This is a genomic window from Mycoplasmatota bacterium (assembly GCA_018394295.1).
Taxonomy (GTDB): domain Bacteria; phylum Bacillota_I; class Bacilli_A; order Haloplasmatales; family Haloplasmataceae; genus JAENYC01.
In genome coordinates, this window is the sequence record CP074573.1 from 1903155 (window position 1) to 1960825 (window position 57671).

Consider the following 57671-nt stretch of genomic DNA (forward strand, 5'->3'; position numbering starts at 1 on the left):
ATTAAGACCTTCAAAACCACGACCTGTCACATATACACAATCATTATCTTCAACAATCTCAACACCTAAAGCTTTTAATACACCAATTGTTGCTTTAACATCTTCACTTTTTAATAAATGTTTAATTTTTGCTTTTCCATAACTAATCGCACTTAACAGTAACGCTCTATGAGATATTGATTTATCACCAGGTAATATTACTTCTCCACTTAATTTCATAATAGCACCATCTTAAACTGAGTTAATTTTTCTTTAAATTCTTCTATAGTTAAATTAATTTCATAGGGTTGTCCAAAACGATAAAGTCCAATAAATTTGAGAAATTCATTTTCATTTTTTTTATCATTTTTAATTATTTTTAACATATCCTCAATATGAAAAACTGGTTTTGTTTTAAAATAACCCCAATCAATTAGTTTTTGATAAAATAATTCATAAAATGGATTATCAGACAAAAATAAATCAAAACATATTCCTAAACTCACTGCTTCCCCATGCGAATATTGATCTATTATTTCAATTCCATGAGCTAGTGTATGACCAAAGTTTAAAAATTGTCTTTTACCAAGCTTATCATAAATATCCATTTCAATATAAATCTTCTTTACTAGTATTGAACGATATAATATCTCTTCCATGAAAAAATCATCATCAACAAGCTGGTATAATGAACGATTTTCATCCATTAATTGATTTAAAATATAACCTTCAGATAATAAATCATGTTTAAAGACTTCACCAAAACCACTTAGGATTTCTTTTTCAGGCAAAGTTTTTAAAAAATCTAAATGATAGATTACAACATCAGGCTGGTAAAAAGAGCCAATCACATTTTTAATTTCATGAAAGTTCAACGCTGTTTTCCCACCAACTGAACTATCATGCGACAATAATGTTGTTGGTAGATGAATTAATCGAACACCTCTTTTGTATGTTGAAGCAAAAAAACCTGCAAAGTCAGTGACAACACCTCCACCAAACGCTAAAACAAGAACATTTCTATCTAAATAATGATTTACACAATAATCAATGCATTTTTCATATGATGAAAGATTTTTACTATTTTCCGGATTTTCAGGTAATGAAAAAAGATAATCTGTTTGAACCACTTTTTTTAACGTTTCTAAATGAATGTCTTTTACTGTATCATCTGTAATAATTAACACCTTTTCATCAGTTGTTATAAACTGCTTCAGTGTTTTTAAAACATCTCCAATATAAATATCATAATTTTTATCTAATGCATTAATTGTAATTTTCTTCATATAAACCTCCGAAAATGCTATACCACTAATAATTTAAAACTGTTTTACATATTCACGGTATGATGTGAGGGCTTCTTTTAATTGTTCCATTGTATCAGAAGTAAATTGTTCAAAAATAGCTTTTGCGATTTCATAAACTACTGTATACATACAAATGATACTTGCTGAGGGTACAACACAAACATCACTGCGTTCTATATGGGATAAAACTGCTTCTTTTGATTTTATATGAACGGATTGTAGAGGCTTCATTAAGGTTGGAATCGGTTTAAACACTGCTTTTAATACAATTGGCATCCCTGTTGTCATTCCACCTTCAAAGCCACCATAATGGTTGCTTGTACGAGTAAAGCCGTTGTGATAAACAATTTCATCATGAACTTCACTACCAAAATGGTCGCCTAAAGAAAAACCATCTCCAAACTCTATTCCTTTACACGACTGTATACTTAAAACTGAAGCAGCAATTTTTGCGTCTAATTTAGTCTCATGAGATACATAACTTCCTAGTCCAGCAGGTACATTTGTTACCTCTACCTGACATATTCCGCCTAATGTGTCTTTTTTTATTTTCGCCTCATCGATTAATCGTTTTACCATAACACTACTTTTTTGACTTGGCATTCTTACTTCTGATTGCTCTAAATAACTTAAATCAAAATCATCATCAAGTGTTATTCCACCAATATTTGTCACATAAGAGATAACGGATATACCCAATTGTCTCAATATCTGTAAGCAAATAGCACCAACGACTACACGTGAGACGGTTTCTCTCGCACTAGCTCTTTCAAAAACACACCGCATATCATCTTGATTATATTTAATCGCACCAACTAAATCTGCATGTCCTGGGCGTGGAATTTCTACCTTTTGATAATCTTGTACATCATATGTAAATGGGTCCATATACGACTGATGATTTATATAATCTTTATTTTTCACAACAATCGTCATAGGGGCTCCTGTTGTTTTACCAAATAAAACGCCTGATAAAATCTCTGCTTTATCACTTTCAATTTTCATTCGACCCCCACGACCATATCCTAATTGTCTTTCCCTTAAAGCTTCATTAATTTCATCTAAATCTAAAAAAACATTACTTGGGATTCCTTCTAAAATAATTGTAATTTGTTTACCATGAGAGTAACCACTACTGATATAGCGCATATCATTCACATCCGTTTTTATTTTTCTCATTATATTTTAACATAATTCATTTTTTATTTCATCATAAATAAAAAACCTCAAAAAAGTTATGAAGTTTTTTATGGTTTCCAAATCAAATTCATTTCTTTATCAAAATATGAACTAAATGACTTATTATATAACTCTCCATTAAAATAAAGATAAGGCGTATCATTAATTATATGTATTTTCATATAATCATATATTTTCAACCCAGGAATTATTTCATTCCCTCCTAAATCATAAAGTTGATAAACCATTGCACCATCTTCATAAAACTCATTACAAATCGCTAAAACCTCAAAATGAGGATACACTAGGATATCTAAGGCATTAAATTCTATTGATTCTTTGGTTTGTAAATTATATAAATAAAATAATTCATCATCACTTTTCAACAATACATACCTTTTATTTATCATTTTTATTCCTAAATACTCTTCTGTAAATAATTCTAAACCATCCTGATTTAATAGATTGAAATGTTGTGAATCTTTTGTAACAACAGCATGTTGATTTTGAAAATAATTATATTGATCAATAAAATTATGATTACTTGCTTTTTTATAAATAAAATCGGTAATTAATTGATTAGTATCAATATTTAAGAAGGCATAATTGATTTGATTTAAACTAACTGAAATAATATTTTCTGAATCATTTCCCATTGATAAAAATGCAGGGTTAATCATTATCTCATATCGATTATTCATAAGTCCCCATTTAGCTTCTTGACTAAACTTTAAATAAATTTCTTTTTGTGTGCTTGGTTGTATATAATCATATGCAAAAGGAACAACTACTTCATTTTCTCGATTAATAACACCATATAATCCATCTTTAATAACCACTACTTTTCCATTAAAAAATTGATGAGTAAGTAGTGGATTTCTGTCATAAATAAATGGGATTACAAGTTCACCATTTTTATCAACATAACCAATTTTATTGTTTCCCTTTAAGATAACTGCTGCTAATCCTTCTGCATAATCGTACATATACTCATATTCAACTTCTTTAATCATTATTTGACCGTCTACATAACGTCCAAAAAAATAAGTGTGTTTTTCATTAACTATTTTTTTCAAAAAATAGCGATCCTCACCTAAATAAGATATATCAGAATACTCATAATCTAAAATATAATTACCCTTTTTATTTATGATTGCATCTAGATGATCCTTATTGGTTACAATCGCAAAGTAATTATCATGAAATAGTGAGGCGTTCACCCAATTTTCATCTAGTAATACTATCTCTCCCTTAAAATTACTATAACCGATGGAATTTGAATCAAATATTTGCCCATTTGGACATGAGATAGGAAGTAAAATATCAAATGTAGAATTCAATTTACCATTAATTTTACAAGAACTAGGCTTAATTTGGGGATTATATGAGGAAGAGAAGAAAAAGATTAATCCTATACATATTATAATTAACGTTATTAAAAACATTTTAATTTTCATCTAAACCTCCACACGCGTTATTTCGATTAAAATAAAAATCTAACCTGTCACTTACCGTAGACTGATCTTCATAACTCGTTCCATATAATAACCAAAAGATTACATCAAAATGATGTAAACTCCTTTGCCACCATCTACCTTCTTGATTGAAAAAATTATAAGTTCCTTTATTTATCGAATTTGTAACAATTTTAATAAATAAATTATTCCCATTCTCATCTTTTTCAACTTTCACAATATATTCATAGTGCCCATTCCGACTTAAGTATTTTAAATTATGACAATCATTAATATTATGGAAAGTAGCATTTCTTGCTGGGATTATTTTATTTGAGTTAATTAATCCAACAAATCTTTCAATACTGACATGTGTTCTTAACGCATGATCATCTTGTTTTTTATAATACATATTTTTAAGTGATCTATTTAAAAGTTTTAATTCTAGACAAGTTGTACTTTGTGAATGGGTGATAATTTCTAATATTTTTTCTTCAATCTTATATAATTGATTATCTTTTTTTATAATTAAACAAATTAATCCCATACCAATGATAAAAAGGAGGCTAATATGAACATATTTCTTAATCATGTGTTCCTCCTTTATAAATATTCATTCTTTTTATACTATTATATTATTACAATATTTATTTGATTAATAAAACTTGAAAAATTGTTTATAAAAATAAAAACCTACTACTTTGTTAAAGTAGTAGGTCCAAATTACCCTTTTTATAATTACTTCATATTATTTTATTTCTTCTTTGAATGTTTTTCCAGCTTTGAAAATTGGAAGAATTGCTTCTGTCACGATGATTTTTTCTCCTGTTTTAGGGTTAACTCCATTACGTTCTTTTCGGTGTTTGGTTTCAAATGTACCAAAACCAGAGACAGTCACTTTATCACGTGATTTTAAAGTGTCGTAAATGGTGTTAATCATTGTGTCAACTACTAACTCAACGTCTTTCTTTTTCATTTCTGTTTTTTCTGCTACAACGTTAATTAATTGTGATTTGTTCATAACTACGCCTCCTTTATATGTGACTCAAATAATATAACATAATTTTTGACAATATACAATATCTATGTTTATATTTTTCATCTTTTTTCTTATATTATACTTGAATTTTTTCAATTCAACTATAAAATAATCGCAATTAAGCCTCCAGAACCCTTATTTATCACCTTTTCAAGAGTGTCACGGAACTTCTGTCTAGCCTTGTCTGGTAGCACATAAAGTTTAGCATTAATTCCATCTACGACTAAAGAATCAAGTGTTCTACCAAAAATATCTTGTTTCCATACGGATAATGGATCTCTATCATAGTCTTGCATAATATAATTAATTAAGTCTTGACTTTGTTGTTCTGTCCCAATAATCGGTTCGAAAGTTGATTCAACATCAACTTTTATCATATGAATAGAAGGCGCAATTGCACGTAATTTAACACCATATCGACTACCTTGTTTAACAACTTCAGGCTTATCTAATTTCATATCTTCAATTCTTGGGGTTGCAATTCCATAACCTAATTGACGAACCATATGTAAAGCAGAAGAAATACTATCATATTCATGTTTCGCTTCACGATATTCTTGAAGTAATGAAATAAATTCACCTCTATCATCTAATTTTTGTCCAATTATACTTTCAATAATTTCATTATATAATTCATCTTTACAAACAACTGTAATTTCAGCTGAACCAGAGGCAGGGTCAACTGCAGTTAATTGAACGTCACTAATAAATTCATTTTCTCTTAATGCCTCAACGATTTTATTAGTTTCACGTAATTTTTGATATTCATTACTAACATTTTTGATAACATCATCAAATTGTCTTTTTACACTGTGGTTTTCATTTAAAACACTAATCCAACTTGGAACTTTAATATTAAGTTCTTTAATCTTAAATTCATAAAGAGCTTCTTTTAATACTCGATTTACATCACGTAAAGAAATATTTTCAACAGAGATAGGAAGAACAGGTACATCATACTTTTCTACTAATGTATCACGTAATGCCTGGGTTTCTTGTTTTTGAGGATGTCTACTGTTTAAAACAACAATAAATGGCTTATCTAACTGTTTTAAATCATTTATCGTTCTTTCTTCAGCTTCTAAATAATCTTCTCTTGAAAAATCACAAATTGAACCATCTGTTGTCATGACAATACCAATTGTCGAATGATCTTCAATAACTTTTCTAGTTCCAATTTCAGCAGCATCCTTAAATGGAATCGGCTCTTCAAACCATGGGGTGTGAACCATTCTTGGTCCCTCATCATCAGTATATCCTTTTGAATTAGGGATGACAAAACCAACACAATCAACTAAACGAACCTTTACATCTAAGTCATCTAAATTAATGCTCATAATTTGATTCGGAATAAATTTAGGTTCTGTGGTCATGATGGTTCTTCCATCCGCTGCTTGAGGTAATTCATCGACTACTTTTTTATATAAGTCTTCGTCGTGAACATTCGGTAGGATCAATGATTCAACAAATTTTCTAATAAATGTGGATTTCCCCGAACGTACAGGTCCCACAACTCCTAAATAGAGCTCTTTAGAGGTACGTTCGACTATATCACGAATATATTCTTCGCTCATATTATTCCTCGCTTTCTTATTTCTTCTCACAACATTATATTTTTTTAATGACTCATATATTCAAAAATAAGTAAAAAACTTATATATAAATTCTAATTTTTAACTTTTTTGACATTTTTTAAGAGAATTAACTCCCATTTAAGCTTTTTTCCTTCAATTTTGTTTATATCTTCTTCATATAAAATAAAAAAATGGATAAAATTATATCTTATACAACTTGATGATAAATAAAAAAACTTAGGATTTCCCTAAGTTTAAAATAAATCGTTTATATTTGATGGAACGCCATCATTTTTTATTTTTTTTACAATTTTATCCTCTAAATCTTTCGTAACATTTTTATTAGCTACTTTTGAAATATCTCGAATTAATTTTCTTAACACTTTCTCATCACTTAAATCTGCATTTTTTATACTATCAGCAATATCAAAAATAGTGTTTTTATCAATACTAGCCTTTTTGTTTATTTCATCAAAAACATTTTTAAACATAACAAAAAACCTCCTAGACTTGATTCATAATAAGTATATGACAAAGTAGGAGGTAATGTGCTTTTATTCTGATTTTAAATTTCTTTGCATTAATTCTTTCAAAATTTCAACAGGTTCTATTTCATTAAATAAAACATCATAAACCGCAAAAATTATCGGCATTTCTACATCTAATTCTTTAGCATACTTATAAGCAGCTTCACAACTTCTAACACCTTCAACAACCATAGTCATCGATGCTAAAGTTTCTTTTAAATTTTTTCCACTTCCGATTTTTAAACCTGCTTGATAATTACGACTATGCATACTAGTAGCTGTTACAATTAAATCACCAAGACCTGTTAACCCAAATAAGGTTTCTTCTTTAGCTCCAGCTTTTACAGCGAGTCTTCTCATTTCAGCTAGTCCTCGAGTAATTAAAGCCGCTTTTGCATTATCACCATAACCTAAACCTGATAAAATACCAGCAGCTAAAGCAATAATGTTTTTTAATGAACCGCCTAATTCAGCACCAATTAAATCATTTAACGTGTAAACGCGAAAATACTCATCATTATTAAATAATTGTTGTATATCTTTAGCAAGTTCTATGTTATCACTTGATGCTGCGACTGTTGTCAATTGACGTTTAATAACCTCTTCAGCGTGACTTGGTCCAGTTAGTGCAACAAATCCTTTAATTTTTTCTGGTGCTATTTCTTCATAAACAATTTCTGAGACACGTTTAAATGTCTTTGGCTCAATCCCTTTACTAGCATTAACAAATACAACTGGGTGGTCCAAAGAATCATTAACACTTTTTAAGGCTTGACGCATCACCTTAGTTGGTACAACGGTCAATACTACATCACTACCAAGTAAAGCTTCTTTTAAATCTGTATACCCAATAATACTATTTGGAAGTTTAGAACCTGGTAAATAACGCTCATTTGTATGATGGTTATTAATTTCTGCAATCAATGATTGGTCTAAATCATATACCTTTACTAAATGTTTATTATCAGCAAGTAAAAGCGATAAACCACTACCCCAACTTCCTGCACCTATAATTGTAATTGTTCTCATGTTTATTCCACCTTTTAATCTCTAATTCTAGGTATTAATTTAATCGGTGTTCCAGTAAATTCGAAATTCTCTCTTAATTTATTATCTAAAAACCGCTCATAAGAAAAGTGTAAATACTTTGGATGATTTACAAACATCACGAAAGTTGGTGGTTTGACATCTACTTGTGTGACGTAATAAATTCTTAATTTACCACCATTATGTGTTGGCGCAGGATTTAGACTGGCAGCATCTAGAATAACTTCGTTTAATACATTCGTTGGAACACGACGAGAATAATTTTCAAATGCTTTAAGTAATGCATCAAATAACGTATGAATCCGTTTATTTTCTTTAGCACTAATAAAAATAATCGGAGCATAATCTAAAAAGACAAATTCACGTCTAATATTTTCTATCCAACGTTTCATCGTTTTATCATCTTTATCAATCGCATCCCATTTATTAACACATAAAATAACTGCTTTATTATTATTATGTGCATAGCCTGCAATACGCTTATCAAACTCTCTAATTCCTTCAAAAGCATTTAAAACAACCACACAAACATCACTACGTTCAATGGCAGACATCGCTCTTAACACACTATATTTTTCGGTATTTTCATAAACTTTACCTTTTTTACGCATTCCAGCTGTATCAATAACCACATAATCATGACCATCTTTAGTAAACTGGGTATCAATTGCATCACGTGTGGTTCCAGCAATATCACTAACAATTACTCTTTCTTCACCTAACAAAACATTTGTTAGAGATGATTTTCCAACATTTGGTCTTCCAATCAAAGAAAATTTAATTGTCTTTTCATCGTAATTTATAACTTTTTCTTTTGGTAACTTATGAATCAAAGCATCTAACAAATCACCAAATCCAATTCCATGTGTTGAAGAAATCGGAATAACATCAGCGAATCCTAAAGAATAAAATTCATAGACACTTTCTTTAAAACTGATATCATCCACTTTATTAACGGCACATATAACTTCTTTATTACTTTTAAACAATAAATTCGCAACAAATTCATCGGCAGCAGTAATTCCATCACGGACGTTACAGACAAATATAATTACATCTGCTTCATCTATTGCAATTTCTGCTTGTTGTTTTATTTGTGAAAGGAATGGTTCATCAGATATTTCTATTCCACCGGTATCAATTAAATTAAATTTACTACCTAACCATTCACCTTTTGAGTAAATTCTATCACGTGTTACTCCAGGAGTATCTTCGACAATAGACAACCTTTGACCTACGATTCTATTAAAAATAGTGGACTTCCCACAATTAGGACGTCCCACTATCGCAACTACTGGAAACATAAATTTTCACCTGCATTTTTTATTCTTCGTCGCCGCTTAATAATTCCTTTAATTTATCTCCAAACATGTCACCAAGTGTATCATTTTTAACTTGATCTTGTTCTTTCATATATTTAAGAAATTCTTTTCTTTCAGTATCTTCTTTAATACGACGAATACTAACTGATAATATTTGTTCTTCAGGATTAAAATCCATTACTTTTACATTAATTGTTTGACCCACTGTTAATTCATCTTCAGCTTTAGTAATTCTTTTTTCACCTGTAATTTGTTTTTTAGATAATAATCCCACGACATCTTCTACATAAGAAACAATGGCATCACCATCAACAAAATCAACAACTTTCATTTCTACAATATCATATTTTTTTAATCCACATGTAAACCAAGGATTTTCTTTAATTCCACGAACTGATAAAGATAATTTTTCATGATTTACGTCAATTCGGTTTACTTTTACTTTGATTTTTTGACCTACTTCAATATGGTCAAACATGTTAATATTTGGATTATATGAATATTCATTTTTATGTAGTAATCCATCAACATAAGGATAAACATTAATAAATGCACCAAAGTCGGTAATACGAACAATAGTTCCTTCTATAACGTCTCCTTCTTTGACATTTTGCCCAACAACTTCCCATGGTTTAGGAAGTAACGCCTTAATTGAATATAATACTTGTAATTTTTCATCATTTTTATCGATTACTTTAATATTTACTTTATCTCCAATTTTAGCTACTTCTGATATATCTTGGAATGGTAAATGAGAGATTTGTCTTAATGGAACAAGTCCTTGATAATTATGTGCAACGACTAATAAACCGTAACGTTCAATTCTAACGACTTCTCCTTCATAAACTGCATCTTTTTCGATTGCGTTATATTTTTTTAATTTATCTTTGAAGTATTCAGCTGCGATTACTGCTCTTCTTGATACGACAATTTTCATTCCTCTTCTATCTTTTTTCATTTCAATTATTTTAACTTTAATTGTTTCATTTAGTAATGATTCACCATTAAAATTAGCGTCAACATCAACTTCATTTTTAGGCATAATGCAGTCAATCCCGTAAATATTAACGATAAATACATTTCTTTTTTCTTCAGTAACTTTTCCTGCAACTACATTTTTATGATGAAACTTATTTTCAATCTTATGTAAATTTTGTTCTTTTTCAATATCAATGCGTGATAATAAAGCAACTTCATCATTTATTTTTTTGATTTTCGCTTTAATTGTATCCCCTTCTTGGTACAACTCCTTCGCACTAGATACCTTATTTAGTGTTAATTGGTTTAAATAAATTCTCCCTTCTGTAGCATAATGAAAATCAACTAGGACCTCATTATCAGTTACTTCAATAACTTCTCCTTCAATTGTTTGTCCAATTCTAAATTTTTGAATGTCATAAATTTCTTTTTCGCTCATGTCAGTCACCTTCCCTAAAATTATACCAATCATTATGTTTACCACTTCAACAATTGTAAGTTTAGATGTATCAATTTCTAAAGCATCTTCTGCTTTCTTTAAAGGATTCAATTCTCGATTAGAATCATAGTGATCCCGTTTAATAATTTCCTCTTTTATTTCATCTAAATTTACTTCGATGTTATTTGATTTTAGTTCTAAATATCTTCTTTTTGCTCGTTCTTCAACAGAAGCAGTTAAGAAAAACTTAAACGTTGCATCTTTTAAGACATTTGTTCCAATATCTCTCCCATCCATAATAACATTTGAATTTAAAGAAATTGCTCTTTGCATAGGAACAATTTTATCGCGAACGATCTTTTTTGATGAAACAACAGAAACAGCATTTGATACATAACGACTACGAATTTCATTTGTAATGTCTAATCCATCAATAAAAATTTTATTATCTGGAGTCAATTGTAAATTAATTGTTTCAAGAAATTCATATTGAGCTTCATCATTGATGTCAATATTTAAATTCAATGCTTTATATGTAATAGCGCGGTACATAGCACCAGTATCGACATAGACATATTTTAATCTCTCTGCCAATTTTTTCGCAATGGTGCTTTTACCTGCTCCTGCTGGTCCATCAATTGCTACACTATTATACCTCATGATTCCTCCTAAATATTCAAGTAGCCTTGAATGTTAAGTTGTAATAAAATTTTTTGAATAAATTCTAAAATCGTTTCTCTATATAGAAATATCAAAATCGCAAGAAGAATAAAAAACATAATAAGAAGTATACTTGGTAATATCTTCTTTTTAACAGTCGGTTTTGTCTGTTGATTATCAGAAGTTGTTTTTTTTATCTCATCTGCAACAAAATCTTCTTCTACTGTTTCATCAATTATTTCATTCATATTATCTTCAAGCAAAGAATCATCATTGTTAGTGTTACTTGAAGAATTTAAATTTATGTCATCAATTAAACTTTTCAATAACGATTTCTGATCTGTTGTATTTATAATTTCTTGTTCTGATTTATGTAATATATCATTTATATTCACATCATCATTATTATGATCTTGTTCTGTAGATACTTCAATTTCAAAGTTTGTTTCATCATTATCTGGTTCTAAATCTATTTGTTCATCAACATCTAGTACTTTTTCACTAACATAATTTCCTTTTAGTTGTTCTAAATAATCATAAAGAGAGTTAATTTCTTCAGTAGTTTGTGTTTCTAATAAGTTTTTAACAGTACTAACTAAAGTATTATTCTCACCTTTTAAATCGATTTTTTGAGAACTTTGATAACTTTTAACAATTTTTGACAAATTATGTTGATGTTGAGGTAATAAATCAATATCGTCATTAACCAAATTAGTGTCTTGATTGCTTTTTTGAAACATATGGGGCATCTTACTTTTTTGATTTTTGTAATTTGTATGTATTTGTTTATCATTAATACTCATAATGAATCACCCTTTAAAAATATATCATTAGAATTATAGCACATTTTTATCTATTTTATAATAGATTTTTGCATTAATTGAAAAATTCTTTATCATACTATGAATAAATAAATAAAAAAATAACGAGAAATATTTGCTTAAAAATATAAATTTTGCTATAATTCTTATGTTATGTAATGAAACTATTTAGGAGGAGAAATTTAACATGGCAAACTTAATTTATGCTGCTATTGCTATCGGTGTAATTGGCTTATTATATGCGTTAGTATTATATAACAGAGTCAATAAAGCACCTAAAGGAACAGATAGAATGATTGAAATTCAATCATATATTAAAGAAGGAGCAATGGCATTTTTATCTAGAGAGTATAAAATACTCATTATCTTTGCTGGTGTGTTATTCTTATTAATAGGATTTTTAACACAGTTATCAAAAGATGTAACCTCTTTAAACGCTTGGTTAACAGCCATTAATTTCTTGTTTGGAGCTTTCTTATCAGCACTTGCTGGTTATATTGGAATGAAGGCTGCAACAAGTGCAAATGCACGTACTGCTGCTGCTGCAAAAGAAAGCGGAATGAATAAAGCTTTATCAATTGCATTTAGTGGTGGATCTGTAATGGGAATGAGCGTTGTAGGTTTAGGACTATTCGGAATCAGTTTAGTTTATGCAATTGAAACTATTATCTTATCAAATGCAAATGCAACTATTAGCATTCAAGATGTTATCAGTGGATTCGGATTAGGTGCTTCATCAATCGCATTATTCGGACGTGTTGGTGGAGGTATTTATACAAAAGCTGCTGACGTTGGTGCTGATTTAGTTGGAAAAGTTGAAGCTGGAATTCCTGAAGATGACCCAAGAAACCCTGCAGTAATTGCAGATAATGTTGGGGACAATGTTGGAGATGTTGCAGGAATGGGTGCTGACCTATTTGAATCATATGTTGGTTCTATTATTGCTGCAATTACATTAGGTATTACAACTGTTAATCAATTTATTAATAAACCAGAACTATTTGATGACCATGCTTTATTAGACATATTAAAAGAGGTCACAACTGATAGTGCATTGGCAAAAGTTGAATTTGCATTATTCCCTGTTATAATTGCTGCAATTGGAATCATTGCTTCAATTTTAGGATCATTCTTTGTTAAGGGAAATGAAAATTCTGACCCACATAAATCATTAAAATTAGGAACTTATGTTAGTGCTTTTATTACCGTTATTGCATCATTAGCACTTAGTTTCTTTGTATTTGATTCATATAAACCATTTGCTGCGATTATTTCTGGTTTAGTAGTTGGATTAATAATCGGTGTCTTAACAGAAATATACACTTCTAGTGATTATCGTTTTATTAAAAAAATTGTTGATCAATCTAAAACAGGCCCTGCAACAACCATCATTTCAGGTTTATCTGTTGGTATGTCATCTACCGCTTTACCTGTATTAGTTATTGGTGCTGGTACAATCCTTGCATATCAATTTGCTGGTCTTTATGGAATAGCACTTGCTGCAGTTGGGATGTTGTCAATTGTTGGTAATACTGTTGCTATCGATGCTTATGGTCCAATTGCTGATAACGCTGGTGGTATTGCTGAAATGGCTGAACTTCCTAGTGATGTACGTAAAATTACTGATAAATTAGACTCTGTTGGTAATACAACAGCTGCTATAGGTAAAGGATTTGCGATTGGTTCTGCTGCTTTAACAGCACTTGCTTTATTTGCAGCTTACGCTCAAGTCGCTAATTTAGAAAGTGTTAACGTATTGGATCCTCTTGTTGTCGTTGGATTATTAATCGGTGCGATGTTACCATTCTTATTCTCAGCATTAACTATGTCTTCTGTTGGTAAAGCAGCATTTGATATGATTGAAGAAGTTCGTCGTCAGTTCCGTGAAATACCTGGCATTATGGAAGGTAAAGGAAAACCTGACTATGCTAAATGTGTTGAAATTTCTACAGGTGCAGCAATTAGAGAAATGATACTACCTGGTATATTAGCTGTTTTAGCACCTTTATTAACTGGATTCATTTTAGGTTCAGCTGCCTTGGGTGGATTATTAGCTGGTGCTTTAGCAAGTGGTATCATGATGGCTATTTTCATGGCTAATGCTGGTGGTGCTTGGGACAATGCTAAAAAATCAATTGAAGCAGATGGACGTAAAGGCTCTGAAGAACATAAAGCTGCTGTTGTTGGTGACACAGTAGGTGATCCATTCAAAGATACGTCTGGTCCATCAATTAACATCTTAATTAAATTGATGACAATTGTATCGTTAGTATTTGCTTCACTATTTAGTGCTACTGGGTTATTTTAATTAACATAAAGTAAAGACTGAATTTTAAAAATTCAGTCTTTTTTTTATCAATTTTCATGTTTTTAATAATGTTCTTTTACCAAATATATAAAAAATAATTATTCCATTTAAAGAATAATTATTTTTTTAATTTAATAATTTCTTATTTGATACTTCTTTGTATCCTCTTTATATTGTGCTAATACATAAAGATGCTTAACTTCATGTATTTTTAACCGACGAAACTCTCCTGATTTTAATCCAGCAACATCTAAAAACGCATATCTTTCACGTCTTAATTTTTTGACAGGGTGTCCTATAGCCTCAAACATTAATTTTACTTGATGATATTTACCTTCATGGATTGTAATTCTTACTGAAGAAGATTGATTTTTCTTATCAATGCTTATTAATTCGACTTTAGCTTTTGCGGTAGTATATCCTTCTAACTTAATACCCGTTCTTAGTTTCATCAGAGCAGGATTATTAACAATTCCCACACATCTTACTAAATAAACTTTATCAATTTCATTTTTGGGATGCATTAATAAATTAGCTAATTCACCATCATTAGTTAAAATTAACGCTCCTGTTGTGTCATAATCTAATCTTCCAACAGGAAATATACGTTCCTTGACACCTTTTTCATGAAAATAATCAACAACCACAGTTCTGTCTTTATCATCTGAAACTGCAGAAATACAACCTGCTGGTTTATTAATAATGTAATAAACTTTTTCTTCTTTTTCAATTTTCATACCATTGACTTCGACTAAATCCTTATCCGATACTTTAAAGCCAAGTTCAGTAATCGTTTTATGATTGACTTTAACCTTACCATCTAATATTAATTGTTCTGCTTTTCTGCGACTTGCTACACCACTTCTTGCAATCACTTTTTGTAATCTTTCCATTATTTCACCTTCACTATCATTGTCATACTTTATTGTACAACATAAAATCTATTTTACACAATCTTTTATGTAATTAAAACTAAAAGTTATTATTATTTATTATCTTTTATACATTATTTAGTTTCAAAATAGAGTTATTCATTTAATTCAATCAAAATAAAATAAATTTTATTATTAAAAAGGCAAAAATGAAGGATAAAATATCAACAATGATACCTGCTTTTAAAGAATATTTTATATCTTTAATCCCAACAGCACCAAAATAGACCGTTATAATATAAAGAGTTGTATCGGTACTACCTTGTATAACAGAAGCTAAATAGCCCGTAAAACTATCAGGTCCATACGTTTTAAAAATATCATTTATAATAGCTAAACTAGCCATACCAGATATTGGCCTAAAAAACATTAATGTTAAAATATCTATATTAATTTTTTGCTGTGTATCGACTAATGTAACTACTGTTCTTAAAAAATCTGAACTCTTAAAAACCGCTGTTGCGATAATCATACTCGCTACATAGGGTAATATTTCAAATGCAACTTTTACACCTTCTTTTGCACCAGTGATAAAACTATCATAAGCATTTACTTTTTTATACCATGCATAAATCATTAAACTTATAATTAATACAGGCAGAATATAAATTGTAAAACTCATTTAATCATCTTCTCTAACTTTAAAATTTGTCTTTATTTAAATAATAAAAGATTCGATCCAAAATGATAGCACATAACGTTGATAGTGTTGTACCTATAATCACTAGGGGTAAAACTTTTGTTGGTTCTGTACTCCCATATATTTTTCTTAAAGAAATAATGGTTGTTGGTAGTAATGTTAAACAAGAGCAGTTTATGAGAATTAACGTAATCATTGATCGACTAGCTGTCTTTTTATTTTTATTTATTTTTTTCATCTCTTCCATTGATTTTATACCAAGTGGGGTAGCAACACTTCCTAAACCTAAAATATTCGCAGCAATATTACTCGCTAAATAACCATGAACATCATGTTCCTTAGGTAACTCAGGAAAGATATATTTTGTGATAAAATAAATTTTTTTTGCAAAAGCATCAATTAAACCACAATCTTTTGCGATTTGTAGAAAACCATTCCATAATATATATAAACCAGTTAAGTTTAGTATCATTGTGACAGAATCATGAGGTGCATTTAATAAAGCATTGTTTAGTTCAACAACTTTATTATTATAAATCGCAAAACCAATACCAATAATAAACAAAAAAATCCAAATTTTATTTACCATAACATTTCACGAATAAATTCCTTCATTCCATTCCATATATCAATAATTGTTATACTGTCTTTTAATACACTATGGGTTGAGTCATACCTGATGATTTCTTTTCTTAACATTACCTGATTATCTTTTACTAATAGAAGATAAGGTTGATTAGACAAAGAATCAACATCAATCACTATTTTAAAATCATTCATTTCCTCATTTCTCATTGGATAGACTACTTGATCATCTATATAAAAAATATCATTTAACTTTTTCACTTCAAAAATACCTTTTTCTAAAACGATCTTTAAATCATACTCTTTAAATCCATAATCAAATAATTTCATATGATCATTCCAATCATCAGGACCATTTAATGTCACAGAAATTAATTCAAAATTATTTTTATTAGCAACAGAAACTAAGGTTCTTTTAGCTAATTTAGTGTATCCTGTTTTCCCACCAATAATAAAATCATAACCTTTAATTAGCTTATGTTTATTAGACCAAACAAAAAACTTCCCATCTTTTGTTTCTGCTCTATGAATCGATGTATTGTTGATTTCTCTAAATAACACATTCTCCATTGCATTTTTCGAAATAATTGCCATATCATATGCTGTTGAGATATTACGATTATTTTCATCTAAACCAGATGGATTCTCGAATGTTGAATCCCTTAATCCTAAAGATTTTGCTTTTTCATTCATCATTAAAACAAAGGTATTCACATTACCTGCCACATGTTCAGCAATTGCATAAGCAGCATCATTTCCACTTCTAAGCATTAATCCATAGAGTAAATCTCGTAATTTTATTTGAGTTCCTTCTTCTAAATACAATGAAGACCCTATTTGTAATGTTGCTTTTTTACTGATTGTCACATATTCATCTAAATTAGAATTTTCAATGGCAACGAGTGCTGTCATAATTTTAGAAATAGAAGCAATCGGTCTTTGTTCACCACTATTTTTTTCATAGAGTACTCTACCACTTTGACTATCTAAAAGAACCGCACATTGTGCACTTACTGATAATCTTGCATCACTTTTCACTTTCATATTCATCATCAATAACACGATTATCACACAGAACATGGTTAAAAAAACTTTTTTCATGACTATCACCTAGAAAATTATATGAAATAGTTTGTATTAAAATGATGAATAGAAAGATTTACATAAAAAAAACTGTATTCATAAGTATACAGTTTAATTCTTTATTAATTAATTTTCAATTTAGTTAAATTATTAAACAAGTCTTTTTCCATCTCATTATCAATTTCAATATGGTCTAATAATTCTGGTAATTCTTCTAATGAAGATAATTTAAAATAATCAAGATATTCTTTAGTTGTTCCATATAGAATTGGTCTTCCTGGTGTATCTAACCTTCCTACTTCTTTAACAAGCGACATCGCCATTAATTTTCTAATGATATTATCTGAATTAATGCCCCGGACGTCTTCGATTTCTGCACGAGTAATCGGTTGTTTATATCCTACAATCGCTAATACTTCTAAAGAAGCATTCGATAATCTAGTTTTATTAATATTGGCATATATTTTACGATATATCTCAACATATTCTTTTTTTGTCACTATTTTATAATTATTCGCAGTATTTAATATTGTAATTCCTCTTAAATTATTATCATACATATCTGTTAATGACTCTAATAAATCTACTGCTTCACTCGGAGTTATCTCAAAGACATAAGCAATTTCATCAGGTGTTAATCCATCATCTCCAGTAATGTATAATAACCCCTCTAAAGCAGCAAGCATTTTTGTTCTATTCATATACCTCAACTCTTTCTTCTTCGTTTTCAATATAATCTAAATAGATGTCAGTAAATAATTCATCTTGTTTAATATTAATTATTTTATCTTTAGCGAGTTCTAAAATCGCCATAAACGTTGTCACAATAAATTCTTTTGAATCATGACTTGTAAATAATTCAGTAAACAGCAATTTTTTCTTTTCTTTAATCGCTTTTTTTAGTTGAATAATCCTTTCATCTATCGTAATTGTTTGTGGTTTAATTTTTGTTTTTAATGGTTGATGAAGATGATATCGCTTCATTACCTTATTAAAAGCACTTAATAAGTCATAGACATTCGCATTTTGTGCTAATACTTCTTTCACATCTAACTTAAATTCATTTGAAAAATCCGTTGGAATTTTAGTTATATAGTAATTTCTTTCTTCTTCTTGTTCTTTAAAATAAGGTACAACATCTTTAAATAACTTATATACTTTTAAACGCATCTTCAATTTTTCTTCTGGATTTTCTTCATAATCAATTTCTTCATTCTCCAAATTAGCTTTTGGTAACATCATTTTACTTTTTATAAAAGTTAAATAAGCTGCCATAACTAAATATTCACTTGCAATTTCTAAATTTAATTCTTCCATTGCATGAATAAAATCAATATACTGTTGTGTTATTTCCGAAACATTTATTTTATCAATTGATATTTTTGTTTCTTTAATTAAATATAATAATAAATCCAGTGGCCCTTCAAATTCATCAATTTTGACTTGATACTCCATTTTATCACCCGTAACATATTTTACCTTTATTTCAACAACTAGTCAATAGAAGGTTTTTTAAGCATTAACTGTGTAGTAATTCTACAAATATTCTCTTTTCTTTATATACTACCAGTCTTAAACATTTTACCTTTATTTGTAGTTTCTTGTCAAATGTAATCTATAATATATTCACTATAAATAAAGAACATTAAGACAATTTTTTGTCTCAATGTTCTTATTTTAAGATTGATTTCTTTTTCGTTGTTTTTTCTTTCGACTACTAACTCTTATAAAGATTGTGATAAAGTCTTTAAAATTAAATGGAATAAGTGGGTATAAATAAGGTTTTCCAAAACTCCTTGTAAAAGCTAAATAAAGAAAATAAAATATCGTACTTCCAATGAGTCCCCATAATCCAAAGAAGAATGTGAAGATTATAATAAATATTTTCGATATTTTATTCGCTAGTCCTAATTCATAACTTGGTGTAGCATATGAACCAATCGCAGCAACTGCCACATATAACACGACTTCAGGTGAAAATAAACCAACTTCAATCGCAATTTGTCCAATTAACACACCCGCTACAATTCCTAAGGCATTACTCATAGCTGTTGGGGTATGGATTGCTGCCATTCGTAAAAACTCAATCCCAATTTCACCTGATAGTATTTGGAAAACTATTGGAATTGATCCTTCTTCTTTTGGTCCAATAAATTTTAATTCTTTTGGTAATAATTCAGGATGATAGACAACTAACATCCATGTTGGTACTAAAAATAACGACACTAATATACCACCTGTCCGTGCTAACCTTAAAAAAGTTCCCACAACAGGTGTTTGTCTAAATTCTTCAACATGTTGAAGTTGTTCTAAGAATGTCGTTGGTGCAATCATCACACTCGGGGATGTATCAACCATTACACCCACTAAACCATCATATAAATGAACTGATAAAATATCAGGTCTTTCAGTATAACGCACTTTAGGGTATGGATTCCATGTTTGATTAGTAATTAATTCTTCTAGTTGTTTATCAGCCATCACGAGTTCATCAACCTCAATGTTTTGAATTCGCTTACGAATCGTGTTGACTATTTTATCATCAGTTAAACCATCTATATATAATAAACAAACATCAGTTTTTGATAAAGAACCTACTTTAAATAATTCGGTTCTAAATAATGGATCCCTGATTCTTCGTCGAATTAATCCAACATCAGTAATGATATTCTCAGTAAATCCATCTCTACTACCACGAACCACTTTTTCTGTTTCTGGTTCTTGGGGTTGTCTTCCTGGATAATTCCTAACATCTAAAATAAACCCTTTAGTATTATCTTCTACTAAAATAACGATTAATCCAGATAATATATTAGTAATCATTTCATCTAAATCATCACTTATCATTACTTGATGTAATGCAAGATGGTTATCTATGATATCAAAAGCTTGTTTATGCAGATTTACATCATCTTCACCAAGACGTAATAGTTCTCTGATAAGTTCTACTATTGTTAAAGTTTCCGTTAAACTATTACAGTAATAAAGCAAAATTTTTATATTTTTTATATAAAATGTACGAACTCCAACATCAAAACTTACCCCTACTCCAATCATTTTATTTAGATAATCAGAATTTTCATCAAGTTTTCGTGATAATGGATGGGGATTTTTATTACTCAATGCTTAACACTCCTTTCTTTAACCTCTTGGTTTAAAGATAATTGCGACTAAAAAAGCAAAAATAATGGTAGCTGTAATTCCACTTGCGGTTAAGCTAAACATACCCATACCAATCCCGATTACTCCCATTTCTTCTGATGTTTTTAACGCACCATGAAGTAAAGAATGACCAAAACTAGTGATTGGAACTAATGCACCTGCTCCAGCAAATTTAACTAATTTATCATAAAGGTTAAAGGAATCAAGTATAGCACCCCCAACAACAAACCAGCTGGTCACATGTCCTGGGGTTAACTTAAATATATCTACTAATAACTGACCGATAACACAGATAATTCCTGCAACGATAAATGCATTTAAATAAATCATTTTTCCACCTCATCACATTTTTCAAATGCTACTGCATGAGCAATACTAGGAATGGTTTCTTTTTGTAACATCATGACAGGATTTAATAAAGCACCTGTAGCAACTACTAATACTCTTTTTATTTTATTTATTTCTAATAAATTTTTAATATAACCATAAGTAACAACAGCACAACAAGCACAACCACTTCCTCCAGAAAAAACTGGTTGCTTATCAGTAAAAATTAATTTACCACAATCCTCATGAAGTTTATCAATGTTATAACCCTCTTCTCTCATGATATCAAGCAATACTCTTGAACCTACTTTTGATAAATCACCTGTGACAATCATGTCATAATAATCAGGAGAGATATTTAATTCTTTTAAATGTCGGATAATCGTATCACTAGCCGCTGGGGCCATCGCACAACCCATATCATTTGGATCATTTTGGTTGGCATCAATCACACGACCTATCGTTACTGATGAAATTTTTATTGATGATTTCTTATTTGTAACAATAGCAGCACCAGCACCAGTTACAGTATAGGTCATGGACTTAGGTTTTTGTCCACCATATTCAGTTGGATATCTAAATTGTCTTTCTGCTGTAGAATTATGAGAACAAGCGGCTGCAACGATATTAGTAAACTCTTTACTATTAATGAGTAATGATGCAGTGAGAAGGGTTTGCATAGAGGTTGAACAAGCGCCATACATTCCTAAAAATGGAATATCAAAATCACGCATAACGTAATTACTTATAACATTTTGATTTATTAAATCACCAGCAATCGCTAAATCAATATTTTCATTATCTAATCCTGAACTAACAATCGCAATGGTTATGGCATCACTTAACAAACGCTCCTCAGCGTTTTCCCAATTTTTTTCACCACAATAATTATCTTTATAATCTCTGTCGAAGTATTCACCAAGTGGTCCCTCCTTTTCTAAAGGTCCAACTGATGTTCCTGTTCCTTTCAAATAAACGGTATCATTAAAAACAACTGTCGCTTTCTTCATTTCAACACCACCTTATGACTGAAAAAATATAAATCGAATAATTCCTAATATATACGCTGAAACAACGCCAAACACAATGACACTACCAGCTAATTTGAACATGTTAGCACCAATTCCTAAAGTGATACCTTCACTTCTACCTTCTAACGCAGCACTTGTCATTGAATTAGCAAATCCTGTAATTGGAACAAAGGCACCAGCACCAGCAAATTGTCCTAAATAATCATATATTCCAAAGCCAGTAGACAATGCGGTTAATAAAATTAGCGTTACAAGCATTAAAGAATTCGCGTTTGTCTTTTCAATATTAAATACATTCGTATATAAATCAGCTAATCCTTGTCCAAAGACGCCAATACTTCCTCCTACAATGAATGCAATGAAACAATTTTTAAAATAATTAGGTTTAGCAACATTTTTATTTATTATTTTGGAATAATCTTTTTTCACAAAATTCCTCCTCAAGATAATCTATTAATAATATTTGTCAAATCTTGAATTTTATGAAAATAAAACACCATCTTTTGTCGTATTCTATCGACAAAGATAGTGTTTTATTTAATCATATAATATTTTTTAAATTCTTCTGTAATCTTCTTTTCTAACCTAGATACTTTTGATTGTGAAATTTTTAATTGCGCAGCAATTTCATTTTGATTAAAACCATAATAAAACCGGTAAAACATTAGTTTTTTTTCTATTTTAGAAAACTGTTTGATAATATCTTTAATTTCTAATGAACTTTTATCAATATCATAACGATTATCAACGGTTTTCATATCGATTAATGAAACACGATTATCATCATATATTGAACTTTCTAAAGATAATGCTTTATTATTATGATTATAAGACATAACAACATCTTCATAGGGTAAATCTAATTTCCTCGCAATATCATTAATTGATAAGTTACCATCTATTTCAATTACTTGATTGATTTTTCTTTGCATTGATAATATTTTTTTACTTACTTTAATGTGATTTTTATTTCGAAGATAGTTTTTAATTTCACCTAAAATATAGGGAACCGCAAATGTAGAAAAGGCATTTCCTCTTGATACATCAAATTTTTTCGCTGCCATAATTAAACCAATACAACCCGATTGAAATAAGTCATCTTTTTCTTCTTTTAAATAATGAAATTTGTTAACGATAGACCATACTAATTTATAATTGTCTTCTATTAACTTATTTTCATTATGTAAATTTTTATTAGGCATATTGTTCTTGTGGATAGGTGATTGTTTTTTTGATTTTGATAATAGTTCCTTCACCAACTTTTGAACTAATGTAAAATTCATCAGCGAAGATTTCCATTATCGTAAGACCCATTCCAGATCGTTCTTCTTCTGGCTTAGATGTATAAAATAATTCTTTAGCTTTTGTCAAGTCCTCTATACCTTTTCCATAATCAATCACGGTTAATGTGATTTCATTTTGATAATTTTCAATAATCAATTTAATTTTACCACCTTTATTTTCATAAGCATGAATAACACTATTTGTTACTGCTTCTGATACAATGGTTTTTAATTCATTTAATTGATCAATCGTTGGATCTAACGGCATAATAAATCCTGCAACCACTATTCTCGCAAACGCCTCGTTTTCACTGGTTGCTTCAAATACAATCTCAGCATAATTATCTCTTTTTAGTTTCATTTAAGCCACCCCCAAATAGTTTGAAGCTTGTTCTTCATCTTTCGTTATTACTAAAATTTTGTATAATCCTGATAATTTAATAATCTTTTCAATCATTGTATTCAACTCACAGACTATTAAACTACCTCTATTTCGTTTCACCTGATGATACCTACCTAACATGACACCAATTCCACTACTATCCATAAATGCTAAATTCTTCAGATTAAATATCATATTAGTAATTTCATATTTGTCCATTAAAGAATTTATTCTCTCACGTAATTGAAAAGATGTATGATGATCAAGTTCCCCAGACAATCTCACAAATAGTGTATCAGCCTTTATAAACAAATGAACTGATAAACCCATACCTCTCACTCCTTAAATTTTTCTAATTCAAATTTAACATATTTTATCTATTGGTTATACCAATTCGACATTAATAGATAAAAAAAGAAATAAGAATTTGTCTATATACCTAACTTATTAAATCAGAAAAGGTTACTTATTGTATAATGATAGATAATAATGATTTAAAAAGTCTAATAATTGTACACTTAAGCATATGCATTATATCCTATAATGAATTAAATATTTGTTTATTCATGTCGAAATAAAAAAAGTGAATAAAAATAATTTTTAATCACTTTCAACTTTTAACCCATTTAAATAACTATATAATTCTTTAAAGTCACCTTTTAAAGGTGCGCATTGATTATCTTCATTTACATAATACGCCTGATCTTCACTAAACATTTTAATACTACCTATCTCTTCACCATTAGTATTTTTAAATATTATAGAAACATATTTAGGTGGCTCGTATTCATATTTATTATTTAAGCCTCCCAGATAACGTTTCCTTGGGTAACTAGTAAACATCTTGTAATATCCTATATCTAGGTCTTTAGTTAACGTTTTAATTTCATTTAATTGACTTTCTTCTAATGGTACTGTATTCGTTTCATATAAATCAAAAAATAATAATTTCCCATGATATTCTAGTTCAGCAGAAGGAATATCACTAATAATAATACTTAAATTTCTTTCTTCAGGAATTGTTTTCTCCCAAACGTTATAACCAATGTCTAGACATAATACAGAAACAAACAGAATAGAGAAACACCCGATAAACCGATGATACTTTATATTAAAAGTAGAATCAATCTTGTAAATTCTTTTGTAAAAAAAGCGAAGGAAGCGATACTTACAAGCAAAATGAAAAAACTTTTTTGGTATAAGAATTTCTATTAAACCAAACAAAAAACCAATAAGGAAAATAACCCCTAAGCTAATTAATAAAAATAATCCCATAAAATCACCCTTTACATCTTTATATATTTATTATATCACTTAAATATTTAGATTTAAAGACTATAGTAATTTAATAGGCATCTAATGTTCCATAAACTCTTGCAATTCTTTCGATAAATTTATAAAAACATAAAGCAATAATAATATAGCTACACCCTAATAATAATTCTTCTATTAATAACCAGGTAACATTTGTGTTACCTACCAATAATAATTTAGATGCTTCTACACTTCTTGTTAAAGGAATGATTTGCGATAGGTGATTTAGCCATATAGGTAAGCTTTCTCTTGGGATATTAGCACCTGATAATATGAGCATTAATGAATAACAAATATTCGTAAGCATATAAATTTCTCTTGTGATAAGTGCAAATATACCTATTAACACACCTAAACTCATGACAGAAAAAACACCAATAATAATTGTTAAAATAAACAAAGGGAAGTTAATTGAGGAGAGGTTGACATTAAATAGAAGTACACCAATTAATAACCCTGAAATGACTGATAAAAACCCATCCGCAATATGCATTAATGTTCTCCCAATAAAAATTGAAAATTTATTCATAGGAGATGACATGACAACCTTTAATGTGCCCATATATCGATCACTGATAAAAGTCATTGAAACACCAAAGAAAGCATTAAATGATGCTAATATTAACGCATTCCCTATTACCCATTGAGTAACATCATTTGCATGGTAAGCAAATTTTGCGGTTAAGACAAAGAATACCAACTGTAAAATGGGCATTAATGTTTTTACAAAGATATAGTTTTCAAGAGTTAGCATTCCAAATAATGATTTATAAGACATAATTGCTTGATTAAAAAATCTTCTGACCATTATACTACCTCCAATGTCGCTTCTTTTCGTGTTTTCCGATCGATTAATTTAAAGAAAAAAATTGATATAATCAAATAAACACTCGTTAGTAATGATAATATTCCTAATTTTATATAGAAATCATGATAATTTGTTATTCCAGAGGTTGAAATACTCAGTAATTCTTTAGCCCAAGTTGGCGTTAGTAGATAAGAAAATACTTTTATATATTTTGGCAAGATATCAATAGGAAAAACCAATCCACATAATATATATATTGGATAATCTAAGGCGTTCATAAATACATTTGCTTGTCTTGATAATGTTAAAAGAGTTGCCAGTAACATAGATATCGCAATAAAGGAAAGGATCGTAATGAGCATTGTAATAATGAAACATAAGACATTTTCTACATGGAATTTAACATTAAATACTAATATTAAAAATAAAGTACTATATACCATAGAAAAAAGACCTAATAATACATTTCCAAATATCTTACCACTTATAATTACTATAAATTTTACTGGTGAACAACTAATTATAGATAACGTCCCCATCCATCTTTCCCTGGCAATATCGCTTGCTGAAGAATAAACAATAGTTCCCCATATTGTTATTAAGCCTGTTCCATAGATAATGTGGCCAATAATATTATCAACATTAGAATTTCTAAACATAAGATACATTATTGTACCAAATACAAGTGGTTGGACAAACATCATAAAACGAAACATATTTCTTGAATAGGTTTGTCTGATATGCAGGGTTGAACTTGATAAAAATGCTTTTAAATTACCCATTCACATCACCCAAAGTTTTAATATATGCATCCTCTAACGTTAATTGTCTTGTATTCATATTCACTATTTGTTCCTCTTTAAATATTTCAGCAAACTTATTCATTATTGGGAAGATATTTTTGGTTTCAATACAAACATTTGTAATATAATCCTTTTTCGTCACGTTTATATTTTTAAACATAGATTTAACTAATTCTTGTTGTTCAACACTTACTTCAATTAAATTAAAGGTTAGTTTCTTCATATCATCAATACTACTTTTAATATCATCAGGACTACCTATTCTAAGAATTTCACCATTATTTATGAAAGCAATTCTATCACACAAGTCATCTGCTTCTTGCATGTAATGGGTTGTGATTAATATCGTTTTCCCTTCATTTTTTAACTTCAATAATAATGCTCGTAAATCCTTTGCCGCTACTGGGTCAAGTCCAATTGTTGGTTCGTCTAAAAAAAGAATTTCAGGATCATTTATTAAACCTCTTGCTATTTGTAAACGTTGCTTCATTCCTTTAGAATAGGTTTCTACTTTTTCATCAGCTCTATCGCTAAGATTCACTAGTTTTAACAAGTTCTCAATTCTTTTTTCCTGTACACTTTTTTTGATTTTATGTAAATCTGAGAAATATCTTAAATTATCTCTTGCACTTAAACGCCAATATAAACTTCTTTCTCCTCCAAAGATAAAGTTAATCTTTTTCCTTATTTTAGTTTCTTCACTATCTACATTAAATCCTAAAACATAACCTTCCCCACTGCTAGGTAATAACAGTGTTGTTAATATTTTTATTGTTGTGGTTTTTCCTGCCCCATTAGGGCCTAATAGTCCAAAAATCTCGCCCTTTTTTATCTCAAAATTAATTCCTTTTAGTGCTTCAGTTATTACCTTTTTTCGTCTAAATATTCCCTTATGAGATTTAAAGTTTCTTGTTAAATCCTTCACTTCAACTACATTCATCTATTAGCCTCCTTTATATATTAGATGTATATCTAATTAGATGATTATATAATATATAATCTTTAGCTATAAGTCAATATTTTTTATGTAAATATATAAAAAAAACAAACTTTTTTCAAGTTTGCTTAAATATTATTATTAATATAATCCTTTAATAAATCTAATACCTCATCAAATTTTTGTTGATTTAAACTAAAATATTTAATATTTTTAATTTTTTCTTCCTTTATCATACCAATTGATTTTAATAAATCTAAATGATGCGAGATGGTAGCGGTTGTTAAATCTAGGCTATTAGCTAATAATTTACCATAGGTTGGACCAATACTTAACCTTCTCAATATTTCTAATCTAGTTCGATCTGAAATAACTTTTAAAGAGTTTGAAATTTCTTCACCAATTTTATTTGAATAGAAATTATCTCTTCTTAAATCATATATAACAAAATTTGTTTTATTATCATGAACTCTAAGTCGATGTGGACTTATGAAGTAAGAAGGAGCAAATAAAAATTCTTGATAATCATGAACATTTTGAAATGTTTTTCCCATTAACTGTTGTCCGACCTCTAATGGGCTTTTATTATGTAGTTCTTTCTTTATTTTATCAATTGAATCTTGATAATTTAATTGATGCGCATTAATTAGGTTATGAAAAGCTATCGATTGATCAATTTCAATTAATAAATTACTAAGTCCCATCATAAAGGAATCTGTATGATATAAAACATCACTGATTTCATCAATTGTTTCCTTATACATCCAATTGAGATTTTTTTCTAATTCATCTATACTTATCTTGTTATTTCTTAATCTCTTAATCGCTTCAAACCCTAAACTTTTATCTGTAAATGCATAAATAAATTCTTCTTCAGAATATCTTAATAACTCATCAATAAAAGTGTTTATATCCTGATATTCATTGATAGAAAACATCACATCAAATAGTTCTATACCATGAAATTGAAATTTACCGATAATTTTTAATGTATCTAAACTATTATTAGATAAACTTTTCATTAAATGATTCGTAAAGTCACTCATAAATTGATGATGATTGGGTTTAGCTAGTAATTGTACAACAGATATTACTTCAACCACAGTAGAAAAAAAACAATTTGTTTTAGGTGTAATTGTATTAATATCAATATCATGTGCCATAAAAACATCTCCTAGTTAGATGACTACCTAATTTTCTTAATTATATAAAAAAGATATATATAAGTCAAGTTTAGATTCATTTCATCCCATATTTTCTTTCAATAGGGTGTCTCAGGACAGTTTTTAATTTTCCAGGCTGAACTCTTCTTGGGTCTGATATATATATTTCATGGTGTTTTCCACCTTTACCTAATGTATCAGTAAGTCCTTCATCTAAAATAAATTGATTAAGTTTTTTAACTGACTCTTCTTCTTCACTATAAGGTCCAATATGCATAAATTGAGCACATAAACCTTCATGAAATTCTTCTAATCTTGGGACTAATGTAATCTCTGGATGTTTTTTCTTAAATTCACCATAAGCCCAATTAAATAATTCATTATGAACAAATGATGGCTGACGAATCATAAGTGTCCACTTCCAATTACTCCGTTCTTTAAATGAAAATTCTCCTTCATCAATCCACCAAAGTCCTTCTAATGGAGCAACGACATATTTATAGTAATCACCAGGTTGTTTATTTTTCTTATAACTCATTTTTATGGTATATGATAGTCCATATAATAGTTTAATTGCTTCTTCAAATTGGTCATTGTTATTAGGATCACCGATTCCATTAACCATAATAAAATGCATAGATTCTACATCAATAAGCATTGGTTTTGTTTTCGGTAAATATAAATCTTTATATGCTTTTTTAAAATCAAATGTTTCTTCTTTCACTATAATCACCTCATATATAAAATATCATATCATGTTATAAAATGTAAATCTTAATGAAAAAATAACTATAATTGTTTTTTCCCTTTTATACAATTATAGATAATGATATAATATAATTACTTACTAGTAGAGAGGGGCTGATGAAATGATTAAATTACTAGGGTGGTTAGCTAATTAGCTAATTAAAGTGGTTATTTAGCTTAACCACAATCAAGTTTCTTATTTAGCTCTAGTATTATCAATTAATTGATAATACTAGAGTCTATTTACATTTACTAGATAGGAGGTGAATTGATGAAAACAGCAATTTTAGATAATACTCATTCTGATATCAAGGAGGTTTTCATCATTGTCATACAAAAATGGGGGAGATATTTTACCACCTAAATTATTACGTGAATTACAAAAACATATTCAAGGTGAGTTAATTTACATCCCCAAAGAAAAAAATTCCAGAGCTGCTTGGGGTGAACATAGCGGTTCAAAAAAATTAATGGATAATCGTAATTTAGACATCTTTAATTCTTATATACAAGGTGAAAGTATTAAAGATTTAGCATCAAAATTTTGTTTAAGTGAAGATAGTATTAAAAAGATTATTTCAAAAAACAAAAAGAAAATACATGAAAATTAATTTAATAATAACAAAACATAAAAAAGGAATATTTTCAATGGAGAATGTTCCTTTTCTATTTTAACTAATTAAACAATTAAATAACCTTTTCCCATAAAGTTTTAGATATTTCCCATTCAAAATCACAATGAACAAAGAAACTATTAACATTACCTTCATTATCACGTTTAAATTCTAATTCAATACTCTCCCCTTGAATATAGAAAAAATCTCCTTCTTTTTGTATTAGTTCAACTTCATCAAAAATTAGTTTTTGTAGATAAAATTTTTGTTCTTTATAAACTACACAACATTCTTTTTTTAGTTTTGTATTTTTATATTTTCCTATATATTGATTATTGATTAAATTTTCACGTTTTAAAGGTGGTAAATTTAATTTTTTTGTTATGATATTATATTTTTCTTCTCTATTTACTGATGAAACGTCTATTGATATACAAGGCATATGATATTGTGTAATGAGATAATCAGATATAGTTCTAAATTTTTTAATGATACTTGAAAACAAATCAAAATCTTTAACATCATGCTTTTTCGCATACTCTGTTTCCTCTAAATTAGAGGCAATATACTTAACCCATTCTTCTCCTCGTTCTTCACAAATTTCTTTCAATGATTTTACAACATCCTTTTTATAAATATATATTAAAACTGGATTAAGCTCTTCAATGATATTCTCCACGTCAAAAGCATATTGATAAATAATATCATCGCTAGCATTCATTTCTATCAGTATTCTTACAGTACTTTGTAATAATGATGTTTCTAAAATGATTACTTCTTGTGATTCTTTTTGCTTAGAAACAAACTTACGCCAATTATTTAACGTTGTATCGATAAATTCATCTATATTGTTAATATCCCATTCATGTATTGGGTGATTTGCTTGTTCTTCATGATATAATCGCACCTCGTATCCACATCTTTTAATATGTCCTCTAAGAATTTGTGCGGTAGTTGATTTACCTGTTCCGGTTATACCTTCAACCAATATTAATTTTGTCTCTAACATACTAATTCCTCTTCCCTAAATACTATAATCTAAATATAAATAATTTGTATCACAAATACTAATGTGATAATTCCCATAAATAAAGTGATGCTACAGAACCATATGGTGAATACCTATTTTTATATTGTTGAAACTGCTCCTTTGTTAGAGTTTTTAAACCATATAAATTCATCATTCCTCTACGAATCGCTAAATCATTATAACTGACAATATCAGGTCGATTTAGCGAAAATATCAATAACATTTCAGCTGTCCAAACACCTACTCCATGTAGTTTTGTTAATTTATTAATTATCTCTTGATCTGAAAGGGTGTTAAGTTTCGTAAAATCTATTTCTCCTTTTATTGCTGCGGTCGCTATTTCTTTTATATAGTAGACTTTTCTATTTGTCATGCCACATTTTTGAATATCTTCATCATTCGCTTTAATAATGTTTTCAGGTGTTATTTTTGTAATTAATTCAGCAAACCGATTCCACACTGTTTTTGCTGCTTTCTTTGATATTTGTTGACTTATAATACTTCCAATAAGTCCTTCAAAAGGATCTTTAGTTACTTCTCGGTCAATCTTTCCGATTCTTTCAATTGCCGCTCCAAGCAATTGATCTTTCTTCTTCAGATAGTTAATTTCTTTATTACTGTATTTAAAATACATCTTTTTTCCTTTCAAAAATGTATAGTTTATTTTAATCTTTTATCAATAATATCTAGTAACCACTTTTCTTCACCAGGTACTTTTTCATTAAGTCTCATTACTGCCATTGGGAGTAACCATTCATCAATATCTTTTGATTTAAGTTTCTCTAGTTTCATGTATTCCTTTATATAAGCAGAATACAAGCGCCATTTCAATAATTTTATTAGAATAACTATGAATCCAGGAATATTTTCTGGTATAAATGGTGTTTTAATTAATAAATATGTTCTTACAACATCACTTAATTTATTACCTAAATAAGCATTAGACCAATCAATTGTGATGAAATCTCCATTTTGAACCATAATGTTATCAGGATGAAAATCACCGTGACAAACAGATAAATTATTAGGTAAAGTCTTCAAATAATCTAAAACTTTTTGTTTTTTATCATCACTTAATTGAGTGTTTCTGTTAATTTCTTTTGTGAATTTTTCTGTTTGAAAGGGTAAACCATTAAGTACATGCTGATGTATTTTATGATGAATTCTAGCCATTTTCCTCCCATAAAAAGCTGCTTTCCATGGTTTATTTTCAAGAATTTCAAGGATTGTTTTACCATCAATGCGATCATATATGATTCCTTTACGTTTATTTTTATCTATTATTTCATATACACAAGGAGATGATATTCCCGCTTCATTTATTTCTTTACCAATTTCTGCTTCATAGGTAATATTATCTGTTGGTACCCAATCAAAGAATAGTTTCAATATTTTATCATCATCATGAGTATATACTTCAGCTGTTCTTCCTTTACCAATTAATAATTCTGTATCCATAATTTAGCTCCTATAACTTATTTAGTAATTTTCTTATGAATCGTATTTATAAATGATGTTGAAATGATATCATAAGTACTTTCTTCTGGTCTTAGCGATGATCCAAAATAGACATGTGGTTTCATTAAAACTGATTTATCGAGTCTAGTTTCATGAGAATTAATATGTATTTGATCAATCGCAAGTTCATTTACCACTCTTTCTACATTATGGATTTTACATCCAGCTGGAAGAATTTCTATTCTCCCATTAGCATACTCTATTAATTCTTTTAATAAATCCATTCCTGCTTCAATTGTATTTTCTTGTCCCTTGGTTAAAACTCTTTTTACTCCTAAGTTAACTAAGGTATCAATTGCCTGAAATGGGTCAGGTACAACATCGATTGCTCGATGAAATATGACTTCTTTTTCTCCTGATAATTTAATTATTTTTTCACATCTATCTACATCTATTGTTCCATCTTCATTTAATATTCCAAATACTATTCCATCTGCCCCATGTTTAACTGCCATTTTCGTATCCTGTATCATGACATTGAATTCACTATCCGTATAACAAAAACCACCTCTTCTAGGTCTTATCATAACAGCGACAGGAATCTGTAAAACCCTCTTTGCTTCTATGATTTCTCCAATTGATGGGGTAAGCCCCCCTAAGAAGAGTGCTGAATTTAGTTCAACTCGGTTTGCTCCGGCTTTTTCTGATTCTATAGCATCATCAACTGAACCACAACAAACTTCAATTAGGATATCTCTTTTCAATTTTATCCCCCATTTCATTTTATTAATTTTAAATCAAAAGCTACTTTACTGCACCCAACAATCTTATTGTTATCATTTTTAATACTTTTTGGAAATGCTTTGTATAATCTATCAATTGTTTCTTTATTATCATAATGAATGTCTTCTAATATTTTCGCTACGATAAATGGCCAACTTTCTTCTGAACCATCCATAACTTTAATCGCAAATCCTAAGCGTTCCCTTTTTAAACCAAAACAATAAACGCCTTTTGCACCACCTTTGGCAACGATATTTTCATCTTGATTAAGTAATGAACAGATAAGATTTGATCCCGATACCATGTCATGATGTTTATTCATTAGTTTAGTTATTTTAATGACTGCATTTCTTATTTTACTGTCTTCTATTATATCTGGGCAAGCAAGTTTAAAATATATATTAGCTAAATTTTTTAAAGGTAACGCAAATACCGGTACACCACATCCATCTACACCAATTTTGATTTCATTTTTGGGATAATCTGAAAGAATAGAAATATGTTCTACTATTTCTTGCTGCACTTGATTACTTATATCCCAGTAATTATCACTGGGGTAACCTAACGCCTTGCATAGTGTGATGATATTAAAATGTTTACCCGAGCAATTATGATATATTCTACGCTTAGGCATATTTTTTCTTAAAAGATTCTCTTTACTTTCGTTGTTTAGTGGATAAGTAGGAAGACAAATAAGTTCTCTTTCCTCTATTCCAACCTTTTTCATTATTCCTTCTAAAGCTTCTACATGCATCGATTGAGCCCTATGCGATGCTACTAATACTACTATTTCTTTTTCTGTAAATTGACACTTCTTTTCTATTCCTCGTTTTATTAACGGAATCGCTTGAACTGTCTTAGCTGATGATCTTAAATATGATAAAAAATTAATATCACCAACTGCGTACTTTATTTCTCCCCTATCTGTAACACCACATATATGTCCCCAATGCTCACATTCTAAAATGTCACCTCGATAGTCTTCTACTAATAATGCTTGCATTTAATTATTCAACCCTTTATTTAAATGAATACGCTCATCTACTCGTCTTATCATTGCGTAAGAATAGGGGATAAAATGTTTCAACCAGAAATTTCTTCCTTCATAATTTGCTGATTCAAAATCAGTTGAACACCTTTTAAGTCCTTTAGAAATCGCCCAATCAGTTGCTTCATTTAATAATCTTGCCATAATATGATTTCCACGATATTTAGGAATTACATACGCACCATTAATTGCCATTGTATCTCCATCATCTAATTCATCCATATTTATTTCAGAAGTATTTGTCTTTAAATAACCTAAAATTTGATCATCTTGTTCTGCTATCCATAAATGATTGTTTTCTATCTCTAACCAATCATAGTATTCTTGATAACTATCTTCTTCGTCATCATATAAAAAAATTGGAGCTTTCGCTAGATGCTCATTTATTCCTTTAAAAAGAAGGTTCATCTTTGGTAAATCTATTTTCTTAGCTTTTCTTATCACTATATCATCAGTTTTTTCAGGGATATTCACCTTTTCAAGTTTACGCACTGCATCAATCACATACATTCCAAAACCATTGTAAACCCAAGTATCTAAGATTTCTTCTTCATTAGCATACATTAAAATACTATGGGTATAACAACCATCTTCAACCCATATATCTGATATTTTTTGATACAGTAAATTATAGATTCTACTTTTATCATAACCTTTTAAAACACCTGTTAGAAATGGTAATACTAAAGCCCCTTTTACTGTCCCCTTATAATCATCAATATAAAATCCCTTCATAAAACCAACTACTTTATTATCTTCAATCGCAACTAGAAAACGATTATCGTCTACAAATTTACTTAATCTTTCCACATGTTTATCATAATTTACATACTTATCTGATAAAATAGGTAGTTTAACCAAGGCATCTTTATATTTTTCTGTTAAAATGCTTGCTATTTCATTAATATATTCTTTTTTAAGATAGGTATATTCCATCTCAACTTTCCCTCCCAATTTATATATTTTCATAAAATCTTTCATTATTTAATAATGGTAAAATATAATCTCTACAAATCTCTTTCGTACGTCTTAAATACCATTCTTTTGTATCAGGGTTATATAGTTGTGTTGCCATAAATAATAATATTGACATGATAAAGAAACCCTCAATATATTTCATATCATTCTCTGGTATATCACGTATACACCTATAACCCTTTAATACCTCTTTTCTTATTGATAAAGGACTAAAATCAGCTATTATCCCTCCTAAATCCATATAAAAATAACCATGTCCACTAAGACAAAAATCAATTGGGGATATGATTTCATTCTGTATGATTAGATTAGATTTATGTAAATCAGCATGAATAACGCCAAAAGAATCGTAAACTTTACCAAGTTCTTCCATAAAACTAATTATTTTCTCCCCACCTTTTTTAATTAGCTCATATTCCTCATCTTTAATAAGGTTTAGATTAATTCCTTTTTTAATTTGTTTTATTACTGATATCATCTTCTCTTTATCATAACGGTGTCGTTTAAGTTCTTTTCCTTCAGACCAACTAGATGAAAAATTATGAAGTTTAGCTGTTAAAACTCCAGTAAGGTAGGCTTGTTTACTAAAATCAGCATCTTCTTTACTCAATGTTTTTCCCTTTATCCAATTTAATATGGTAGCATATATCGTTCTATCCTTAACTAAAATTTTTGAAACATAATCTCCTTTTATATTTTTCACTGGTCTTTGAACTAGGATATCCGTATTCTCATCTATTGCACTAATAAACTCTATTTCAGAACACAAATTATCATATGAATGTTGAACGGTTGATAGTGAAAATCCTTCTTTAGGTATATGAATACGCAATACAAATTCTTTACTTGTTGATCCATCAATTACTTTATAGGTCATATTTTCATTATGTCTAATAAAAGTAACTTGTGGATTAGATATTTTATATTGCCTTAATACACTTTCTACTAATTGATCAATAATTACCACCCCATTAATAATGAATATATATAATTATAGCAAACAAATGTAAAATATTGTCAATATTTTTGAAATAAATACAAAAAGTGCTGATTATTCAGCACTAAATGGTCTATCAAACCTTTTATCAAACGCATTATTATTACGTAAGAACTTATTCCAAAATATATCCATTAAACCTATTTTTTTGATTAATCGAACTAGTTTAAGTTTTAATCCAACTATTTTGTAAGGTTTTTTCAAATCATTTATAATCTGCTTATCAAAGCAACTAGATTCTTCATAAACTCTTCCAAACTCTTTAAGTTTATTAAAGAGCTTTTTTGTCAAAAATGAAGGCATGGTATAGATCGCTGCTGCTTCTGGTTTTACTAAAGTCCCAAGAAATTTCATATTTAATTCCTCTGCTAGAGATTCAAAATACCTTTCAATATATTCACCTTGAAATCCTTCAGGAAAACCATATTGTAGTATAAATCCTATTGACTTATTGTTTGTTATTTCTCTATTAAGATGCTCTATAAAACGCATAAGACATCCAGGCATCCCATGAACGTATAAAGGTAAGGCGATGATAATAGAATCAAAATCTTTAATTAGATTTGCAAGAACTTCATTATCTTCTTCTATAATCCTTTTAATAACTACTTCTTCTTTTATATCCTTGATAAAATTTTGAATAAATATTTCTGTATTACCTTTTTTTCCTTTTGGAGAACCATTAATAATTAGTGTTTTCATATTTTTCACCTCTATAATCTTTTATTTTTTTAAAACTTACTTTTTTTGAACGAAACTGAGTAAATGTCCTAATTATATAATCTTTAAGGATTTCTCTTCCTTTTTCTGAATGAAAATCACCTTGATAATAAAATTCAATATCAGGATATTTATCATATCGTGGTTGATGATTAAAACCATCTCCTGAAACATCCATATAGGGAAGAAAATGGGGGATTAGTCTGTCTAATAATGTTTTTATTTTCCCACTAATAAATCCATTCTTAACTTCAGAAAATATGATTACCTTATCTGCTTCTAAATAGAATCGGTAAAAATCATTTAAATCTTTATGAACACATTTACCAGGTGTTTTTATCCAACAATTCCAACACCCTTTACAATCTTTTGGATTAAAATTACGTAAGTCCATTTCATAAATTGAATTAACTTCTAAATCACTACACTCTCTAATAACTATTGTTTTCATTCTTTCACCTCAAATATTTTATTTTTTTTATTACATGTCTATTTTATGTTGAGGAGTTTACTCAACTGCAACAGATAAATTTAAATTTTTTCATATAAAAAAAGCAATAGTATAGAGTATACTCCAAACTATTGCTTCTAATTTAAATAGATTTTCTATCAAAAATCATTATTTTCGCATGCACTTTATCTTCTTCTTTAAAAAAGTCATTTATATTGCTACCTTCCTGTAATATAGCTTCCTCATAGTCACTTGTTTCAATATAATTTAAATTTTTTATTTTTTGTTTAATTGCCCGATTGTCGAAAAACGCCCACTTTTTTCTATCAAGTCTTGAAAACATATCTGCTTTTTTGAAATATAAATATAGTCCGATAATACTACTTTTATCTTTAATGTATTGATTGAGGCTTTGATAAATATCGATATCTGAACGAAAAGCATTTTTGAAGGTAGCTAAGAAATCAATCACAATATCAATCGTATTAGTTTTGATTGGAAGTGCGTCTAATTCACAACATATATACAAAACATTTATATTTGAAAAATTACCTTCGATTGATTTTTTAGTGATTTTTAATTTCTCAATATCTTCATCAACTAGTATCATTAATTTAATATCCGTTGTTTTTTCTAATAAGTTCAGTTCAACAGGTCCAACTCCAGTTTTCATAAATAAAAGGATTTTATCAGATAAATTTCTATCAACTAATACTCGTGCAATTTCTTCATTACGCTTAATCATAATATCAATAAAAGATTTTGGTGTCTCATTCATTAATTCATCAATGTAATTTTGTCTACCATCATATGGTTCAATAATATCTAATTGATTTGAATTACTGAGAATAATTCCATCTTTAATGAACAAGGTATAGCCACACCTACATTCTCCTTTAGCATTATAAATACTATTATGCTTAAGGACCCCTTCACTAAATTCGATCGTTTCACCACATTTAGGACAACTAATAAAATCTAACAGGTTAAACCCTATTCCATAGGCTTTAACTAATTTTTTATCTCTACTTTTAATTTTATTTAATTAAATTTTTATAAGGTCTAATGCTTTAGATAAATGGATAATTTCTTTTTTACACTTCTTTGTTTCTCAAGTAATATCTGTTCATATAAATTACTTTCAATAATTGTTTCGATTTTATTTAGTTTGTCAATTGAAATTATTTTCTTTATTTCATCTAACGTGAAGTTAAGATTCTTTAAATATAATACTCTATCTAATTGATCTTGTTGTTCATTTTCAAAGTAAAAATACTTTCCTTTTCTTATTGGATGAGTTAAATTTAAATCAATATAATATCTAACAGTATCCACACTTATCTTATTTTTTTGAGCGAAAATTCCAATTCTCACAAAATCACCTCAATTACTATATATTATATTTTAATATGGATTTATTTTTCAGCTTTTTAATCTATTTTGAATTTCTATAAATTCTTTCTTTTCATGCAAACATGCAAATACTGAATTTGTCGTTCGCTCATAAAGCAATTCACTATCAGTACTCTCAAAATTCTTAATTAAATCGCTTTTATTGTAACTACATTGATTAACAAATAAGGAGGTATACTTTGTTGATTCTTTTAAATTATCAAATTTTTTAGCGTTCTCCTCAGCCAATTTAAGATATTTTATTCCATTATCACATTTCCCAATAGCACATGATAATTCTGCGAGTCTACAATAAATTCTTCTTAACCGACAACTATAAAATAACGTATTATCATCATAAAAAATTACATTATATAAATTTTTAGCAGCTTCTACACACTGAATTTTTTCTTCTAACGATAAATTTTTCCCATAACTAAATGTCAAAAGATTACTAGACATGAAATTAAGAAAAGAAAGTATGTTTTCCTGTATTTGTTTTATCCTATCATCACCAGAATATATATGTTCAAGCAACTTTTCCTTTGATATACATAGATTAGGCATTAAGTTAGCTAGCTCAATCGCCCTTTCTTTTTTGTCAAATTCTGGATAAGAATAACATAAAATTTGTATCGCTCCTTGCCTTATTTCATCATTTGTACAATCTTCAAGTATTCTTTCACATAAAGCTATCGCTTCTTCAATATATCCCTTTTCTTTACTCTCTTTTTCTTGCTCATCAGTTGCATTATAACTTCTTAAAGAATTAGCTAATCCAAGGGTTAATTGATAATTTTTTGGATATTCTTTTAAAGCTTCTCGCATTAATTGAATACTACCTTTCATATCACCAATATTCCTAAGTCTTTTGTTTTCATTCTCATATTCTTTAATTTTCTCATCCTTATTTTGTTCATCTTGTGTAAATAATTCATCAATAGAAACATCAAAAAAATTGGCGATTGTTGGAACTAATGTAATATCTGGTAAAGCCACTCCATTTTCCCATTTACTTATTGCCTGATAACTTATCCCTAAATATTCAGCAAGTTTTTCTTGTGTTACATCTTGTTTCTTTCTAAGTCTCTTAATTACTTCACCTATTTTTATATTCATATATACACCTACTTCAATTATTTAACAGTACTGTTATGATATAAGTATATTGGTTATTTAAAATATATACAATAACTAATTATTTTAGTTTTATACAACCATGGGTTGAGTTTAAAGATGTAGTAGTTACTTAAAATCAATTGAGGTACTCATTTCTTCAAAAAATACACTATAAGCAAATACTTCTGATTCTTTATCTAAACTTAAATACTGGTGTTTAATTCCATATAAAATGATACTAGATCTAAACCACCCCAGCATTGAAATAGCTACATGCTCCACATTGTCGAAAACCGCAATATTTTCTATTATCCATTTTTTAAATAAAGTATAATGATTAATTACTTTATCAAGTTTAGGACTTTTACTAATTGTTTCATAGATTTTTTCTCTTTCACCATCTTGTAAATAAACCGTATTTACCTTGATTTTGTTTTCAATTACCTTAATTAAATTTTTCTCACACAATCTTTTAATTGACTTATCATATTTCTTTAAAACATCTTCAACTACTAGTTCATCTTTTGAAGTCATGCAAATCATTCTTAAGACATCAACAAGATCATCCTCAAGTAATGTAATTCTACGATTTCTTAGTTCAAGATGTGTAATATCATGTTCAAGATAAAATACAATTCTTTTAGAGTCAAAATGACCATTTAATCCTACAAAAAATAATTCTGGATCATACTCACGGTTTTCATAAGCTAGTGCATCCCACTTCCCACCAAATGGACGTTCACTTACTTTAAAATCACACACTTCATCTTCTAATAAAACCCAAATCAACGATAGAAGTTGCCAGTAAAGATATTCTTTCGATAAATCACTTCCTACAAAACCAATCTCTCTAACATCTTCTATTACATCATCTAACCAATCAAATACAGCTTTACCAAGTGACTCTTTTTCTCTAGTGATATATTCTTTCACTTCTCTTTGTTCTTTTTTTGATACAATTGTAAAATTGGTAACATATTTGTTTCTTTCTACTTCTTTTAGAACAGTCCCTAGTTTTAATTGATACACTATTTCTTCAATATAAGGCATGGAGATACCTAGTTCTAAAGCGAAGTCTTTTAGTGATGATGGATTTTTATAGGCATGTAATAAAATATTTTTTTGAATCAGATTAGAGAACAAATTCCATGGACTCCCTTCAGTACCTTCTTTATTTACATGAAATAATGGGCTTAAGTCTTCTGGAGAATAAGTTTTTTTTCCATTTAATTGATTCAATTGGATAACCTCCTTTAATTTTTGACGTAAACTGTATAACTTATATTTTACAGTTCCTAGAGGAAGATTAGTGTTTTTAGAAATTTCTTTAATAGATAAGTCATCAATATAATAAGCAACAAGAATGTTTAAATAGTCTTTAGATAATAACTTTAATGCACATCTAACACTTTCACTCTGTTCTTTTAGAACAAGATTATCAAATGCATTAATTTGGTTATTAGGGAGTCTATCTAGATCATATTCATTTATTAAATTTTTGCGTTCTTTCACTCTATATTTTATAAATTTAGCATATTGATTTTTGACTATTTTCCAAACATAATTATCAAAATTTTCTGGAATAATACCTTTTTTAAAATTAATGATTATATCCATTAAAATAGTTTGCGAAAGGTCCTCTGCATCATTTACACAACTTATTCTTTTAATAGAGTAAAAGTAAATCTTATCAAGATACTCTGTTAGTAACTTATCAATTAATCGTTCTTCCATATATTCACCTACTTCACTTATATAGTGTCAGAAGATTGAAATTGGTTTGAAAAAATATTTATTTTTTTATAAATTTTTACTTTCAATTATTCACTCTATATTTAAAATTATATCATAAATCATTTCAAGATTTAATACTTAGTCCAGTTCTGATCTTTTTGATATTATTAAAATGTAAAAGAGGATGAACTAGTATGTCAGTTCATCCTCTTTATTAATGATTACTTTTTAGCAACGGGTGCTTGAATCTCAGTTAAATAATTAGCAGAGTCTTCGTTTTCGTAAATTTCTGAAGTTCCTCCTATAATTACCTTCAGCATTATAAGCAAGAATAATATCTCTTAATGGTAATACTTTATAAGATGGAATAGTTTTTATTGTGATGTCATAAAACAATAGAAATAATTACCCTTTTCAATTTTCCCTTTTAAGAAATCGTAAATGTTTAGAATCTAAATTACGTGCCATTAGTTAAACTATTTCAGAAAGTGAGAATCCCATTTCTTTCAAAGCTTGAATACGATTGACCTTTGTCAATAGAGTAGAACCGATAACCATTAAACTTATCAATCTGTTCTGATTTTAGTAGTCCGTTTTACAATAATATTAGTTTAATCACCATATAATTTATAATCGATAATTATTAATAAATAACTATATAATTTGCATTTCTATATGTTAACGTGTATTATTAAAGTAAATAAACAATTTATGGAAAAACTGATTTATAAGCGCATTTATAATCAAGTTTTTTTCGATAAAACATATATAATTGAGGTAGGAGATGACTTTATGAACTGGGTAAAAATACTTTCAAACTCGATTGATTATATTGAAGAAAATTTAACAGAACCAATAACCATTAAAGAGATAGCCAAAGTAGCTATGTCCTCACCCTATTATTATCAACGGATGTTTTACATATTGACAGGAATTACTGTATTTGAGTATATAAGGAATAGAAGACTATCCCTAGCTGCTAGTGAACTCATAATGAATAATATAAAAGTAATTGATGTCGCTATCAAATATGGTTATGAATCTTCCGAGGCTTTTTCTAGAGCATTTAAGAAAATGCATGGAGTTAATCCTTCAGAGGTTAGAAAGAAAAAAGTGACTATTAAAGCATTTCCGAAATTAATAATTCAAATAATGTTAAAAGGAGATGTCCCTATGGATTACAAAATTGAAAAGAAACCTGAATTTAGTTTTTGTGGGATGACTAAGAATGTTTCTACAGAAAATGGTGAAAATTATATCAACGTCCCTAAGTTTTGGGGAGAAGTAATGCAGAATGGTCAATTTGAAGAAATGATGAAAAAATCAAGGGATGGTAAATGTATCGGAGCTTGTATGCCCATGGACCCTGAGGTTGACAATAATTTTGATTACGTTATTGGGATCTTTACAGAAGAAAAATTATCTGAATATGATAATCATATGGTTCCAAGTGCTAATTGGGCAATCTTTGAAGTGAGAGGCCCAATAGGAGAAAAACTTCAAAATACATGGAAACGAATTTTTTCTGAATGGTTTCCATCAACCGGCTATAAACATGCTGATTTACCTGAATTAGAAGTTTATTATGATGGTGATACACAGAGCCCTAATTATCTTACAGAAATTTGGATTCCTATCATAAAAGAAGAAAAATAAAACTATCGATCATGTTGTATATTTAAATACAAATGCAAAAGAATTTGATAAAAAACTAAGTCCTGTATTATAAGAGACGCAGCTGGGAGAAATATGCCCTATGGTTAGTGTTTAATCCAATTTCATGTAAATTAATTTAAAAAAACTGTTGTTCTTTTTTGAAAAATTATTTATACCAATTATTGGTTATCATAGTCATATTTTAACAGATATAACGCAAAAAGAGCAACTCCAAGGAGTTGCCTTTTTTGTATTCATGGGGCTACAGTAAATATCTAATTAACCGACAGCTCATTTAATAAACGATTACTTTTTAACAACTGGTGCTTGAATCTCAGTTAAATAATTAGCAGAGTCTTCTTCACACCAAGGTCCTTTATGATAAATTGCTCTTGTAGGACCATTCATTTCATAGCCATTAGATTCCATCCATTCTCCTAAAGCTTGATAAGCTGAAGTCATTTCTTCAAAAGGTCCATGGTGAAAAACAACTGCCATTTCTAAAACTTCTTCTAGTTCCCTAATTTTTATACGATTATTTTCAGGAACTTCATCATTTATGCACATGGTTACTTCAACATCAACATCACTTTCTTTAAATTCTGTGTCATGATAGATGGCATAACAAGGTGTATTTCCTTTTATATTATTATTTTTCGCAAATTTCTGAAGTTCCTCCCATAATTTACCTTCAGCATTATAAGCAGGAATAATATCTCTTAATGATAATACTTTATAAGATGGAATAGTTTTTATTGTAATGTCATAATTCATATTTAAATTCTCCTTTTCAATAGATTTAATTAGGGTTTTTACCCTTATCAATTTTCCCTTTTCATGATCAATCGCTGTAAGAATTTCTCTTTTTCTATTTTCCAAAAGAATACGTAATTGTTTAGAATCTAAATTTCGTGCCATCAGTTCGTATATTTCAGAAAGCGAGAATCCCATTTCTTTCAAAGCTTGTATGCGATTAACCTTTGGAATTTGTTCAATTGAGTAGAATCGATAACCAGTAAATTTATCAATTCGTTCTGGTTTTAATAGTCCTTTTTCATCATAATGTCTAAGCATTCTTATTGATACACGTGTAAGCTTTGAAAAATCTCCAATTTTTAACATACTACCTCCCAATAATCAATCCGGATTGTAATTATATTCTAAACCCTCACACACTGTTAGAGTCAATAGATATTTAAAAACTTTTTTATGACATTTCAAGTTAGTTTTCCTTTAATCTATTTCTGAACATAAACTAATAGTTATTTCTTTAACAATTTATACATCTTTACCATCATACGGTTTTTCAATCCAGGAATAAATACTACTTTTTTCCCTAAATTTTTAAGAGACTGGAACACAACTTCCTCTACACTCATCCAAACAGATTCGGGATATTTTTGCTTTTCTAATTTATTAAATAATTCAGTACTATGAAAATTTGAATGTGTTAAACCTGGGTTTAACGCTTGAATAATAATTCCCTTATCTTTGGATTCATAATTTACTACTTCAGAAAAAGAATTTATAAAAGCCTTAGATGCACAATAAATACTGTTTTTTTCCATTGGCATATATGCTAATGTTGAAGCAACATTTATAATAATTCCTTTATTCTTTTTAAACATATATTTTATTGAAGCATGTGTTAATCGTACACAAGCAATATTGTGTACATAAATCATTGAAAGTTGTTTATCAATTTCACTCTCTGAAAAAATTTCTGGCACAGCAAATCCTGCATTGTTAATTAATATTGATATATCAGAATTTTGATTTATATACTTCTCTACCCTAATAACATCATTTTCCAAAGATAAATCTGCTTGTATAATATCTATTTGTACACCATAATTGCTTTCTAACTCTTTTGCTAATGTATCTAATTTTTCTTTTCTTCTTGCCACAAGAACCAAATCATTATTTAATGATGCCATCTTTCTAGCATATTGTTCTCCTATACCACTCGACGCTCCTGTAATTAAAGCCTTTCCATATTTTTTTAAATTAATCAATTTCCCTCTCTCTTTCTTAGTAATATTTTATTGACAACTTAAAACTACTCTTTCTTTCAAAGCAATTCCCCACATTTTTAACAACCTATTAAAGTAATTATGTTATTCACTTAAAATTTATCCGTAAGCTTTCCAAGTAATCTAATTAGTTCTAGTCGCTCTTCTTTTGAATCATAAATACTTAATATTTTGTGACACATTAATTTTTCTGCTTTTTTATGCTCAAGTTGAGCAATTCTTCCATCTTCTGTTAACTCAAGTGCAAAAGATCTTCTATCTCTTTTACTGATAGCTCTTTTGATAAGTCCTCGTTTTTCAAGGCGGTCTACCGCATTAGTCAATGTACTATTTGGTATACCTAGCATTTTTGTTATATCTTTAAGTATTACCTCTGGTTGTCTATAAACAATATTTAGAATGCTAATTTCAATTGTTGTTACACCCTCAAGCTTTTCTTTCCCCAATTCATTACTTGTCCTTTGATATATATGAATCAGTTTATGCCAGGTTTCATCTAAAGCTTGAATTTCATTTTTACTAATATTGTCTTTCATTTCTTAATCTCCTTTCCACAATATAATTTATTACGAAAATGGTAATTTATCTATTTCGTATTATATTATTTTTTAAATGTTATGTCAATGGTGAATTTAATAAATATATAGTTAATTTTAAAATTTTTCAAAAATCAACTAAAATTTATAAATTCCAATTGCATTACTACATATTAAAGTGTAAGATTAAAACAAGTCATAAATTAAAAACCAAATAGATAAAAATATATAAGATATATCTTATATATCAATTTTTAACAACTGATAGACAAGGGCATTTAAAGTCAAGTTTTTTTAAGATTAATCACATATACTTATGTTAGGAGATGACTTTATGAACTGGGTAAAAATACTTTCAAACTCGATCGATTATATTGAAGAAAACTTAACAGAACCAATAACCATTAAAGAGATAGCCAAAGTAGCTATGTCCTCACCCTATTATTATCAACGGATGTTTTACATATTGACAGGAATTACTGTATTTGAGTATATAAGGAATAGAAGACTATCCCTAGCTGCTAGTGAACTCATAATGAATAATATAAAAGTAATTGATGTCGCTATCAAATATGGTTATGAATCTTCAGAGGCTTTTTCTAGAGCGTTTAAGAAAATGCACGGAGTTAATCCTTCAGAAGTTAGAAAGAAAAAAGTGACGATTAAAGCATTTCCGAAATTATTAATTCAAATAATGTTAAAAGGAGATGTCCCTATGGATTACAAAATTGAAAAAAAACCTGAATTTAGTTTTTGTGGTATGACTAGAAATTTTTCTATTGAAAACGGTGAAAATTTTATTAACATCCCGAAATTTTGGGATGAAGTAATGAAGAATGGTCAATTTGAGGAAATGATGAAAAAATCAAGCGATGGTAACTGCATCGGAGCTTGCATACCAATGGCCCCTGAGGTTGACAATAATTTTGATTATGTTATTGGGATCTTTACAGAAGAAAAGTTATCTGAATATGATAATTATTTCGTTCCAAGTGCTAGTTGGGCAATTTTTGAAGTAAGAGGCCCAATAGGAGAAAATATTCAAAGTACTACAAAACGAATTTTTTCTGAATGGTTTCCATCAACCGGCTATAAACATGCTAATTTACCTGAATTAGAAGTTTATTATGAAGGCGATACACAGAGCCCTAATTATCTTACAGAAATTTGGATTCCTATTATAAAAGAAGTAGAATAAGACTATGGATCATGTTGTATATTTAAATACAAAAGCAAAAGAATTTGATAAACTAATTACTAAAACCAAATCCTGTATTATTAGAGGCGGAGCAGGGAGAAAGATGCCTTATGGTAGAGTATTTAAGGATGATGTATTATATTTTATTAGTAATAATGGTGAGGGTTTAGTGAAAGCAAAAGCGATGGTAACTGATGTTTATAATTCTACTAAAATGACAACAGAAGAATCAATTAAGCTTGTTGATGATAACTCAGATAAATTACAGTTAAGTGCGCTTCAGCATAAAAGATGGGCAGGAAAAAAATATTTAGTATTAATCAGCATTGATAATTTTAAAGAAATAGAACCCTTTAAAATTGATAAAAGTAATTATGGAAGTATGGAAGATTGGTTACCTGTTGAAGATATTGAGCGAGTTAAAACCTAACTAAATTATAATAATAATATTTAAAACACCTGAAAATTTATAATTTCAGGTGTTTTAGTTATTTTTTATTTAATTTAATACATCCGTTGTAATCATATCTACTCCCCATGAAGAAAACTGTTTTGCTTGATTAATTTCATTTACAACCCATACATTTACAAGTAATTTATTTGCATGTATAAAATCAATAATTTCTTTAGTTAATACATTCTTTTCTATATCGACTGATAATCTATTTAAAACAGCAAACTTTAAAATTTCATCACTAATTTTTGAATTTCCACCAATTAATAATTGTAAGGATATATCTTGATAATGATCTCTTATATATTTTATAGTGTTTTTCATTGACGTTAGTATAACACAGTTATTATACATTCCTTCATCCTTAATTAATTGAATTAAATTTGAAACATTACTATTATCATTGTCATTTATTCCAGTTGACCATTTAAGTTCAATGACTGGTATTATATTATTTTGTTTACATAATTTTAAATACTCTTTTAATAATGGTATTTTACCAGTTAGTATTCTTCCCTGATAAGTTTGTGTTAAGGTTACCTGTTTTAACTGTTCATAAGTTAGTTCAGTAATTTGAAATGAATTTAAAGGATCATTTGGTGCTAATCTTTCTAAGGTCTCATCATGAATTACAACGAATTGATTATCTTTAGTTACTCTAATATCACATTCTAGAGCAAAATACCCTCGTTTAATTCCTTCTTGAAATGCTTCAATCGTATTCTCTACTCCAACGCCTCTACTCCCACGATGACCAACATATTTAATATTTTTTAACATATTTATTACCTCCATTTGATTAGATATTAAATTTTCTGATTTACAAAATGTTTAACCTTATCACAACCGAACCAACTACTTATCCTCTTAATTATACCAAAATTAATCTTTATTTCAGCAAAAATTTTATTTTTGTATTCTTTTTTTAAGATAAATGACTATGAATGAATAATAGACATACTATTACGGGTTAGAATCTATTTTAGTATCCCAGTTATAATTAGACTTTTCTAAAAAAAGACTTCCGACAATTAAATGTCAGAAGTCTTTATGTGTAATAATATATTTTATTTTTCAATAATAAGAATATCATTTAACATTTCATTGAATTATCTACTCTTAAAGTCTGTATTTACCAACCCATACACATACATATCTTTACATTCACCCGTTACATAATGACATTCATATTTTCTTAAATATCCTTCCTCTTTGAAATTGAATTTTTTTAGAAGCTCTTTTGAAGCAGTATTTTCTTCACATACAAATGCTTGTATTCTCACTAAACCTAATTGTTTAAATCCAAGGGATAATACTTCATACATAGCTTCAGACATAATACCATTACGCCAGTAATCTTCAGATAACTCATATCCTATTTCAGCCCTTTTTCCTTCAAACTCATTTAATAAAATAGTTCCTATTATCTTATCAGTTACTTTATCAGCAATGGCAAAGCGAATAATCCAACCATCAATAAAACCTTGGTTCCATATTTTTATGACATCATAACTTTTCTCTAAGGTTTCAGGGCCATTCCAGTCAAGGTAACGATATACTTTTTCATTGGAGTAGTATTTAAATAACTCCGGTCCATCATCTAACCTTAATTTTCTCAATCTAATTTTTTCCGTTTCTATTTCTGGAAACTCTTTCAATATTTTTCGATAATCCATTTTTATCTCCTCATCTTTCTTTTAATAACTTATTTCCCTTATCATTCAAGATTAAACTTCCTATATTTTTTTTGCTATGCCCATGTTAAGTAGCACATGAATATTTTTTATGCATTTTAATTTAAATGTTACATTATCTTCAATATCTATTGATAAAATATTACTAATGATCTTTTTGATAGTATCCTCATTAACTGATATTCCTTTTATTGTTGTATCCATATCAATAGTACTTCTCATATCGATATCCACCATAGCTGCGATTAGGAATCCACCTTTAAGAATAACATTGTCTTTGTACTGAGAGACAGAAATTCTTTCTAACAACCTTTCCATCATAAAATTTTGTAGAACAGTATTGGCTACAAGATTATTTTGCTTTGACATATTATTAATCCAATCCTTTAATTGTCTTGGACTACTTATACTCATGATAACACCTCCATATACTGACGAACTAATTCTCTGACGTTAAAAATTTCTGCATACGTTAGTAATCTTGAATAATCTGCTCCTAGTTCATTCATATATTGTTTCACTGCAGTAATTACCAAATCCGAATCTAGCTTATCTTTTTTTCTAAGACAATCGCAAATAGTTCGTTCTTTGTTATATACGATAATCTCATTGCCATGAGGTGATTTTAAATTCATTTTACCAATTTCATATAGTTTTTTATTACTATAGAAAAACTTATATTTATATTTATCTTTTAAGAGTCTAGTATTATATCCAGAAGGAATAGTTAACATTAGCTGAAATGGTATTCTATCACATAAATCATGAATAAATAATGCAGTTTCATGAGAATAAATTCCTTTTTTACATCTATACTGTGTCACCAGATATTCGTCTTGTATGTAATTTGCATCAATATAGATTCCTCTTCCAACTCTCTCAATTTCTCCAGTCTGAGTTAATCGTTGTAATACTTTATTATCTATCCCTGCTTCTTTAGCTTCTTTTGATTCTATAATTCCATTATTCTTTTTCATCAACTTAAAAACTAATTCTTTTACAGACATAAAACCACCTCTTTGTCTTTTGTGTTCGTATATATATTATCATATACGAACATAAAAGACAAATTCTTTTTATAATAGAATATTTTTTTACATATATCATCACTACTGACAGTCGTAACTCTGTAGGTTAAAACTTAAATACATAAGATAATATAGCAGTTTTTGCTGGCGTACATAAAAACTCCTGATATTTAAATATCAGAAGTCTTTATGATGTGTTAGTTTGTTTAATAGTATATTTCTTCTTAAAATAAGCAGGAATCCTATTTATAATGTTATTTTATTCTTTTTTTTAATAGTTAATAGTAATATTGCTAGACTAAATATCATAATAATAGTGGTTATAATACCAGCTTCTGGTCCATACATTCCACCATTAATTAAACTTTTAGATTCATTTACTGAAAAGTTAAAAATTGATGGATGTGTTTCTCCACCACTAACACAAATTCCATAGACTACACCCAATACATAATTCCATGAACTATGAATTGCACTTACCAACCATATATTTCTTCCTTTTACCATAAATAGAGAAACTAAAAAAGAAAACAGCATTGTATTAATTAAACCAATAATACCAAATTGAGCTTCACTTGCAAACAATGATTGTAGATGTGGATATGTAAATGCTAATGAACTGAGAAGAATTGCCCAAAATAGGGATGTTTTTTTAGATAGTGAAGTCATTAGATAGCCTCTACACATGACTTCTTCTGCCATCCCTTGAATTATATATGCAAATAGAAACAATAAGATAGGGAGTATATTAATATTTTCACTTACACCTTCATAGGTTAAAGCACCAGTAGCAAGTGAAATTAATATTACTATTGATATGAGTAGTATACCAATAACAAATCCTTTTAAGTAATTTTTAATAAATCCTTTTTTAATGAAGCCTATTGATTGTTGTGATCTTTTTTCAATAAATTTACAATATAGAATAGTTGTAATAGTAAAAACTATAAAACCAAAAAATGGTAAAGTCTGTGTTAATATATTGTTAGGTATATCATTACTAAAAATATTAATACCCATACATGTTAAAATGATAATGATACATACTTCTCCGATTATTTCTGAAACGATGTAAATTCCTATAAATCCCAATAATGATTTCAGAATATTTACAATATGTGACGATTTTATTTCTGATTGTTTCATCTTTTTCTCCTTAATATTTATTGGAGTAAGATGTATGAATATTAGGTAGGAAACCCGTTTACAATGAAATAGATAATCATAACTAAAAAGTCAATCAAAAGTAAGATACCAAATATTTTTACTAACAGAATAATAATATGGTAAATTCCTTTTTTTTGTATAGACAGTTTACTTTCAGATGTCCCTATATTTTTTATATTTAAATTTGAAGTATCCGAACCTTTTACTAATTCATCAAGTGAAATATCAAAGAACTCACTGATTAGTATTAATTTATCCATTTCAGGTGTTGAATCTCCTAATTCCCATTTTGATACTGTTTGCCTTGATACCATTAATTGACCACCTAACTCTTCTTGAGATAGTCCTTTTTCTTTTCTCAAAGACAATAACTTTTGACCAAATTCCATCTCTTCTCCTCCATTTCATTGTACAATTTAAACATTATTAACTCTACCAACTATGCTTGGAAATCTGTCAACTAAAATTAACATTTACCGCAATTAAATTAACTCTAATAAAAACCGTTTATATACTTATCAAATGTATGTTTATCTTGAATTTTACTGAAATTTTATTATAAACCAGATCAAACATTTTCGTCACAAATTCACATCATGATTCATTCAAGGTTTTATATATACTGAAATATTTTAGCATATTGAAACGCTTTTTTCAATTGACCATGTCTAATATCCTTTAGAGGATTTAAACATCAAATATTAAAAGACTGAGATTTTTTATACTCAGTCTTCAAAATATTTGATTAATTAAGATATCTAGTTATTTTACAAAAAGAATCGAATTACTAATTTAAATCCTTCCTTTTTTCAAGCTCTTTTAATCTTTTCTTGTGTCCTTTAGCATTCCTCTTTTCTTGCTCTGCTTCGTTGATATATTCTTCATACATTTCAAGAATAGAATCATCTAGGTCCTCATAATTTTTGACTATTCTTTTACCTAATTTTTTAATCTTATTATTATATTTTTTATAAGATTCTGTCTCTTTCTTTATTTTGCCTTTCTCAATATCAGATGGGTTTGAATATTTATGAATACGATTATAACTTTTATATTTTTTTCCTGACATTTGATATCACCTCAACTAATAAATAGAATACATAATCCACAAAAACTTAAAAATATTTTAATGAATGGTATTGTGTATAAAAAAAGGCTGATTTAACATTTGTTATGAAAGTAATTTTATTTGCTAAAACTAAAAAAATAGTATTACGAATAGTAAGTCTATTTGATTTTTTATTCTGTATATTGACAACCAATAGTGCCAAAATAGCAATGAATAACAAGGAACTTAATATGATGTATAGTGTTATACCACTCATAAAAACTATTAACAAAGGTAGTATACTTAAGTTAGCAAATATCAAAAGAATTTTAATATTTTGTTTTCTATTCAAAACAGAATATAAAACAAAAAATAAATTTCCCAATAATCCTAATGTAAACAATATGAATAATAACAACGCTTGGAAAGAAGTAGAAGACCTGAAAATATAAACAGTAATCCACCGATAATAAACAGCAGCATAACTTTTTTTACCTGAACCATCCATAGGTAATTTTTCCACTAAAAAAATAAAAACAAAAAGAGCCAAATAAAAAATTGATAAAATTAAATTTACTAATTTTACATGACTCATAATAAAAGAATTTAATTTTTTCATATTCTTTCTCCCCAAAGCATTATTCAATTAAACTAATAATTATTTTATCACATCTCTACTGCCTGCAAATCCCATTAAAAAAGTAAATACAATTATCAATCCTAGAATACTAAAATTAATAGGAAGTTCTTTTTTACTTAAATAATAAACATAAATAAAAGGTGCTATAACAGATACGCTAAACAATAAGCAATATATTCTATAACCTATAAAACGATTGCGAAACTGACTAATATTTCCGCCTAATAATTTATATATAGAATAATACAATTCATTTCTCACTAGAATACGGAAATAGAGTTTTGATTTTTTAAAGTAAACATCTCCATTTGATAAATTAATACCTAAAGGAACTATATAATCAGTTACCCCATTATTCTCATTATATAAATATTCTAAATATTCAATCACTTCTTCAGTATACTCATTTGACAAAAAACATACATAAGTAATAGTTGTCTTTGGAAAAAATTTATTATTATTAGATTTTCTATAGTTATACTGTATTTTTCGTTTAATATCTTCGATTGTTAATTTTTTGTAAGAATATACTTTTATATTTTTAACCAGTAAAAATAGTACACTAATACTAAACTTGTTTTTCTTTGCGTTTAAAATTAAATTATTTTCTATTAAATTTGATTCTTTTACACAATATCTTAGTTTTACTAAACGTGAATTTAATTCAGACAAGAATAATTCTTTACTAGAAGGTTTGAGATTAATAGTGACTTTACTATTTATTTTTTTATATTCTGCAAATATACTTGCTTTTTTTATTGTGTCATCAATATCTCTTCCTTTATACACTAGTGTAGCAATAACTAAACACAAATCCAGTATCGTCAAAATTAGAAAAACTAATTTAGTTTCATCAACAAGAGTATTTTTATTCACAAGATAATAAACTATTAGAAAAAATATTAATCCTATAAATATTGTAAGAAAAATGATACACAAGACAGCCTTGTATTGGATTTGCTTAAAGTGTCTAATGTTCTCTTTAACTTTTTCATATTCAATTTTATTCATTATTATCTCCCTCTATTATAGATGCTACCTTAATTCTACCATATTAGTCAACTATATTTGCAATATCACTTTGTATAATTCTAATTCAAAAGTATCGATTTACATCATCATGATTATACATTATTTTTTTTGTTTTATCAGGGGATACAACACAAAAAACGATTAAACTTTCATCTAATCGCTTTTTATATTATTTATCAATCAAACAACATCGATTAAAACGTTCTTCCTAATACTTCAAAGCAGGATGCTTTCTTAGCATCTTGTTCTACAGTTAATGGGACTGTATAGATATCCTTTCCATCTTTTAGGATTTCTAGTTCTCCAATTTATTCTCCTGCTTTACACCATTTATATAAATTGTAAAGTTGAATTGTTCTTCTAAACCTGTTGGTTTATCCTTTTTTTGTCACAAAATAAATTGGATCATTTATATAGCATATTACAGGTGTTTACTTAAACTATCATGCAAATAATATAAGAATAACGTATGGTCTAATCAATACATATAGATTATATTTCCCTTAGGTTATACCCAAAATTGTCCTAGTGCATTCATAGGTTGTACTTGTTGTACAGTTTGGTATTCAAGTTTATTCCCTTGTTGTTTAGCATGAATCCTATTAAAACCTACCATTGGTGTTGGTAAATGAAAATTATCCCCTATTAATTGATAATGCATATGGGTACAACCAAAAATCCTTCTATTATCGTCTGTACTTAAAGAATAATGTGAGTAAAGTTCCACATTTCCAGGACATACTGGATGGATGGTAAAGCTATAATGATCTATGCTTGTTAAATCGGGGAGATAATTACCTTCAACAGTTTGAGTAGTTACGGAAATATCAAACTCAAGATGTTTGTCGTATTTCTCATATCGTCCTATTGCCTTAACAGATGCAACAATTTTCCCTGTATCATCGTACAAAGTAGCTAACCGATAAGTACCCGGTGCTGTTCTATATCCTCTTTTTGAAATACTCATAAGACCAATCATTCTATCAGTATGATTTTCCAACTTTTCAGACTGAGTATCATCTGGATCTGTTGGATCCGGACCAGGACCAGAGCATATACAAGGAACAATCATTCCTGACCACCACTTAGGGACTTCTGATAATGTTAAATCTAGCTTCATACCAGAATAATCAAGAGTACCATTTCCAGAAATATCAATAGATGTTCCATTTATTTTATTAACCATGTGATATTTAATTTTTTTTTGATGCATTTATATACCACCTTTCAATTATTCTATGTTTATTATCTGTCTTTTTATTTTTTTTATTAATTTATAAATATTATCAGTTTCAAAAACATTAATAGAATAATACTTATAAAAATTAATCTAACCATAATAAAAGTTTGACTTACATATTTTAAATTTATCTTTTAATTATTGTTTTGCCATTTTAGATGTTTCATTATATATTCCCATTACTCTTATTTGAAAAAGAATAAAAAATAATAGATAGTAAAAATGAATAAAGTAATGTATACTAATATCAAAAAAGCGATTAAACTTTCATCTAATCGCTTTAACTATTTATCAATCAAAGAACATTGATTTAAACGTTCTTCTTAATACTTCAAAGTAGGATGCTTTCTTAACATCTTGTTCTACGGTTAATGGAACTGTATAAATTACTTTTCCATCTTTTAGGATTTCTAGTTCTCCAATTTGTTCTCCTGCTTTTACACCATTTTTATCAATTGTAAAATTAAATTGTTCTTCTAAACCTGTTGGTTTCTCACCTTTTTTTGTCACAAAATAAATTGGATCATTTGTCACAATCTTAATCTTTTGTGGTGTAAGTAAGATGTTTTTATATTCATCTACTTTGTAGTTTTTACTTCGATATTCCACTGCTTCATATTGACAGAAACCATATTTTAATAGATTTACTGTATCATAAATTCTTTGTGTTGGCGATGCTTCTCCCATAATAACACTAATTAAACGCATAGTGTCTTTTTTCATTGTTGCGGTTAAATTATATCCTGATTATGATGTCCTAATCCATCAATACCAGGTACGTTTTTGACAAGTTCAGCTGTGTTTAAATAAAACACAAAATTATTGTTGAGGTTTCTCGTATATGATAATAATCCTGCTGCTTTGGATTAATTACTACCATGGTCAGATAAACTACTAGAAACATAATTAAAAGGATATCTCACCTTACATTTTAATTTAGCCGAGTATTTTTTTTTTCAAAGCACTCTATATTTTATGTTTTCATTATAATAATATTTTTTCTTTAATACATCCTTTTATTTCTTTACAATGGAGATTTCTATTTCACAACCCTACTTTCGTATATGTCCAATCTAAAGGATTAACCTTAGTTAATTTTTTATTTTTATACATAAATAACAACTCATTAAATTTTAATAACAAGACAAAATCTTGACAGAACATATAAGTATAAATAATAAGACAGAACTGAAATAGGATGATTGAAATGAAATAACAACCTTGAGTGATACTAATTATTAGCGAGATAACAATTAAAGCATGGATGATATAATATTTGTAGGTACTATAAGTGGAATATAATTTAACACCACTTGAAACACTGTAACTTTTTAGAAGTTCGTTGATTTTAATTACATATAATTCAGAGTCTGATTTATTACTAGAAATAAATGTGTAATAGACAATATATAATGAACAAAGAATTGAAAATTCTAGAAAATAAACATCTTTTTGAAGAAACACATGATATAAATAAGTCAGTATGCAAGCTATAAACGTTGTCAATTGAAAAAAGTGCATCCGTCCATTTTTTAATTCTCTATCTGTAACAATATTCATAACTAATAATATAAAAAGCAACCCAATAAATAAGTAATTTGTATATTGATGGAGAATAGAATATTTAATAATTAAATTAAAGAGAAACACCATCATAATACCTAGTGTACAATAATGAACAAACTTCTTATTTTCTTTATTACATTTCTTTGTTATTTCAAAAATAACAGGAAATAAAATTAAAAGTAATCCAATAAAACAACCCTTAATTATAACAATTAATGAGAAAA

Annotated in this window: 64 protein-coding genes and 1 pseudogene (2 of these 65 cut by a window edge); 5 read left to right on the plus strand and 60 right to left on the minus strand. The window is 28.3% G+C overall.

What is annotated here, in order from left to right:
• The 13 genes and pseudogenes from aroA to KHQ81_08805 form a co-directional block, all read right to left on the minus strand.
• Positions 1-222 carry the beginning of a 3-phosphoshikimate 1-carboxyvinyltransferase gene (gene aroA / locus KHQ81_08745; protein ID QVK19604.1) on the minus strand. Its footprint begins 1038 nt before the window's first position, so 222 of the gene's 1260 nt are visible here — the first part of the coding sequence; its start codon is at positions 220-222; its stop codon lies beyond the left edge, outside the window.
• Positions 216-1265, minus strand: a complete 1050-nt coding sequence (locus KHQ81_08750; GenBank protein QVK16979.1) for a 3-dehydroquinate synthase — start codon at positions 1263-1265, stop codon at positions 216-218. Before KHQ81_08750 ends, aroA begins: the two co-directional genes overlap by 7 nt.
• A 33-nt stretch (positions 1266-1298) precedes the next feature.
• Entirely contained in the window at positions 1299-2435 is a 1137-nt protein-coding gene (aroC, locus tag KHQ81_08755; protein QVK19605.1) for a chorismate synthase, read from the minus strand.
• Between the two features lie 98 nt (positions 2436-2533).
• Complete coding sequence (locus KHQ81_08760) at positions 2534-3922, minus strand: WG repeat-containing protein (GenBank protein QVK16980.1); 1389 nt, start codon at positions 3920-3922, stop codon at positions 2534-2536.
• Positions 3912-4511 (minus strand): hypothetical protein, encoded by a 600-nt coding sequence (locus tag KHQ81_08765; protein QVK16981.1) that lies wholly within the window; start codon positions 4509-4511, stop codon positions 3912-3914. Before KHQ81_08765 ends, KHQ81_08760 begins: the two co-directional genes overlap by 11 nt.
• A 156-nt stretch (positions 4512-4667) precedes the next feature.
• Positions 4668-4940: an HU family DNA-binding protein gene (locus tag KHQ81_08770; protein ID QVK16982.1), complete on the minus strand. Its 273-nt coding sequence runs from the start codon at positions 4938-4940 to the stop codon at positions 4668-4670.
• Between the two features lie 119 nt (positions 4941-5059).
• A complete protein-coding gene (spoIVA, locus tag KHQ81_08775) occupies positions 5060-6532 on the minus strand; it encodes a stage IV sporulation protein A (protein QVK16983.1) in 1473 nt (490 codons plus the stop codon).
• A 254-nt stretch (positions 6533-6786) separates the two neighbouring features.
• Positions 6787-7023, minus strand: a complete 237-nt coding sequence (locus KHQ81_08780) for a stage VI sporulation protein F (GenBank protein ID QVK16984.1) — start codon at positions 7021-7023, stop codon at positions 6787-6789.
• A 63-nt stretch (positions 7024-7086) separates the two neighbouring features.
• Positions 7087-8088, minus strand: coding sequence for an NAD(P)H-dependent glycerol-3-phosphate dehydrogenase (locus KHQ81_08785; GenBank protein QVK16985.1), 1002 nt, complete (start codon positions 8086-8088; stop codon positions 7087-7089).
• Between the two features lie 14 nt (positions 8089-8102).
• On the minus strand, positions 8103-9410 hold the full coding sequence (gene der / locus KHQ81_08790) for a ribosome biogenesis GTPase Der (GenBank protein QVK16986.1): 1308 nt from the start codon (positions 9408-9410) through the stop codon (positions 8103-8105).
• 19 nt (positions 9411-9429) lie between these two features.
• A complete protein-coding gene (locus KHQ81_08795) occupies positions 9430-10845 on the minus strand; it encodes a S1 RNA-binding domain-containing protein (protein QVK19606.1) in 1416 nt (471 codons plus the stop codon).
• A 6-nt stretch (positions 10846-10851) separates the two neighbouring features.
• A pseudogene (cmk, locus tag KHQ81_08800) lies at positions 10852-11505 on the minus strand ((d)CMP kinase).
• Between the two features lie 8 nt (positions 11506-11513).
• Positions 11514-12308, minus strand: a complete 795-nt coding sequence (locus KHQ81_08805; protein QVK16987.1) for a hypothetical protein — start codon at positions 12306-12308, stop codon at positions 11514-11516.
• A 205-nt stretch (positions 12309-12513) separates the two neighbouring features.
• Between KHQ81_08805 and KHQ81_08810 the strand changes: the two genes are divergently transcribed.
• Entirely contained in the window at positions 12514-14634 is a 2121-nt protein-coding gene (locus KHQ81_08810; GenBank protein ID QVK16988.1) for a sodium-translocating pyrophosphatase, read from the plus strand.
• A gap of 131 nt (positions 14635-14765) precedes the next feature.
• Here KHQ81_08810 and KHQ81_08815 read toward each other — a convergent pair whose 3' ends face one another.
• The 19 genes from KHQ81_08815 to KHQ81_08905 form a co-directional block, all read right to left on the minus strand.
• Positions 14766-15527, minus strand: a complete 762-nt coding sequence (locus KHQ81_08815; protein QVK16989.1) for an rRNA pseudouridine synthase — start codon at positions 15525-15527, stop codon at positions 14766-14768.
• A 151-nt stretch (positions 15528-15678) separates the two neighbouring features.
• Positions 15679-16188 (minus strand): spore maturation protein, encoded by a 510-nt coding sequence (locus KHQ81_08820; GenBank protein ID QVK16990.1) that lies wholly within the window; start codon positions 16186-16188, stop codon positions 15679-15681.
• A gap of 19 nt (positions 16189-16207) precedes the next feature.
• Entirely contained in the window at positions 16208-16795 is a 588-nt protein-coding gene (locus tag KHQ81_08825) for a spore maturation protein (GenBank protein ID QVK16991.1), read from the minus strand.
• Positions 16789-17892: a D-alanyl-D-alanine carboxypeptidase gene (locus tag KHQ81_08830; protein ID QVK16992.1), complete on the minus strand. Its 1104-nt coding sequence runs from the start codon at positions 17890-17892 to the stop codon at positions 16789-16791. The genes KHQ81_08825 and KHQ81_08830 overlap by 7 nt, the downstream gene beginning before the upstream one ends.
• 104 nt (positions 17893-17996) lie before the next feature.
• A complete protein-coding gene (gene scpB / locus KHQ81_08835) occupies positions 17997-18575 on the minus strand; it encodes an SMC-Scp complex subunit ScpB (protein QVK16993.1) in 579 nt (192 codons plus the stop codon).
• Positions 18568-19329, minus strand: coding sequence for a segregation/condensation protein A (locus tag KHQ81_08840; GenBank protein QVK16994.1), 762 nt, complete (start codon positions 19327-19329; stop codon positions 18568-18570). The genes scpB and KHQ81_08840 overlap by 8 nt, the downstream gene beginning before the upstream one ends.
• Positions 19330-19551: 222 nt before the next feature.
• Positions 19552-20931 (minus strand): spore germination protein, encoded by a 1380-nt coding sequence (locus KHQ81_08845; protein ID QVK19607.1) that lies wholly within the window; start codon positions 20929-20931, stop codon positions 19552-19554.
• 84 nt (positions 20932-21015) lie between these two features.
• A complete protein-coding gene (gene spoVAE / locus KHQ81_08850) occupies positions 21016-21366 on the minus strand; it encodes a stage V sporulation protein AE (protein ID QVK16995.1) in 351 nt (116 codons plus the stop codon).
• Complete coding sequence (spoVAD, locus tag KHQ81_08855) at positions 21363-22373, minus strand: stage V sporulation protein AD (GenBank protein QVK16996.1); 1011 nt, start codon at positions 22371-22373, stop codon at positions 21363-21365. The genes spoVAE and spoVAD overlap by 4 nt, the downstream gene beginning before the upstream one ends.
• 12 nt (positions 22374-22385) lie before the next feature.
• Positions 22386-22838, minus strand: a complete 453-nt coding sequence (gene spoVAC, locus KHQ81_08860) for a stage V sporulation protein AC (GenBank protein QVK16997.1) — start codon at positions 22836-22838, stop codon at positions 22386-22388.
• Between the two features lie 89 nt (positions 22839-22927).
• On the minus strand, positions 22928-23596 hold the full coding sequence (locus KHQ81_08865; protein ID QVK16998.1) for a sigma-70 family RNA polymerase sigma factor: 669 nt from the start codon (positions 23594-23596) through the stop codon (positions 22928-22930).
• A complete protein-coding gene (spoIIAB, locus tag KHQ81_08870) occupies positions 23589-24038 on the minus strand; it encodes an anti-sigma F factor (protein QVK16999.1) in 450 nt (149 codons plus the stop codon). The genes KHQ81_08865 and spoIIAB overlap by 8 nt, the downstream gene beginning before the upstream one ends.
• Positions 24039-24389, minus strand: a complete 351-nt coding sequence (gene spoIIAA, locus KHQ81_08875; GenBank protein QVK17000.1) for an anti-sigma F factor antagonist — start codon at positions 24387-24389, stop codon at positions 24039-24041. It lies immediately after the preceding gene.
• A gap of 270 nt (positions 24390-24659) precedes the next feature.
• Positions 24660-25334, minus strand: a complete 675-nt coding sequence (locus KHQ81_08880; protein QVK17001.1) for a hypothetical protein — start codon at positions 25332-25334, stop codon at positions 24660-24662.
• A gap of 70 nt (positions 25335-25404) precedes the next feature.
• Positions 25405-26181 carry an ABC transporter permease gene (locus KHQ81_08885; GenBank protein ID QVK17002.1) on the minus strand — a complete coding sequence of 259 codons (777 nt, stop codon included), beginning with the start codon at positions 26179-26181 and terminating at the stop codon, positions 25405-25407.
• On the minus strand, positions 26181-26963 hold the full coding sequence (locus tag KHQ81_08890; protein QVK17003.1) for an ABC transporter permease: 783 nt from the start codon (positions 26961-26963) through the stop codon (positions 26181-26183). The genes KHQ81_08885 and KHQ81_08890 overlap by 1 nt, the downstream gene beginning before the upstream one ends.
• Positions 26956-27924, minus strand: coding sequence for an ABC transporter ATP-binding protein (locus KHQ81_08895; protein QVK17004.1), 969 nt, complete (start codon positions 27922-27924; stop codon positions 26956-26958). Before KHQ81_08895 ends, KHQ81_08890 begins: the two co-directional genes overlap by 8 nt.
• 125 nt (positions 27925-28049) lie before the next feature.
• A complete protein-coding gene (locus tag KHQ81_08900) occupies positions 28050-29084 on the minus strand; it encodes a winged helix-turn-helix transcriptional regulator (protein QVK17005.1) in 1035 nt (344 codons plus the stop codon).
• A 76-nt stretch (positions 29085-29160) separates the two neighbouring features.
• The gene (locus tag KHQ81_08905) at positions 29161-29742 is read right to left on the minus strand and encodes a GyrI-like domain-containing protein (protein QVK19608.1); all 582 of its coding nucleotides are present in this window, start codon (positions 29740-29742) and stop codon (positions 29161-29163) included.
• Between the two features lie 415 nt (positions 29743-30157).
• Between KHQ81_08905 and KHQ81_08910 the strand changes: the two genes are divergently transcribed.
• Positions 30158-30442 (plus strand): hypothetical protein, encoded by a 285-nt coding sequence (locus KHQ81_08910; GenBank protein QVK17006.1) that lies wholly within the window; start codon positions 30158-30160, stop codon positions 30440-30442.
• Between the two features lie 76 nt (positions 30443-30518).
• On the opposite strand, the gene KHQ81_08915 is transcribed toward KHQ81_08910, so the two are convergent.
• From KHQ81_08915 to KHQ81_08975, 13 genes are all read right to left on the minus strand, one after another.
• Positions 30519-31454, minus strand: a complete 936-nt coding sequence (locus tag KHQ81_08915; protein ID QVK17007.1) for a hypothetical protein — start codon at positions 31452-31454, stop codon at positions 30519-30521.
• A gap of 58 nt (positions 31455-31512) precedes the next feature.
• Complete coding sequence (locus KHQ81_08920) at positions 31513-32109, minus strand: DNA-3-methyladenine glycosylase 2 family protein (GenBank protein QVK17008.1); 597 nt, start codon at positions 32107-32109, stop codon at positions 31513-31515.
• 26 nt (positions 32110-32135) lie between these two features.
• Positions 32136-32933 (minus strand): phosphotransferase, encoded by a 798-nt coding sequence (locus KHQ81_08925; protein QVK17009.1) that lies wholly within the window; start codon positions 32931-32933, stop codon positions 32136-32138.
• A 17-nt stretch (positions 32934-32950) separates the two neighbouring features.
• On the minus strand, positions 32951-33715 hold the full coding sequence (locus KHQ81_08930) for a copper homeostasis protein CutC (GenBank protein QVK17010.1): 765 nt from the start codon (positions 33713-33715) through the stop codon (positions 32951-32953).
• Positions 33712-34719 carry an asparaginase gene (locus KHQ81_08935; protein ID QVK17011.1) on the minus strand — a complete coding sequence of 336 codons (1008 nt, stop codon included), beginning with the start codon at positions 34717-34719 and terminating at the stop codon, positions 33712-33714. Before KHQ81_08935 ends, KHQ81_08930 begins: the two co-directional genes overlap by 4 nt.
• Entirely contained in the window at positions 34720-35700 is a 981-nt protein-coding gene (locus KHQ81_08940) for a GNAT family N-acetyltransferase (protein QVK17012.1), read from the minus strand.
• 19 nt (positions 35701-35719) lie between these two features.
• Entirely contained in the window at positions 35720-36709 is a 990-nt protein-coding gene (locus KHQ81_08945) for a phosphotransferase (protein QVK17013.1), read from the minus strand.
• 84 nt (positions 36710-36793) lie between these two features.
• Positions 36794-37441 carry an NAD(P)H-dependent oxidoreductase gene (locus KHQ81_08950; GenBank protein ID QVK17014.1) on the minus strand — a complete coding sequence of 216 codons (648 nt, stop codon included), beginning with the start codon at positions 37439-37441 and terminating at the stop codon, positions 36794-36796.
• Entirely contained in the window at positions 37422-37910 is a 489-nt protein-coding gene (locus tag KHQ81_08955; GenBank protein QVK17015.1) for a flavodoxin family protein, read from the minus strand. The genes KHQ81_08950 and KHQ81_08955 overlap by 20 nt, the downstream gene beginning before the upstream one ends.
• 142 nt (positions 37911-38052) lie before the next feature.
• Positions 38053-38781, minus strand: coding sequence for a hypothetical protein (locus KHQ81_08960; protein QVK17016.1), 729 nt, complete (start codon positions 38779-38781; stop codon positions 38053-38055).
• A gap of 191 nt (positions 38782-38972) precedes the next feature.
• Positions 38973-39284 carry a MerR family transcriptional regulator gene (locus KHQ81_08965; protein ID QVK17017.1) on the minus strand — a complete coding sequence of 104 codons (312 nt, stop codon included), beginning with the start codon at positions 39282-39284 and terminating at the stop codon, positions 38973-38975.
• Positions 39285-39332: 48 nt separating this feature from the next.
• Positions 39333-40421, minus strand: a complete 1089-nt coding sequence (locus KHQ81_08970) for a helix-turn-helix transcriptional regulator (protein QVK17018.1) — start codon at positions 40419-40421, stop codon at positions 39333-39335.
• A 126-nt stretch (positions 40422-40547) separates the two neighbouring features.
• Positions 40548-42155: a sigma-70 family RNA polymerase sigma factor gene (locus KHQ81_08975; GenBank protein QVK17019.1), complete on the minus strand. Its 1608-nt coding sequence runs from the start codon at positions 42153-42155 to the stop codon at positions 40548-40550.
• A gap of 792 nt (positions 42156-42947) precedes the next feature.
• Here KHQ81_08975 and KHQ81_08980 point away from each other — a divergent pair.
• A complete protein-coding gene (locus KHQ81_08980) occupies positions 42948-43811 on the plus strand; it encodes an AraC family transcriptional regulator (GenBank protein QVK17020.1) in 864 nt (287 codons plus the stop codon).
• Between the two features lie 306 nt (positions 43812-44117).
• Here the strand turns inward: KHQ81_08980 and KHQ81_08985 are convergent, their stop codons facing one another.
• The 3 genes from KHQ81_08985 to KHQ81_08995 all read right to left on the minus strand — a co-directional run bounded on the left by KHQ81_08985 (position 44118) and on the right by KHQ81_08995 (position 46380).
• Positions 44118-44933, minus strand: coding sequence for a MerR family transcriptional regulator (locus KHQ81_08985; protein ID QVK17021.1), 816 nt, complete (start codon positions 44931-44933; stop codon positions 44118-44120).
• A gap of 140 nt (positions 44934-45073) precedes the next feature.
• The gene (locus KHQ81_08990) at positions 45074-45826 is read right to left on the minus strand and encodes an SDR family oxidoreductase (protein QVK17022.1); all 753 of its coding nucleotides are present in this window, start codon (positions 45824-45826) and stop codon (positions 45074-45076) included.
• Between the two features lie 110 nt (positions 45827-45936).
• Positions 45937-46380, minus strand: a complete 444-nt coding sequence (locus KHQ81_08995; protein ID QVK17023.1) for a MarR family transcriptional regulator — start codon at positions 46378-46380, stop codon at positions 45937-45939.
• Positions 46381-46714: 334 nt separating this feature from the next.
• Here KHQ81_08995 and KHQ81_09000 point away from each other — a divergent pair, with 334 nt between their 5' ends.
• Complete coding sequence (locus tag KHQ81_09000; protein ID QVK17024.1) at positions 46715-47578, plus strand: AraC family transcriptional regulator; 864 nt, start codon at positions 46715-46717, stop codon at positions 47576-47578.
• Between the two features lie 4 nt (positions 47579-47582).
• The gene (locus KHQ81_09005) at positions 47583-48008 is read left to right on the plus strand and encodes a hypothetical protein (GenBank protein ID QVK17025.1); all 426 of its coding nucleotides are present in this window, start codon (positions 47583-47585) and stop codon (positions 48006-48008) included.
• 69 nt (positions 48009-48077) lie between these two features.
• On the opposite strand, the gene KHQ81_09010 is transcribed toward KHQ81_09005, so the two are convergent.
• From KHQ81_09010 to KHQ81_09065, 12 genes are all read right to left on the minus strand, one after another.
• Complete coding sequence (locus KHQ81_09010) at positions 48078-48812, minus strand: hypothetical protein (GenBank protein ID QVK17026.1); 735 nt, start codon at positions 48810-48812, stop codon at positions 48078-48080.
• A 329-nt stretch (positions 48813-49141) separates the two neighbouring features.
• Positions 49142-49708 (minus strand): GNAT family N-acetyltransferase, encoded by a 567-nt coding sequence (locus tag KHQ81_09015; GenBank protein QVK17027.1) that lies wholly within the window; start codon positions 49706-49708, stop codon positions 49142-49144.
• 60 nt (positions 49709-49768) lie between these two features.
• Positions 49769-50140: a nucleotidyl transferase AbiEii/AbiGii toxin family protein gene (locus KHQ81_09020; protein QVK17028.1), complete on the minus strand. Its 372-nt coding sequence runs from the start codon at positions 50138-50140 to the stop codon at positions 49769-49771.
• Positions 50137-50733, minus strand: coding sequence for a type IV toxin-antitoxin system AbiEi family antitoxin domain-containing protein (locus KHQ81_09025; GenBank protein QVK17029.1), 597 nt, complete (start codon positions 50731-50733; stop codon positions 50137-50139). Before KHQ81_09025 ends, KHQ81_09020 begins: the two co-directional genes overlap by 4 nt.
• A gap of 267 nt (positions 50734-51000) precedes the next feature.
• Positions 51001-51900, minus strand: a complete 900-nt coding sequence (locus KHQ81_09030; GenBank protein QVK17030.1) for a CPBP family intramembrane metalloprotease — start codon at positions 51898-51900, stop codon at positions 51001-51003.
• A gap of 41 nt (positions 51901-51941) precedes the next feature.
• Complete coding sequence (locus KHQ81_09035; protein QVK17031.1) at positions 51942-52310, minus strand: helix-turn-helix transcriptional regulator; 369 nt, start codon at positions 52308-52310, stop codon at positions 51942-51944.
• 398 nt (positions 52311-52708) lie between these two features.
• On the minus strand, positions 52709-52990 hold the full coding sequence (locus tag KHQ81_09040; protein ID QVK17032.1) for a hypothetical protein: 282 nt from the start codon (positions 52988-52990) through the stop codon (positions 52709-52711).
• 46 nt (positions 52991-53036) lie between these two features.
• A complete protein-coding gene (locus KHQ81_09045; GenBank protein QVK17033.1) occupies positions 53037-53588 on the minus strand; it encodes a hypothetical protein in 552 nt (183 codons plus the stop codon).
• Between the two features lie 39 nt (positions 53589-53627).
• The gene (locus KHQ81_09050) at positions 53628-54620 is read right to left on the minus strand and encodes a hypothetical protein (protein QVK17034.1); all 993 of its coding nucleotides are present in this window, start codon (positions 54618-54620) and stop codon (positions 53628-53630) included.
• Positions 54621-55149: 529 nt separating this feature from the next.
• Positions 55150-55854, minus strand: coding sequence for a hypothetical protein (locus KHQ81_09055; GenBank protein ID QVK17035.1), 705 nt, complete (start codon positions 55852-55854; stop codon positions 55150-55152).
• Between the two features lie 318 nt (positions 55855-56172).
• Positions 56173-56589: a hypothetical protein gene (locus KHQ81_09060; protein ID QVK17036.1), complete on the minus strand. Its 417-nt coding sequence runs from the start codon at positions 56587-56589 to the stop codon at positions 56173-56175.
• Positions 56590-56925: 336 nt separating this feature from the next.
• Positions 56926-57671: the 3' portion of a hypothetical protein gene (locus tag KHQ81_09065; protein QVK17037.1), read on the minus strand. Its footprint extends 37 nt past the window's final position; the window shows 746 of its 783 coding nt (coding positions 38-783); the start codon falls outside the window, past its right edge; the stop codon is at positions 56926-56928.

Excerpts from the sequence above, each read along its gene's own strand:
- KHQ81_08750 (QVK16979.1), bottom strand. The coding sequence starts at position 1,265 with ATGAAGAAAATTACAATTAATGCATTAGATAAAAATTATGATATTTAT.
- aroC (QVK19605.1), bottom strand. The coding sequence starts at position 2,435 with ATGCGCTATATCAGTAGTGGTTACTCTCATGGTAAACAAATTACAATT.
- KHQ81_08760 (QVK16980.1), bottom strand. The coding sequence starts at position 3,922 with ATGAAAATTAAAATGTTTTTAATAACGTTAATTATAATATGTATAGGA.
- KHQ81_08765 (QVK16981.1), bottom strand. The coding sequence starts at position 4,511 with ATGATTAAGAAATATGTTCATATTAGCCTCCTTTTTATCATTGGTATG.
- KHQ81_08770 (QVK16982.1), bottom strand. The coding sequence starts at position 4,940 with ATGAACAAATCACAATTAATTAACGTTGTAGCAGAAAAAACAGAAATG.
- spoIVA (QVK16983.1), bottom strand. The coding sequence starts at position 6,532 with ATGAGCGAAGAATATATTCGTGATATAGTCGAACGTACCTCTAAAGAG.
- KHQ81_08780 (QVK16984.1), bottom strand. The coding sequence starts at position 7,023 with ATGTTTAAAAATGTTTTTGATGAAATAAACAAAAAGGCTAGTATTGAT.
- KHQ81_08785 (QVK16985.1), bottom strand. The coding sequence starts at position 8,088 with ATGAGAACAATTACAATTATAGGTGCAGGAAGTTGGGGTAGTGGTTTA.
- der (QVK16986.1), bottom strand. The coding sequence starts at position 9,410 with ATGTTTCCAGTAGTTGCGATAGTGGGACGTCCTAATTGTGGGAAGTCC.
- KHQ81_08795 (QVK19606.1), bottom strand. The coding sequence starts at position 10,845 with ATGAGCGAAAAAGAAATTTATGACATTCAAAAATTTAGAATTGGACAA.
- KHQ81_08805 (QVK16987.1), bottom strand. The coding sequence starts at position 12,308 with ATGAGTATTAATGATAAACAAATACATACAAATTACAAAAATCAAAAA.
- KHQ81_08810 (QVK16988.1), top strand. The coding sequence starts at position 12,514 with ATGGCAAACTTAATTTATGCTGCTATTGCTATCGGTGTAATTGGCTTA.
- KHQ81_08815 (QVK16989.1), bottom strand. The coding sequence starts at position 15,527 with ATGGAAAGATTACAAAAAGTGATTGCAAGAAGTGGTGTAGCAAGTCGC.
- KHQ81_08820 (QVK16990.1), bottom strand. The coding sequence starts at position 16,188 with ATGAGTTTTACAATTTATATTCTGCCTGTATTAATTATAAGTTTAATG.
- KHQ81_08825 (QVK16991.1), bottom strand. The coding sequence starts at position 16,795 with ATGGTAAATAAAATTTGGATTTTTTTGTTTATTATTGGTATTGGTTTT.
- KHQ81_08830 (QVK16992.1), bottom strand. The coding sequence starts at position 17,892 with ATGAAAAAAGTTTTTTTAACCATGTTCTGTGTGATAATCGTGTTATTG.
- scpB (QVK16993.1), bottom strand. The coding sequence starts at position 18,575 with ATGAATAGAACAAAAATGCTTGCTGCTTTAGAGGGGTTATTATACATT.
- KHQ81_08840 (QVK16994.1), bottom strand. The coding sequence starts at position 19,329 with ATGGAGTATCAAGTCAAAATTGATGAATTTGAAGGGCCACTGGATTTA.
- KHQ81_08845 (QVK19607.1), bottom strand. The coding sequence starts at position 20,931 with ATGATTGGAGTAGGGGTAAGTTTTGATGTTGGAGTTCGTACATTTTAT.
- spoVAE (QVK16995.1), bottom strand. The coding sequence starts at position 21,366 with ATGATTTATTTAAATGCATTTATCGTTGCAGGAATTATCTGTGTTATC.
- spoVAD (QVK16996.1), bottom strand. The coding sequence starts at position 22,373 with ATGAAGAAAGCGACAGTTGTTTTTAATGATACCGTTTATTTGAAAGGA.
- KHQ81_08865 (QVK16998.1), bottom strand. The coding sequence starts at position 23,596 with ATGCCTAATAAAAATTTACATAATGAAAATAAGTTAATAGAAGACAAT.
- spoIIAB (QVK16999.1), bottom strand. The coding sequence starts at position 24,038 with ATGAAACTAAAAAGAGATAATTATGCTGAGATTGTATTTGAAGCAACC.
- spoIIAA (QVK17000.1), bottom strand. The coding sequence starts at position 24,389 with ATGGGTTTATCAGTTCATTTGTTTATAAAGGCTGATACACTATTTGTG.
- KHQ81_08880 (QVK17001.1), bottom strand. The coding sequence starts at position 25,334 with ATGGGATTATTTTTATTAATTAGCTTAGGGGTTATTTTCCTTATTGGT.
- KHQ81_08885 (QVK17002.1), bottom strand. The coding sequence starts at position 26,181 with ATGGTCAGAAGATTTTTTAATCAAGCAATTATGTCTTATAAATCATTA.
- KHQ81_08890 (QVK17003.1), bottom strand. The coding sequence starts at position 26,963 with ATGGGTAATTTAAAAGCATTTTTATCAAGTTCAACCCTGCATATCAGA.
- KHQ81_08895 (QVK17004.1), bottom strand. The coding sequence starts at position 27,924 with ATGAATGTAGTTGAAGTGAAGGATTTAACAAGAAACTTTAAATCTCAT.
- KHQ81_08900 (QVK17005.1), bottom strand. The coding sequence starts at position 29,084 with ATGGCACATGATATTGATATTAATACAATTACACCTAAAACAAATTGT.
- KHQ81_08905 (QVK19608.1), bottom strand. The coding sequence starts at position 29,742 with ATGCTTATTGATGTAGAATCTATGCATTTTATTATGGTTAATGGAATC.
- KHQ81_08915 (QVK17007.1), bottom strand. The coding sequence starts at position 31,454 with ATGTTAGAGACAAAATTAATATTGGTTGAAGGTATAACCGGAACAGGT.
- KHQ81_08920 (QVK17008.1), bottom strand. The coding sequence starts at position 32,109 with ATGTATTTTAAATACAGTAATAAAGAAATTAACTATCTGAAGAAGAAA.
- KHQ81_08925 (QVK17009.1), bottom strand. The coding sequence starts at position 32,933 with ATGGATACAGAATTATTAATTGGTAAAGGAAGAACAGCTGAAGTATAT.
- KHQ81_08930 (QVK17010.1), bottom strand. The coding sequence starts at position 33,715 with ATGAAATGGGGGATAAAATTGAAAAGAGATATCCTAATTGAAGTTTGT.
- KHQ81_08935 (QVK17011.1), bottom strand. The coding sequence starts at position 34,719 with ATGCAAGCATTATTAGTAGAAGACTATCGAGGTGACATTTTAGAATGT.
- KHQ81_08940 (QVK17012.1), bottom strand. The coding sequence starts at position 35,700 with ATGGAATATACCTATCTTAAAAAAGAATATATTAATGAAATAGCAAGC.
- KHQ81_08950 (QVK17014.1), bottom strand. The coding sequence starts at position 37,441 with ATGAAAACACTAATTATTAATGGTTCTCCAAAAGGAAAAAAAGGTAAT.
- KHQ81_08955 (QVK17015.1), bottom strand. The coding sequence starts at position 37,910 with ATGAAAACAATAGTTATTAGAGAGTGTAGTGATTTAGAAGTTAATTCA.
- KHQ81_08970 (QVK17018.1), bottom strand. The coding sequence starts at position 40,421 with ATGAATATAAAAATAGGTGAAGTAATTAAGAGACTTAGAAAGAAACAA.
- KHQ81_08975 (QVK17019.1), bottom strand. The coding sequence starts at position 42,155 with ATGGAAGAACGATTAATTGATAAGTTACTAACAGAGTATCTTGATAAG.
- KHQ81_08980 (QVK17020.1), top strand. The coding sequence starts at position 42,948 with ATGAACTGGGTAAAAATACTTTCAAACTCGATTGATTATATTGAAGAA.
- KHQ81_08985 (QVK17021.1), bottom strand. The coding sequence starts at position 44,933 with ATGTTAAAAATTGGAGATTTTTCAAAGCTTACACGTGTATCAATAAGA.
- KHQ81_08995 (QVK17023.1), bottom strand. The coding sequence starts at position 46,380 with ATGAAAGACAATATTAGTAAAAATGAAATTCAAGCTTTAGATGAAACC.
- KHQ81_09000 (QVK17024.1), top strand. The coding sequence starts at position 46,715 with ATGAACTGGGTAAAAATACTTTCAAACTCGATCGATTATATTGAAGAA.
- KHQ81_09005 (QVK17025.1), top strand. The coding sequence starts at position 47,583 with ATGGATCATGTTGTATATTTAAATACAAAAGCAAAAGAATTTGATAAA.
- KHQ81_09010 (QVK17026.1), bottom strand. The coding sequence starts at position 48,812 with ATGTTAAAAAATATTAAATATGTTGGTCATCGTGGGAGTAGAGGCGTT.
- KHQ81_09015 (QVK17027.1), bottom strand. The coding sequence starts at position 49,708 with ATGGATTATCGAAAAATATTGAAAGAGTTTCCAGAAATAGAAACGGAA.
- KHQ81_09020 (QVK17028.1), bottom strand. The coding sequence starts at position 50,140 with ATGAGTATAAGTAGTCCAAGACAATTAAAGGATTGGATTAATAATATG.
- KHQ81_09025 (QVK17029.1), bottom strand. The coding sequence starts at position 50,733 with ATGTCTGTAAAAGAATTAGTTTTTAAGTTGATGAAAAAGAATAATGGA.
- KHQ81_09030 (QVK17030.1), bottom strand. The coding sequence starts at position 51,900 with ATGAAACAATCAGAAATAAAATCGTCACATATTGTAAATATTCTGAAA.
- KHQ81_09035 (QVK17031.1), bottom strand. The coding sequence starts at position 52,310 with ATGGAATTTGGTCAAAAGTTATTGTCTTTGAGAAAAGAAAAAGGACTA.
- KHQ81_09040 (QVK17032.1), bottom strand. The coding sequence starts at position 52,990 with ATGTCAGGAAAAAAATATAAAAGTTATAATCGTATTCATAAATATTCA.
- KHQ81_09045 (QVK17033.1), bottom strand. The coding sequence starts at position 53,588 with ATGAAAAAATTAAATTCTTTTATTATGAGTCATGTAAAATTAGTAAAT.
- KHQ81_09050 (QVK17034.1), bottom strand. The coding sequence starts at position 54,620 with ATGAATAAAATTGAATATGAAAAAGTTAAAGAGAACATTAGACACTTT.
- KHQ81_09055 (QVK17035.1), bottom strand. The coding sequence starts at position 55,854 with ATGCATCAAAAAAAAATTAAATATCACATGGTTAATAAAATAAATGGA.
- KHQ81_09060 (QVK17036.1), bottom strand. The coding sequence starts at position 56,589 with ATGCGTTTAATTAGTGTTATTATGGGAGAAGCATCGCCAACACAAAGA.